General features: G+C 68.5%; 63 protein-coding genes (2 of these 63 cut by a window edge). 36 read left to right on the top strand and 27 right to left on the bottom strand.

Going from position 1 to position 52,472, the window contains the following annotated elements:
• From rpsC to UC35_RS08825, 5 genes are all read left to right on the top strand, one after another.
• On the top strand, positions 1-423 hold the 3' portion of the coding sequence (gene rpsC / locus UC35_RS08845) for a 30S ribosomal protein S3 (RefSeq protein ID WP_061498174.1). Its footprint begins 498 nt before the window's first position; only the last 423 of its 921 coding nucleotides appear in the window; its start codon lies beyond the left edge, outside the window; the stop codon is at positions 421-423.
• Between the two features lie 2 nt (positions 424-425).
• Entirely contained in the window at positions 426-842 is a 417-nt protein-coding gene (rplP, locus tag UC35_RS08840) for a 50S ribosomal protein L16 (protein ID WP_061498171.1), read from the top strand.
• Between the two features lie 15 nt (positions 843-857).
• On the top strand, positions 858-1,064 hold the full coding sequence (gene rpmC / locus UC35_RS08835; protein ID WP_061498168.1) for a 50S ribosomal protein L29: 207 nt from the start codon (positions 858-860) through the stop codon (positions 1,062-1,064).
• Between the two features lie 14 nt (positions 1,065-1,078).
• Positions 1,079-1,345: a 30S ribosomal protein S17 gene (rpsQ, locus tag UC35_RS08830; RefSeq protein WP_061498165.1), complete on the top strand. Its 267-nt coding sequence runs from the start codon at positions 1,079-1,081 to the stop codon at positions 1,343-1,345.
• 80 nt (positions 1,346-1,425) lie between these two features.
• Entirely contained in the window at positions 1,426-1,932 is a 507-nt protein-coding gene (locus UC35_RS08825) for a peroxiredoxin (protein WP_061503752.1), read from the top strand.
• A gap of 39 nt (positions 1,933-1,971) precedes the next feature.
• On the opposite strand, the gene UC35_RS08820 is transcribed toward UC35_RS08825, so the two are convergent.
• Both UC35_RS08820 and UC35_RS08815 read right to left on the bottom strand, forming a co-directional pair.
• Entirely contained in the window at positions 1,972-2,469 is a 498-nt protein-coding gene (locus tag UC35_RS08820; protein WP_061498161.1) for a GNAT family N-acetyltransferase, read from the bottom strand.
• A gap of 56 nt (positions 2,470-2,525) precedes the next feature.
• Positions 2,526-3,191: a cytochrome b/b6 domain-containing protein gene (locus UC35_RS08815; RefSeq protein ID WP_061498158.1), complete on the bottom strand. Its 666-nt coding sequence runs from the start codon at positions 3,189-3,191 to the stop codon at positions 2,526-2,528.
• A 142-nt stretch (positions 3,192-3,333) separates the two neighbouring features.
• Here UC35_RS08815 and UC35_RS08810 point away from each other — a divergent pair, with 142 nt between their 5' ends.
• Positions 3,334-3,792: a c-type cytochrome gene (locus UC35_RS08810; RefSeq protein WP_061498155.1), complete on the top strand. Its 459-nt coding sequence runs from the start codon at positions 3,334-3,336 to the stop codon at positions 3,790-3,792.
• A 63-nt stretch (positions 3,793-3,855) separates the two neighbouring features.
• Here UC35_RS08810 and UC35_RS08805 read toward each other — a convergent pair whose 3' ends face one another.
• A complete protein-coding gene (locus UC35_RS08805; RefSeq protein ID WP_061498154.1) occupies positions 3,856-4,359 on the bottom strand; it encodes a TlpA family protein disulfide reductase in 504 nt (167 codons plus the stop codon).
• 107 nt (positions 4,360-4,466) lie between these two features.
• Here UC35_RS08805 and UC35_RS08800 point away from each other — a divergent pair, with 107 nt between their 5' ends.
• A complete protein-coding gene (locus UC35_RS08800; protein WP_061498151.1) occupies positions 4,467-5,084 on the top strand; it encodes a nuclear transport factor 2 family protein in 618 nt (205 codons plus the stop codon).
• A 4-nt stretch (positions 5,085-5,088) separates the two neighbouring features.
• Here UC35_RS08800 and UC35_RS08795 read toward each other — a convergent pair whose 3' ends face one another.
• Positions 5,089-5,826 (bottom strand): alpha/beta hydrolase, encoded by a 738-nt coding sequence (locus tag UC35_RS08795; protein WP_061498147.1) that lies wholly within the window; start codon positions 5,824-5,826, stop codon positions 5,089-5,091.
• Positions 5,826-7,058, bottom strand: coding sequence for a CaiB/BaiF CoA transferase family protein (locus UC35_RS08790; RefSeq protein ID WP_061498146.1), 1,233 nt, complete (start codon positions 7,056-7,058; stop codon positions 5,826-5,828). The genes UC35_RS08795 and UC35_RS08790 overlap by 1 nt, the downstream gene beginning before the upstream one ends.
• A 60-nt stretch (positions 7,059-7,118) precedes the next feature.
• Here UC35_RS08790 and UC35_RS08785 point away from each other — a divergent pair, with 60 nt between their 5' ends.
• Genes UC35_RS08785 through ptsP form a run of 5 tightly spaced genes read left to right on the top strand, consistent with a single transcriptional unit; the run spans position 7,119 to position 11,366 of the window.
• Positions 7,119-7,634, top strand: coding sequence for a hypothetical protein (locus UC35_RS08785; RefSeq protein ID WP_061498143.1), 516 nt, complete (start codon positions 7,119-7,121; stop codon positions 7,632-7,634).
• Positions 7,631-8,839 carry an MFS transporter gene (locus UC35_RS08780; RefSeq protein ID WP_061498141.1) on the top strand — a complete coding sequence of 403 codons (1,209 nt, stop codon included), beginning with the start codon at positions 7,631-7,633 and terminating at the stop codon, positions 8,837-8,839. The genes UC35_RS08785 and UC35_RS08780 overlap by 4 nt, the downstream gene beginning before the upstream one ends.
• A gap of 18 nt (positions 8,840-8,857) precedes the next feature.
• Positions 8,858-9,313 (top strand): PTS sugar transporter subunit IIA, encoded by a 456-nt coding sequence (locus tag UC35_RS08775; RefSeq protein ID WP_061498137.1) that lies wholly within the window; start codon positions 8,858-8,860, stop codon positions 9,311-9,313.
• Complete coding sequence (locus tag UC35_RS08770) at positions 9,282-9,551, top strand: HPr family phosphocarrier protein (RefSeq protein WP_061498134.1); 270 nt, start codon at positions 9,282-9,284, stop codon at positions 9,549-9,551. Before UC35_RS08775 ends, UC35_RS08770 begins: the two co-directional genes overlap by 32 nt.
• 48 nt (positions 9,552-9,599) lie before the next feature.
• The gene (gene ptsP / locus UC35_RS08765; RefSeq protein ID WP_061498131.1) at positions 9,600-11,366 is read left to right on the top strand and encodes a phosphoenolpyruvate--protein phosphotransferase; all 1,767 of its coding nucleotides are present in this window, start codon (positions 9,600-9,602) and stop codon (positions 11,364-11,366) included.
• Here ptsP and UC35_RS23900 read toward each other — a convergent pair.
• The 6 genes from UC35_RS23900 to UC35_RS08740 form a co-directional block, all read right to left on the bottom strand.
• Positions 11,321-11,491: a hypothetical protein gene (locus UC35_RS23900; RefSeq protein WP_158513877.1), complete on the bottom strand. Its 171-nt coding sequence runs from the start codon at positions 11,489-11,491 to the stop codon at positions 11,321-11,323. The genes ptsP and UC35_RS23900 overlap by 46 nt on opposite strands.
• Before the next feature lie 64 nt (positions 11,492-11,555).
• Positions 11,556-12,548: a lipoyl synthase gene (gene lipA, locus UC35_RS08760; RefSeq protein WP_061498128.1), complete on the bottom strand. Its 993-nt coding sequence runs from the start codon at positions 12,546-12,548 to the stop codon at positions 11,556-11,558.
• Positions 12,545-13,207 (bottom strand): lipoyl(octanoyl) transferase LipB, encoded by a 663-nt coding sequence (lipB, locus tag UC35_RS08755; RefSeq protein WP_061498125.1) that lies wholly within the window; start codon positions 13,205-13,207, stop codon positions 12,545-12,547. The genes lipA and lipB overlap by 4 nt, the downstream gene beginning before the upstream one ends.
• A complete protein-coding gene (locus UC35_RS08750) occupies positions 13,207-13,485 on the bottom strand; it encodes a YbeD family protein (protein ID WP_061498121.1) in 279 nt (92 codons plus the stop codon). The genes lipB and UC35_RS08750 overlap by 1 nt, the downstream gene beginning before the upstream one ends.
• Complete coding sequence (locus UC35_RS08745) at positions 13,482-14,369, bottom strand: aminotransferase class IV (protein ID WP_061498118.1); 888 nt, start codon at positions 14,367-14,369, stop codon at positions 13,482-13,484. Before UC35_RS08745 ends, UC35_RS08750 begins: the two co-directional genes overlap by 4 nt.
• On the bottom strand, positions 14,359-15,486 hold the full coding sequence (locus UC35_RS08740; RefSeq protein WP_061498115.1) for an MBL fold metallo-hydrolase: 1,128 nt from the start codon (positions 15,484-15,486) through the stop codon (positions 14,359-14,361). The genes UC35_RS08745 and UC35_RS08740 overlap by 11 nt, the downstream gene beginning before the upstream one ends.
• Before the next feature lie 210 nt (positions 15,487-15,696).
• On the opposite strand from UC35_RS08740, the gene UC35_RS08735 reads away from it, so the two are divergent.
• From UC35_RS08735 to UC35_RS08690, 10 genes are all read left to right on the top strand, one after another.
• Positions 15,697-16,194 carry an ATP synthase subunit I gene (locus UC35_RS08735; RefSeq protein WP_061498112.1) on the top strand — a complete coding sequence of 166 codons (498 nt, stop codon included), beginning with the start codon at positions 15,697-15,699 and terminating at the stop codon, positions 16,192-16,194.
• A gap of 17 nt (positions 16,195-16,211) precedes the next feature.
• Positions 16,212-17,093, top strand: a complete 882-nt coding sequence (gene atpB, locus UC35_RS08730) for a F0F1 ATP synthase subunit A (RefSeq protein WP_061498110.1) — start codon at positions 16,212-16,214, stop codon at positions 17,091-17,093.
• Positions 17,094-17,143: 50 nt separating this feature from the next.
• On the top strand, positions 17,144-17,407 hold the full coding sequence (gene atpE, locus UC35_RS08725; RefSeq protein ID WP_061498107.1) for a F0F1 ATP synthase subunit C: 264 nt from the start codon (positions 17,144-17,146) through the stop codon (positions 17,405-17,407).
• A 54-nt stretch (positions 17,408-17,461) separates the two neighbouring features.
• Complete coding sequence (locus UC35_RS08720; RefSeq protein WP_061498104.1) at positions 17,462-17,932, top strand: F0F1 ATP synthase subunit B; 471 nt, start codon at positions 17,462-17,464, stop codon at positions 17,930-17,932.
• A gap of 12 nt (positions 17,933-17,944) precedes the next feature.
• Positions 17,945-18,475 carry a F0F1 ATP synthase subunit delta gene (locus tag UC35_RS08715; RefSeq protein WP_061498102.1) on the top strand — a complete coding sequence of 177 codons (531 nt, stop codon included), beginning with the start codon at positions 17,945-17,947 and terminating at the stop codon, positions 18,473-18,475.
• 35 nt (positions 18,476-18,510) lie between these two features.
• On the top strand, positions 18,511-20,064 hold the full coding sequence (gene atpA, locus UC35_RS08710) for a F0F1 ATP synthase subunit alpha (RefSeq protein ID WP_061498100.1): 1,554 nt from the start codon (positions 18,511-18,513) through the stop codon (positions 20,062-20,064).
• A gap of 19 nt (positions 20,065-20,083) precedes the next feature.
• Positions 20,084-20,959 carry a F0F1 ATP synthase subunit gamma gene (gene atpG / locus UC35_RS08705; RefSeq protein WP_061498097.1) on the top strand — a complete coding sequence of 292 codons (876 nt, stop codon included), beginning with the start codon at positions 20,084-20,086 and terminating at the stop codon, positions 20,957-20,959.
• Between the two features lie 16 nt (positions 20,960-20,975).
• The gene (gene atpD, locus UC35_RS08700) at positions 20,976-22,385 is read left to right on the top strand and encodes a F0F1 ATP synthase subunit beta (RefSeq protein ID WP_061498094.1); all 1,410 of its coding nucleotides are present in this window, start codon (positions 20,976-20,978) and stop codon (positions 22,383-22,385) included.
• A 3-nt stretch (positions 22,386-22,388) separates the two neighbouring features.
• Complete coding sequence (locus UC35_RS08695) at positions 22,389-22,817, top strand: F0F1 ATP synthase subunit epsilon (RefSeq protein WP_061498092.1); 429 nt, start codon at positions 22,389-22,391, stop codon at positions 22,815-22,817.
• 152 nt (positions 22,818-22,969) lie between these two features.
• Positions 22,970-24,067 carry an ABC transporter substrate-binding protein gene (locus UC35_RS08690; RefSeq protein ID WP_082792959.1) on the top strand — a complete coding sequence of 366 codons (1,098 nt, stop codon included), beginning with the start codon at positions 22,970-22,972 and terminating at the stop codon, positions 24,065-24,067.
• 22 nt (positions 24,068-24,089) lie between these two features.
• On the opposite strand, the gene UC35_RS08685 is transcribed toward UC35_RS08690, so the two are convergent.
• From UC35_RS08685 to UC35_RS08670, 4 genes are read right to left on the bottom strand one after another with little or no spacing between them, the layout of a single operon-like run.
• Entirely contained in the window at positions 24,090-24,830 is a 741-nt protein-coding gene (locus UC35_RS08685) for a GNAT family N-acetyltransferase (protein ID WP_061498087.1), read from the bottom strand.
• A 2-nt stretch (positions 24,831-24,832) separates the two neighbouring features.
• A complete protein-coding gene (locus UC35_RS08680) occupies positions 24,833-25,354 on the bottom strand; it encodes a TPM domain-containing protein (protein WP_061498085.1) in 522 nt (173 codons plus the stop codon).
• On the bottom strand, positions 25,354-26,298 hold the full coding sequence (locus tag UC35_RS08675; RefSeq protein ID WP_227820506.1) for a TPM domain-containing protein: 945 nt from the start codon (positions 26,296-26,298) through the stop codon (positions 25,354-25,356). Before UC35_RS08675 ends, UC35_RS08680 begins: the two co-directional genes overlap by 1 nt.
• A 6-nt stretch (positions 26,299-26,304) precedes the next feature.
• A complete protein-coding gene (locus tag UC35_RS08670) occupies positions 26,305-26,895 on the bottom strand; it encodes a LemA family protein (protein WP_061498083.1) in 591 nt (196 codons plus the stop codon).
• A gap of 96 nt (positions 26,896-26,991) precedes the next feature.
• Between UC35_RS08670 and UC35_RS08665 the strand changes: the two genes are divergently transcribed.
• Genes UC35_RS08665 through UC35_RS08655 form a run of 3 tightly spaced genes read left to right on the top strand, consistent with a single transcriptional unit; the run spans position 26,992 to position 29,233 of the window.
• Positions 26,992-27,762, top strand: coding sequence for a hypothetical protein (locus UC35_RS08665; protein WP_061498080.1), 771 nt, complete (start codon positions 26,992-26,994; stop codon positions 27,760-27,762).
• Positions 27,763-27,794: 32 nt separating this feature from the next.
• Positions 27,795-28,247 carry a YybH family protein gene (locus UC35_RS08660; RefSeq protein WP_061498078.1) on the top strand — a complete coding sequence of 151 codons (453 nt, stop codon included), beginning with the start codon at positions 27,795-27,797 and terminating at the stop codon, positions 28,245-28,247.
• A gap of 11 nt (positions 28,248-28,258) precedes the next feature.
• Entirely contained in the window at positions 28,259-29,233 is a 975-nt protein-coding gene (locus UC35_RS08655; RefSeq protein WP_061498075.1) for a YheT family hydrolase, read from the top strand.
• A gap of 7 nt (positions 29,234-29,240) precedes the next feature.
• On the opposite strand, the gene mrdA is transcribed toward UC35_RS08655, so the two are convergent.
• The 4 genes from mrdA to UC35_RS08635 all read right to left on the bottom strand — a co-directional run bounded on the left by mrdA (position 29,241) and on the right by UC35_RS08635 (position 33,995).
• Positions 29,241-31,322, bottom strand: a complete 2,082-nt coding sequence (gene mrdA, locus UC35_RS08650; protein WP_061498072.1) for a penicillin-binding protein 2 — start codon at positions 31,320-31,322, stop codon at positions 29,241-29,243.
• Between the two features lie 7 nt (positions 31,323-31,329).
• A complete protein-coding gene (gene mreD / locus UC35_RS08645; RefSeq protein WP_061498068.1) occupies positions 31,330-31,848 on the bottom strand; it encodes a rod shape-determining protein MreD in 519 nt (172 codons plus the stop codon).
• Positions 31,849-31,921: 73 nt separating this feature from the next.
• Positions 31,922-32,845: a rod shape-determining protein MreC gene (mreC, locus tag UC35_RS08640; RefSeq protein ID WP_061498065.1), complete on the bottom strand. Its 924-nt coding sequence runs from the start codon at positions 32,843-32,845 to the stop codon at positions 31,922-31,924.
• Positions 32,846-32,951: 106 nt separating this feature from the next.
• Entirely contained in the window at positions 32,952-33,995 is a 1,044-nt protein-coding gene (locus UC35_RS08635; protein ID WP_061498063.1) for a rod shape-determining protein, read from the bottom strand.
• 231 nt (positions 33,996-34,226) lie between these two features.
• On the opposite strand from UC35_RS08635, the gene gatC reads away from it, so the two are divergent.
• Genes gatC through UC35_RS08615 form a run of 4 tightly spaced genes read left to right on the top strand, consistent with a single transcriptional unit; the run spans position 34,227 to position 38,050 of the window.
• Positions 34,227-34,526, top strand: a complete 300-nt coding sequence (gene gatC / locus UC35_RS08630) for an Asp-tRNA(Asn)/Glu-tRNA(Gln) amidotransferase subunit GatC (RefSeq protein ID WP_061503750.1) — start codon at positions 34,227-34,229, stop codon at positions 34,524-34,526.
• Between the two features lies 1 nt (position 34,527).
• A complete protein-coding gene (gatA, locus tag UC35_RS08625) occupies positions 34,528-35,991 on the top strand; it encodes an Asp-tRNA(Asn)/Glu-tRNA(Gln) amidotransferase subunit GatA (protein WP_061498061.1) in 1,464 nt (487 codons plus the stop codon).
• A gap of 1 nt (position 35,992) precedes the next feature.
• Positions 35,993-37,441 (top strand): Asp-tRNA(Asn)/Glu-tRNA(Gln) amidotransferase subunit GatB, encoded by a 1,449-nt coding sequence (gene gatB / locus UC35_RS08620; protein WP_061498058.1) that lies wholly within the window; start codon positions 35,993-35,995, stop codon positions 37,439-37,441.
• Between the two features lie 12 nt (positions 37,442-37,453).
• On the top strand, positions 37,454-38,050 hold the full coding sequence (locus UC35_RS08615) for a DUF6151 family protein (RefSeq protein ID WP_061498056.1): 597 nt from the start codon (positions 37,454-37,456) through the stop codon (positions 38,048-38,050).
• 99 nt (positions 38,051-38,149) lie between these two features.
• On the opposite strand, the gene UC35_RS08610 is transcribed toward UC35_RS08615, so the two are convergent.
• The 4 genes from UC35_RS08610 to pyrE form a co-directional block, all read right to left on the bottom strand.
• A complete protein-coding gene (locus UC35_RS08610) occupies positions 38,150-40,183 on the bottom strand; it encodes a PKD domain-containing protein (RefSeq protein WP_061498054.1) in 2,034 nt (677 codons plus the stop codon).
• Between the two features lie 154 nt (positions 40,184-40,337).
• Positions 40,338-41,501: a helix-turn-helix transcriptional regulator gene (locus tag UC35_RS08605; RefSeq protein WP_158513876.1), complete on the bottom strand. Its 1,164-nt coding sequence runs from the start codon at positions 41,499-41,501 to the stop codon at positions 40,338-40,340.
• Between the two features lie 128 nt (positions 41,502-41,629).
• Positions 41,630-42,289, bottom strand: coding sequence for a DUF4124 domain-containing protein (locus UC35_RS08600; protein WP_061498051.1), 660 nt, complete (start codon positions 42,287-42,289; stop codon positions 41,630-41,632).
• A gap of 10 nt (positions 42,290-42,299) precedes the next feature.
• Positions 42,300-42,983: an orotate phosphoribosyltransferase gene (gene pyrE / locus UC35_RS08595; protein WP_061498049.1), complete on the bottom strand. Its 684-nt coding sequence runs from the start codon at positions 42,981-42,983 to the stop codon at positions 42,300-42,302.
• A gap of 10 nt (positions 42,984-42,993) precedes the next feature.
• Here pyrE and UC35_RS08590 point away from each other — a divergent pair, with 10 nt between their 5' ends.
• Complete coding sequence (locus UC35_RS08590; protein WP_061503749.1) at positions 42,994-43,785, top strand: exodeoxyribonuclease III; 792 nt, start codon at positions 42,994-42,996, stop codon at positions 43,783-43,785.
• A gap of 45 nt (positions 43,786-43,830) precedes the next feature.
• On the opposite strand, the gene UC35_RS08585 is transcribed toward UC35_RS08590, so the two are convergent.
• A complete protein-coding gene (locus UC35_RS08585) occupies positions 43,831-44,235 on the bottom strand; it encodes a hypothetical protein (protein WP_061498047.1) in 405 nt (134 codons plus the stop codon).
• Positions 44,232-46,304 (bottom strand): ATP-dependent helicase, encoded by a 2,073-nt coding sequence (locus UC35_RS08580; RefSeq protein ID WP_061498045.1) that lies wholly within the window; start codon positions 46,302-46,304, stop codon positions 44,232-44,234. The genes UC35_RS08585 and UC35_RS08580 overlap by 4 nt, the downstream gene beginning before the upstream one ends.
• A gap of 86 nt (positions 46,305-46,390) precedes the next feature.
• Here UC35_RS08580 and UC35_RS08575 point away from each other — a divergent pair, with 86 nt between their 5' ends.
• The 4 genes from UC35_RS08575 to UC35_RS08560 are packed head-to-tail and all read left to right on the top strand — an operon-like array spanning position 46,391 to position 49,624.
• A complete protein-coding gene (locus tag UC35_RS08575; RefSeq protein WP_061498042.1) occupies positions 46,391-47,356 on the top strand; it encodes an AEC family transporter in 966 nt (321 codons plus the stop codon).
• A 23-nt stretch (positions 47,357-47,379) separates the two neighbouring features.
• Complete coding sequence (locus UC35_RS08570) at positions 47,380-48,102, top strand: SOS response-associated peptidase (RefSeq protein ID WP_082792957.1); 723 nt, start codon at positions 47,380-47,382, stop codon at positions 48,100-48,102.
• 17 nt (positions 48,103-48,119) lie between these two features.
• A complete protein-coding gene (locus UC35_RS08565; protein WP_061498040.1) occupies positions 48,120-48,611 on the top strand; it encodes a Mut7-C RNAse domain-containing protein in 492 nt (163 codons plus the stop codon).
• An 8-nt stretch (positions 48,612-48,619) separates the two neighbouring features.
• Positions 48,620-49,624: an asparaginase gene (locus UC35_RS08560; RefSeq protein WP_061503748.1), complete on the top strand. Its 1,005-nt coding sequence runs from the start codon at positions 48,620-48,622 to the stop codon at positions 49,622-49,624.
• 143 nt (positions 49,625-49,767) lie between these two features.
• On the opposite strand, the gene UC35_RS08555 is transcribed toward UC35_RS08560, so the two are convergent.
• Entirely contained in the window at positions 49,768-50,031 is a 264-nt protein-coding gene (locus tag UC35_RS08555) for a GlsB/YeaQ/YmgE family stress response membrane protein (protein WP_061503747.1), read from the bottom strand.
• A gap of 145 nt (positions 50,032-50,176) precedes the next feature.
• Between UC35_RS08555 and UC35_RS08550 the strand changes: the two genes are divergently transcribed.
• Positions 50,177-50,602, top strand: a complete 426-nt coding sequence (locus tag UC35_RS08550) for a hypothetical protein (protein ID WP_061498039.1) — start codon at positions 50,177-50,179, stop codon at positions 50,600-50,602.
• An 11-nt stretch (positions 50,603-50,613) separates the two neighbouring features.
• Positions 50,614-51,954, top strand: coding sequence for a tRNA (N6-isopentenyl adenosine(37)-C2)-methylthiotransferase MiaB (miaB, locus tag UC35_RS08545; RefSeq protein WP_061503746.1), 1,341 nt, complete (start codon positions 50,614-50,616; stop codon positions 51,952-51,954).
• Between the two features lie 10 nt (positions 51,955-51,964).
• Here miaB and UC35_RS08540 read toward each other — a convergent pair whose 3' ends face one another.
• Positions 51,965-52,472, bottom strand: the 3' end of a protein-coding gene (locus UC35_RS08540; protein ID WP_158513875.1) for a S1C family serine protease. 770 nt of this gene lie beyond the right edge of the window; 508 of the gene's 1,278 nt are visible here — the last part of the coding sequence; its start codon lies off the right edge, out of view; its stop codon occupies positions 51,965-51,967.

Raw genomic sequence — 52,472 nt, 5'->3', positions numbered from 1 at the left:
TGGTACCGCGAAGGCCGAGTGCCGCTGCACACGCTGCGCGCCGACATCGACTATGGCTTCTCCGAAGCCAAGACCACCTATGGCGTGATCGGCGTCAAGGTGTGGGTCTACAAGGGCGACACGCTGGGCATGCGCGACGCTCCCTCGCTGGACTCGACGCCGCGCCCCGAAGGCGAAGAGCGCCGTGGTCCGCGTGGTCCGCGCCGTGACGGCGACCGCCGCGGCGGCCCCGGCGGCGATCGTCGCGGCCCGTCGCGCGGTCCGCGTACCGCCGGTGCGGGTGGCACGACCAGTGCCGCGCCCGCCGACGGCAGCGACAAGCCCGCCGAAGCAACCCCAGGTGCTGACGCACCGAAAACTACCGTTAAGCGCGTCCGCAAAGCCGCGCCGGCAGCCAGCCCTGCCGACGGTAAAGGAGAGTAAACATGCTGCAACCCGCTCGTCGCAAATTCCGCAAAGAGCAGAAGGGCCGCAACACCGGCATCGCCACCCGGGGCAACTCGGTGGCCTTCGGTGACTTCGGCCTGAAGTGCACGGACCGCGGCCGCCTGACGGCCCGCCAGATCGAAGCCGCGCGCCGCGCGATTTCCCGCCACGTCAAGCGTGGTGGCCGCATCTGGATCCGTGTGTTCCCCGACAAGCCGATCTCCCAGAAGCCCGCTGAAGTGCGTATGGGTAACGGCAAGGGCAACCCCGAGTACTACGTGGCCGAGATTCAGCCGGGCAAGGTGGTGTTCGAGATCGTCGGCGTGCCCGAGGAGCTCGCGCGCGAGGCGTTTCGCCTGGCCGCGGCCAAGCTGCCCCTGCGCACCACGTTCGTGGCCCGCCAGATCGGCGCGTAATTCAGGAGAACATAGATGAAAGCTGCTGAACTGCGCCAGAAGGACGTTGCCGCGCTGCAGAACGAAGTGAAGGAGCTGCAAAAGGCCCACTTCGGCCTGCGCATGCAGAAGGCCACGCAACAACTGTCCAACACCTCTACGCTGCGCCTGACGCGCCGCGACATTGCCCGCGCCAAGACCATCCTGGCGCAAAAGCAGGCCGAAGCCAAGGCCGCGAAGTAAGGGAGCACTGAGACATGACTGAAAAGACTTCCCTCAAGCGCACCCTGGTCGGCAAGGTGGTGAGCGACAAGCGCGCCAAGACCGTCACCGTGCTGGTCGAGCGCCGCGTCAAGCACGAGCTGTACGGCAAGATCGTCGCCAAGTCGAGCAAGTACCACGCGCACGACGAAAAGGGCGAGTTCCACCTGGGCGACATCGTCGAGATCCAGGAGAGCCGTCCGCTGTCCAAGACCAAGAACTGGGTGGCGACCCGCCTGGTCGAGAAGGCTGCCGCGGTCTGATCCCGGCGCCTGCAAAGGTCCGCAAAGCGGCTCACAATGCGTGAGCCGCTTTTTTTTTGTTCATTCAGGAGACCAAACTCATGATCAAGGTCGGAGACCAGCTGCCTGCGGTGACGCTGCAGGAGTACTGCGAAGTGGAAGGGGAGGGCTGCAGCATCGGGCCGAACCCGGTGAATTCGGGCAAGGCCGCCGCCGGCAAGACGATCGCCCTGTTTGGCCTGCCCGGCGCCTACACGCCGACCTGCTCGGCCAAGCACGTGCCGGGCTTCGTCGAGAAGTTCGACGAGCTGAAGAAGGCCGGCGTCGATGAGATCTGGTGCGTGAGCGTGAACGACGCCTTCGTCATGGGCGCCTGGGCGCGCGACCAGAAGACCGGCAGCAAGGTCCGCATGCTGGCCGACGGCAGCGCCGACTTCGCCAAGGCCGTCGGGCTCACGTTGGACCTGACCAGCAAGGGCATGGGTGTGCGCAGCGCGCGCTACTCGATGCTGGTGAAGGACGGCAAGGTCGCGTCCTTGAACGTCGAGGCGCCCGGCAAGTTCGAGGTCAGCGACGCCGGCACGCTGCTGGCGCAGGCCAAGGGCTGAACGGCCGCCGCCGAGGCGAGGGTTCGCCCCGGCGAACCCTCACAGCTCGCACTTGAGGTAGTGCGCGCCCGCGATCGGGTTGTGGTAGTAGGGCGGGATTTCCTTGAAGCCCAGTTCCTCGTACAGCCCGCGCGCGGCTTCCATGTCGTCCAGCGTGTCCAGCAGCACGCAGCTGTAACCCGCCTCGCGGGCGGCGTTCAGCGCCGCCTCGGCGAGCCCGCGCCCCAGGCCGATGCCGCGGAAGCGGTCGCGCACGTACAGCCGCTTCATCTCGGCGGCATTGGGATAGTCGGTTGAATCGATGGGCCGCAAGGCGCAGCTTCCGGCGGGCTCACCGTCGACCCGCGCCAGCAGCAGCGCGCCGCGCGGCGACGCGTAGTCGCCGGGCAGCTCGGCCAGTTCCTGCTCGAAGTTCTGGAAGCACAGGTCCACGCCCAGGCCGGCCGCGTACTCGCGGAACAGCCCGCGCAGCGCATCGAGTTCCTGGGGGGTGGCGGGAGCGTCGAGTTCGACGAGGGGATTCCGCTGGGTATCCAAGCCGGTCGCACGGAAATGAGGGGCAGCCAGTGTAGCGCGCCGGCGCCGCCCCGGGCTCAGCCGCCCAGGCGCACGAGGCCGGCGACGGCGGCCGCGCAGGCGGCCAGCACCGCCAAGGCCCGCAGGCGGGTGGACAGGTCATCGCGCGAAGGCTCGGTCGGGTGCAGCAGTTCCTTGTCGCCGACGATCATGGGCCGCACCAGGTTGTCCTTCCGGCGCACCAGGTAGAACACGACGGCGGCGATGTGCAGCAGCGCCAGCGCCAGCAGGACCCACTGGCCCACGCCCTTGTGGTAGGAGGTGGCCGCCAGGCCGGTGGCGCTTTCCACGAAACGGTTCAAGGGCCCGGTGAACGCGATCTCGTCGTCGCCCACCAGGCCGGTGGCGACCTGCGCGAGCAGAAAGAACAGCATCAGGAAGACCGAGCCCGCCCCCAGCGGGTTGTGGCCCACCAGCGCATCCGGCCCGCTGTCGCCACGCAGGTGCCGGAAGATGTCGCGCGGGGAAAACGCGAACGCGCTAAAGCGCGACCAGCGCCCGCCGACGAAGCCCCACACGATCCGGAACAGCAGCAAGGCGAGCATGGCGTAGCCCAGGCGGGCGTGCCATGCCATGGCGTCGCCGCCACGGTACCCCGAGACCGCCAGCCCCACGATCAGCAGCACCAGCGCCCAGTGGAAAAGCCGGGTCGGCAGATCCCAGACGCGCACCTTCTTCGACATCCCCGCTCCTTGGCCTTGGTATCGGCGCCCGATTGTGCATAGCCGGGGATCACCCCGCATCGCGCTCGCCTTCTTACTTTTGGCACACTGCGCTCACGAAGGGCGCCGCCCTTCGTTTTTTTGACCAGAAGAAAGGGATTTCATGAAGATTGCAGCTTCCCTGGCCGCCGCGGCGGCGATCCTGGCGATCGCCAGTCCGGCCAGCGCGCAGTTCGCCAAGCCCGAGGACGCGGTGAAGTACCGGCAAGGCTCGCTGTTCGTGATGGCGCAGCACTTCGGCCGCATCGGTGCCATGGTGAACGGACGGGTCCCCTACGACGCGAAGGCGGCAGCCGACAACGCTGAAGTCGTCGCCGACATGGCCAAGCTGCCCTGGACCGGCTTCGGGCCCGGCACCGACAAGGCCAGCTCGCCCACACGCGCCAAGCCCGAGGTGTGGAGCGAGCAGATCAAGTTCAAGGATCACGCCGACAAGATGCAGGGCGAGACGCAAAAGCTCCTCGCGGCCGCCAAGACCAACAACCTGGACAACCTGAAGGCCGCCTTCGGGCCCACGGCCAACAGCTGCAAGGCCTGCCACGACGCTTTCCGCAAGGAATAAGGGCAGTGCTCCACCACAAAAAAGCCCGGCGAAAGCCGGGCTATTTTGTGTGGTGACCGGACCTCAGCTTTCGGCCAGCAGCTTCTCGATCCGCTGGTGCAGTTCGGCGAAATCGGGCTGGCCGACGTAGCGCTTGACGATCTCGCCGCGCTTGTTCACGAGGTAGGTGGTGGGGGTGATCTGTACGTCGCCCCAGGCCTTGGCCACCGCGCCGGTGTTGTCGATGGCCACGGAGAACGGCAGCTTGCGCGTTTGCGCGTAGTTCAGCACGTAGCTCGGCGGGTCGTAGCTCATCGCTACCGCCAGCGTGTTGAAACCCTTGCCCTGGTATTTGTTGTAGGTCTCGACCATGCGCGGCATTTCGGCGACGCAGGTGGTGCAACTGGTCGCCCAGAAATTCACCAAGGTCACCTGGCCCTTCAGGTCGGCCGTCGTGCGCCTGGAACCGTCGAGCAGCACGAAAGTGGATGCGGGTGCGGCTTCGCCGGTGCCGCTCATGAAAAGGGCGCCAGCGCCGGCGACCAGCGCCGCGGCAAGGATCCCGATCAACAGCTTGGATTTGCCCATGGCCCGATTTTAGGGCGGAGCCCGCCGGTTCGCCGGCATGGGGGCTTGGCCACCGGCCCTGCGTTACAGTGCCCAGGCGGCCGGCGGGCGGGCACGCAGGAGAGGTCATGGATGACGAACTGACAGCCAAGCTCCAGATCCGCGAACTGCTGGAGCGCTGGGCGGTCTGGCGCGACGCCGGCGACTGGGAGCGCTTCGCCACGGTCTGGCATCCCGAGGGCGTGATGATGGCGACCTGGTTCCAGGGGCCGTTCCGCGACTTCATTCGCGTCACACGGGAAGGCTGGGACAAGGGCGTGAGCATCCTGCATTTCCTCGGCGGCTCGGCGATCGAGCTGGCCGGCGAGCGCGCGATCGCGCAGACCAAGATGACGATCTCCCAGCGCGGCATGGTGGAAGGCGTGGCCGGGCCGGTGCTGAGCGACGTGGTGTGCACCGGCCGCTTCTTCGACTTCGTCACCCGGCATGAAGGCCGCTGGAAGCTGCTGCACCGCCAGCCGATCTACGAGAAGGACCGCATCGACCCGGTCGATTCCACCGCCCAGCTGAAGCTGGAGGCGGACCTGCTGGCGGCGATGCCGGAGGGCTACCGGCACCTCGCCTACATCCAGACGCGACTGGGCTATCGGGTCAAGATGGACATGCCCATGCTCAAGGGCCCTCAGGTGCAGAAGCTGTACCGGCGCGGCGAGCGCTGGCTGGCCGGCGGCGAGCTGGAACGTTGACGGCCTAGGCGGCGCAACCCAGCAGAATGCGCGCGAGCTGCTCCGGCGCGCTCACCATGGGGTCGTGCCCGGTGGCCAGTTCCACCACCGACGCCCCCGCGCCGCCGGCCCAGGCGCCCTGCCAGAACCGCGGGTCGCGCACGCGCTGGCGGCTCACGTCGATGGTGGGCAGGGCGGGCGAGTGGCAGTCGACGAAAGTGCGCCGCACGCGGGCGACCTGCCTGGGATCGAACTGGAGCGCCTGCGTATAAGGGTGCCCCGGGTGCGGCACCTGCCGGCGCGCCACCCACTCGTGCTGGGCCCCCGACAGGCCGTACACCGTGGGGTCGGGGGCCGGGAAGCTGTAGTCGGGCGAATGCTCGCAGGCGGCGATGCGCGCCTCGCGCGTGGCCGGCGCATGCGTGCTGCTCCAGCTCTCGCCGGGCTCGGGCACCACGGCATCGACATAGACCAGGTGGCGCAGCCGCGCCGGCATGCGGTCGGCCACCGCGGTGCCGAGCATGCCGGCATAGGAGTGCACGGCCAGCACCAGGTCCTGCATCTCTTCCATCTCGATCGCATGGACCACGTCGGCGATGTGCGTCTCCAGCATGATGTCCGGCGATCTCAGGTGCGCGCGCTCGCCCACGCCGGTCAGCGTCACCGCATGCACGCGGTGCCCCTGCGCCAGGAGGGGCGGCAGCACGTCGCGCCAGCACCAGCCGCCGTGCCAGGCACCGTGCACCAGCAGGAAGTCGGCCATCACAGCACTCCTTTGTCGCGCAGCTGGCCGATCCGGGCCCCGTCGTAGCCCAGCCATTCGGCCAGCACTTCCTCGGTATGTTGCCCCAGAAGCGGCGGCGGCAGGTCGGCGCGCACCGGCGTGGCACCGAGCTTGATCGGGCTGGAGACCAGACGCAGGTCCGGCTGTGCCGGGTGCTGCCAGTGCGTGACCATGCCGCGCTCGGCCACTTGCGGGTCGGCAAAGACCTCGCCCAGCGTGTTGATCGCCCCGCAGGGCACCTTGGCCGCTTCCAGCGCCGGCAGCCACTGGGCCTTGCTGCGGGTGCGCATGAGCGCTTCCAGGATCGGCACCAGCACCGCGCGGTGGCGCACGCGGTCCTGGTTCTTGGCGAAGCGTGCGTCGCCGGCCAGGTCGGGCCGGCCCGCCACCTCGCAGAACTTGGCGAACTGGCCGTCGTTGCCCACCGCCAGGATCATGAAGTCCCGGCCCCCCGGGCCGGCCGCGGTCTCGAAGACCTGATAGGGCACGATGTTCTGGTGCGCATTGCCGGCCCGCCCGGGCACCTGGCCGCTGACCAGGTAGTTGGCGCCCAGGTTGGCGAGCATGGCCACCTGGGTGTCCAGCAGCGCCATGTCGACCCACTGGCCCTGGCCGGTGCGCTCGGCGTGGCGCAGCGCGGCCAGGACCGCGGTGGCGGCATACATGCCGGTGAACAGGTCGGCCACGGCGACGCCGACTTTCTGCGGGCCGCCGCCGAGGTCGTCGCGCTCGCCGGTGATGCTCATCAGGCCGCCCATGCCCTGGATGGTGTAGTCGTAGCCGGCGCGATCGCGGTAGGGGCCGGTCTGGCCGAAGCCGGTGATGCTGCAGTAGACCAGCCGCGGATGGACCGCCCGCAGGTCCTCGTAGCCGAGGCCGTAGCGTTGCAGGTCGCCGACCTTGAAGTTCTCGATCAGCACGTCGCAGCGGGCGGCCAGCTCGCGCACCAGCGCCTGCCCTTCCGGCAGGGCGATGTCGCAGGTGATCGAGCGCTTGTTGCGGTTGGCGCCCAGGTAGTAGGCCGACTCGCGGGTCTCGCGGCCCTCGGCATCATGGAGGAAGGGCGGGCCCCAGCCGCGGGTGTCGTCGCCGCTGCCGGGGCGTTCGATCTTGATCACGTCGGCGCCGAGGTCGGCCAAGGTCTGGGCGCACCAGGGTCCGGCGAGCACGCGGGACAGGTCGAGGACGCGAATGCCGGCAAGCGAGTTCATCGGCAAATTGTGGGGCAAAGCGCCCGGGCGACGCCGAACCGGCGTGGCCATAATCGTGCGATGCCCCGTCCTTATCCGGCGCTGGCGCTGCTGGCAGTGGCCGCGTGCACGCCCACCTTCAACTGGCGCGAAGTCAGCGTCGCGCCCACCCCGCTCAAGGCGGTGCTGCCCTGCAAGCCCGACAAGGCGGAGCGCCGCCTCGAAATCACGCCGGGGCGCGAAGTGGTGGTGCATGCGCTCGGCTGCGAGGCCGGGCACGCCACCTTCGTGGTGCTGTACGCCGAGCTGCCTCAGGCGGGCGAACTGGGCGAGACGCTGGCGCGCTGGAAAGGCGCCAACCTGGCGGCTTCGAAGGCCAAGGCGCAGTCCGAGACGCCGTTCCAGCCGGCCGGCGCGCTCGGGCTGCCGCAATCGGTGCAGGTGCGCGCCGAAGGGCAGCGCAGCGACGGCAGCGTGGTCCAGAGCCAGTCGGCCTACTTCGCCCGCGGCACGCAGGCCTTCCAGGCAGTGATCTACGCGCCGCGCATCACCGCCGAGATGAGCGAGCCGTTCTTCGCGGGGTTGCGCTTCGAATGACCCTGCTCAGCCGACGCCACGCAGTACTCGTCTTCCTGGTTTTCGCATTCGCCTACTTCTTTTCGGCGGTGCTGCGCGCCATCACCGCCACGCTGTCGCCGACGCTGACGCGCGAGTTCGACCTGAACGCGCAGCAGCTGGGCCTGCTGGCCGGCGGCTATTTCCTCGGCTTCGCCGCCACCCAGTTGCCGCTGGGCAGCTGGCTCGACCGCCACGGACCGCGCAAGGTGGTGATCGGCTTCATGCTGGTCGCGATCGCCGGCTGCCTGGCCTTCTCGATGGCCGACGGCTTCTCCGGCCTGCTGCTGGCGCGCGTGCTGTGCGGGGTGGGCGTGAGCGCCTGCCTGATGGCGCCGCTCACCGGCTACCGGCGCTGGCTGGAAGCGCCCGCGCAGCTGCGGGCGAACTCCTGGATGCTGATGACCGGGTCGCTCGGCATGGTCGCCTCCACGCTGCCGGTGCAGTGGCTGGTGCCGGCCGTGGGCTGGCGCCCGGTGTTCTGGCTGCTGGCGGCCGGCATCGCCGCCTCAACGGTCGCGATCGCGTGGCTGGTGCCGCGCTGGGAAGGCGGCGCGCCGCCGGCGTCCGCGCCGCAGCCCAGCTATGGGCAGGTCTGGCGGCACCCCTACTTCCGCCGGCTGGCGCCGGTGGGCTTCTTCAACTACGGCGGGATGATCGCGATCCAGTCGCTGTGGGCCGGGCCCTGGCTGGTGCGGGTGGCCGGCTACGCGCCGCTGGACGCCGCACGCGGGCTGTTCATCATCAACCTGAGCATGCTGTGCACCTTCTGGAGCTGGGGCCTCGTCAATCCCTGGCTGCAGCGCCGCGGCATCACCACCAACGGGCTGATCGCCGGCGGTGTGCCGCTGAGCCTGGCGGCGCTGGCGGCGATCATCGCGCTCGGGCCGCAAGCCGGCGCCGGCGCCTGGGCCCTGTTCTGCGTGTCCTCCACCTTCGTGTCGCTGGCGCAACCGGCCATCGGCATGGCCTTTCCCGCCGCGGTCGCCGGCCGCGCGCTGTCGGCCTACAACCTGGTGATCTTTGCCGGCGTGTTCGTCGTGCAGTGGGGCATCGGCCTGCTGGTCGATGCCTTCACGGCCGCCGGTTGGGACGCGGTGGCCGCATTTCGCGGCGCGATGGCGGTCTTTCTCGCTACCTGCCTGTTCGGCTGGGGCTGGTTCATGCTTGCGAAGGATAATGAGTAACCTCAGCCCGGCAAACCTGTGAATGCGATCCTGATCATCGCCCATGCTCCGCTCGCGCACGCGCTGCGCAGCTGCGCGCTGCACGTCTTTCCCGACTGCGGCCCGCACGTGGCGGCGATCGATGTGCAGCCCAACCTGCCCCCGGAAGAGACGCTGTCGATGGCGCGGGTCGCGCTGGACCAGCTGTCGCGTCCGGCCGGCATCAAAGGCGTGCTGGTGCTGACCGACATCTTCGGCGCCACGCCCAGCAACGTCGCGCAACGCCTGGTGGACGGCGTGAAGTCGCGCCTGATCACCGGCGTCAACCTGCCGATGCTGCTGCGCAGCGTGAGCTACCGGCATGAGCCGCTGGAAGCGCTGGTCTCGCGGGCCGTCATCGGCGGGACACAGGGGGTGATGCAGGTCGCCGTCGCGGCGCCACAGAACCAGCCCAGAAGAAACCATGAGCACGATCACCAGGACCATCAACAATAAGCTGGGTTTGCATGCGCGCGCCTCGGCCAAGCTCACCAAGGTGGCAGCCAGCTACCCCTGCGAGATCTGGATCAGCAAGGGGGAACGCCGGGTCAACGCCAAGAGCATCATGGGGGTGATGATGCTGGCCGCGGGCATCGGCAGCGAAGTGACCCTCGAGGCGGTGGGCGAGCGCGACCAGGAGGCGCTCGACGCCCTCTCGGCCCTGATCAACGACAAGTTCGGGGAAGGGGAATGAAGGCATATGGCCCCCACGTTCGTCCGATGAATCCCCCGAGGAGATGAAGTGACCTTCTCGATCCACGGCCTTGCGGTTGCGCGCGGCATCGCCATCGGGCGTGCCGTGCTCATGGGCACGGGCGGCGTGGACGTGGCGCACTACTTCATCGAGGCGGACCGGGTCGAGGCCGAGATCGAGCGCATCCGGGTCAGCCGCGACGCCGTGGCCGAGGAACTCCATCGCCTGCAGCTGACCATCGCGCAGATGGGGCCCAAGGAAGCGCCGCATGAGCTGTCGGCGCTGCTGGACGTGCACCTGATGCTGCTGCAGGACGAAGAGCTGATCAGCGGCGTCAAGCACTGGATCACCGACCGCCTCTACAACGCGGAATGGGCCCTGACGACCCAGCTGGAAGTGCTGTCGCGCCAGTTCGACGAGATGGAGGACGAGTACCTGCGCGGCCGCAAGGCCGACCTCGAGCAGGTGGCCGACCGGGTGCTGCGCCACATGGCCGGCGTGGCTTCGCCGGTGGCGCCGCCGCCGGCCGTGGCACGGCGCAAGTCCCAGCAGGACCTGCTGATGGACGACAGCATGGACGTGCCGCTGGTGCTGATCTCGCACGACCTGTCGCCGGCCGACATGCTGCAGTTCAAGCAGAGCGTGTTCGCCGGTTTCGTCACCGACGTGGGCGGGCGCAACTCGCACACCGCGATCGTGGCGCGCAGCATGGACATCCCGGCGGTGGTCGGCGCGCGCAGCGCCAGCCAGCTGGTGCGCCAGGACGACTGGGTGATCATCGACGGCGACTCCGGCGTGATGATCGTGGACCCCTCGCCCATCATCCTGGCCGAGTACGGTTTCAAGCAGCGCCAGGGCGAGCTCGACCGCGGCCGCCTGTCCCGCCTGCGCCACACGCCGGCGGTCACGCTGGACGGCCAGAAAGTGGAACTGCTGGCCAACATCGAGATGCCCGAGGATGCGCCGGCCGCCGTCAAGGCCGGCGCCGTCGGCGTCGGGCTGTTCCGCAGCGAATTCCTGTTCATGGGCCGGCGCAAGCTGCCGGACGAGGAGGAGCAGTTCCTCGCCTACCTGCGCGCGGTGCAGGGCATGGAGGGCCTGCCGGTCACCATCCGCACCATCGACGTCGGCGCCGACAAGCCGCTGGACGAGTCGCTGCGCGACGTCGCGCACCTGAACCCGGCGCTCGGCCTGCGCGCGATCCGCTGGAGCCTGGCCGATCCCGCGATGTTCCTGACCCAGCTGCGCGCCATCCTGCGGGCGGCGGCGCACGGGCCGGTGAGCATGCTGATCCCGATGCTGGCGCACGCCAGCGAGATCCGGCAGACGCTGGCGCTGATCGACTTCGCGCGCACCGAGCTGGACAACCGCGGCGTGGCCCACGGGCCGGTGAAGATCGGCGCGATGATCGAGATCCCGGCTGCCGCGCTGACGCTGAAGATCTTCCTCAAGTACTTCGATTTCCTCTCGCTCGGCACCAACGACCTGATCCAGTACACGCTGGCCATCGACCGCGCCGACGAATCGGTGGCGCACCTGTACGACCCCTTGCATCCGGCGGTGCTGCGGCTGGTGGCCGACACCATTGCCGAGTGCAACCGGCAAGGCAAGATGGTGAGCGTGTGCGGCGAGATGGCCGGCGACGTGGCCATGACGCGGTTGCTGCTGGGGCTGGGCCTGCGCTGCTTCTCCATGCATCCGGCGCAGATCCTCGCCGTCAAGCAGGAGGTGCTGCGCGCCGACACCACGCGCCTGGCCCCGTGGGCCGCTCAGGTGGTGGATGCCGACGACCCGGCGGCCTTGCTCGGCGGCTGAGGCTGGCGCGTGCCCAGCAGTGCGGCGCCGGTGATCAGCGCCGCCGCGGCCGCGATGCTCCAGGTGAAGGCCCGGCCGCTGACCAGCATCAGCAGCAGCGTCGAGGCCAGCGGCGTGATGCCCACAGCGCGATCGCGCCCAGCGCGTAGATGTTTGCGGGCAGGCCACCGCCCGACGCTGGGGCGTCGCTCAAAGCGGCGTCACCACCCCGGCCGCATGCGCCTGCTGGTCGGCGTGGTAGCTGGAGCGGACCATGGCGCCGACGGCCGCATGCGAGAAGCCCATCGCCTGGGCCTCGGCCTCGAACATCTTGAAGGTGTCGGGGTGCACGTAACGGCGCACCGGCAGGTGCGACGTGGAGGGCGCGAGGTACTGGCCGATGGTGAGCATCTCGATGTCGTGCTCGCGCATGTCGCGCATCACCGCCAGGATTTCCTCGTCGGTCTCGCCCAGGCCCACCATCAGGCCGCTCTTGGTCGGGATATGCGGGAACAGTGCCTTGAACTTCTTGAGCAGGTTCAGGCTGAAGGCGTAGTCGGAGCCGGGCCGCGCCTGCTTATACAGGCGCGGGATGGTCTCCAGGTTGTGGTTCATCACATCCGGCGGCGCGGCCTTGAGGATCTCGAGCGCGCGGTCGTCGCGGCCGCGGAAGTCCGGCACCAGCACCTCGATCGTGGTGCCGGGCGAGAGTTCGCGGGTGCGGCGGATGCAGTCGACGAAATGGCCGGCGCCGCCGTCGCGCAGGTCATCGCGGTCGACCGAGGTGATCACCACGTACTTGAGCTGGAGCCGGGCGATGGTCTTCGCGAGGTTCTCCGGCTCGTTCACGTCCAGCGGGTCGGGCCGGCCGTGGCCTACATCGCAGAAGGGGCAGCGGCGGGTGCACTTGTCGCCCATGATCATGAAGGTCGCCGTGCCCTTGCCGAAGCATTCGCCGATGTTGGGGCAGGAGGCTTCCTCGCACACCGTGTTGAGATTGCTCTCGCGCAGGATCTGCTTGATCTCGTAGAAGCGCGTGTTGGCCGAGCCGGCGCGCACGCGGATCCAGTCGGGCTTCTTGAGCACCTCGCCGGGCTCGACCTTCACCGGGATGCGCGACAGCTTGGCGGCGGCCTTCTGCTTGGCGCTGGGATCGTAGTTCTCGGCGGATTGCGCTTCGCGCACGACGTCGTTGGTGTTCATGAGAGATGCGCGGCGAGCTTGTGGCCCAGCAGTTGCGCGGCTTCCTGCCATTGGGTGGAAACCCCGATTGTAGAAAGGTCCACCGTGGCCAGACCTGCGTAACCGCAAGGGTCGATGCGGCTGAAGGGTTCCAGGTCCATCGCCACGTTCAGCGCCACGCCGTGGTAGGCGCAATGGCGGCTGACCTTGATGCCCAGGGCCGCGATCTTGCCCAGCCCCCGGAACGGGTCGCCACCCGGGGTCGGCGAGATCGAGGAGTGGCCGAAGGGATCGTCGAGCTTGACGTAGATGCCCGGCGCGCCGGGCACGCGGTGCCCCGTCACGCCGTAGTGGCGCAGGGTGCGGATCACCGCTTCCTCCAGCCGATGGACGTACTCCTTGACAAAGTAGCCGGCGCGGCCGAGGTCCAGCAGCGGGTAGGCGACCACTTGGCCGGGGCCGTGGTAGGTCACCTGGCCGCCGCGGTTGGTCGCCACGACCGGAATGTCGCCCGGGCCATGCACGTGCTCGGGCTTGCCGGCCAGGCCCTGGGTGAACACCGGCGGGTGTTCGCACAGCCAGAGCTCGTCGGGCGTCGAGGTGTCGCGTGCCGCCGTGAAGGCGCGCATGGCCTCGTAGGTGGAGACGTAGTCGACGCGCCCACGCAGCACGAGCTGCATCAGAGCACGACCTTGACCATCGGATGGGTCGAGAGCGTGCGGTACAGCTCGTCGAGCTGTTCCCGGCTGGTCACCGTCAGGGTGACGGTGATGCCGAGGTAGTTCCCGGCCCGGCTGTCGCGCAGCTCGATGGTGGCCGGGTCGAATTCCGGATCGAACTGCCGGGCCACCACGGCGACGGCTTCGACGAAGCCATCGACCTTGGCGCCCATCACCTTGATGGGAAAGCGCGACGGAAACTCGATCAGGGACTTCTGGGACTCAGCAGAGATGTTCATTGGGCCAGTTTGGCACGCTGATAGCCGGCGTGCAGCTTTTCGTAGATGGGGCCGGGGCGCCCCATTGCAACCGGCCGGCCGTCGAGCCGGGTCACCGCGATGACCTCCTTGGTCGCCGAACTCAGCAAGACTTCGTCGGCCGCCAGCACTTCGGCCCGCGACACCGGGCCAAGTTCGAACGGAATGCCCATCTCCAGGCAGAGGGCTTCGAGCAGGCCGTAGCGGATGCCTTCGAGCACCAGGTTGTCCTTGGGCGGGCCCAGCACCACGCCGTCCTTGACGATCCAGACGTTGGACGCAGCCGCCTCGCTGAGGAATCCGTCGCGGAACATGATGGTCTCGCCGGCGTCCTGGTCGGCGCCCAGCTGCCGCGCCAGCACCGCGCCGGCCAGGCTGATGCTCTTGATGTGCGCCTTCTTCCAGCGGAAATCGTCCGCCGTGACACAGGCGAGCCCGCGCGCGCGTTCCTCGGCCGTGTAGATGTAAAGCCGGTTGGTCATGGCGAACACGGTGGGCACCAGTCCCGGGATCATCACGTGGTCGCGCATCGCGACCCCGCGGGTGACCTGGAAGTACACGAGCTGGTTGCTGCGCGCCGCCGGCAGGCCCCGCTGCTTCGCATAGGCCTCGACCAGCTGGTCCACCAGCTGGCGCCACTCGGCGCGGCTTTTCGGATTGGGGATGCGCAGCTCGCCCAGGCTGCGGTCCAGCCGCGCCATGTGCTCCTCGAAACGGAACGGCCGCCCGTCGTACACGGGCACCACTTCGTACACCCCATCGCCGAAGATGAAGCCGCGGTCCAGCGCGCTCACCTTGGCATGGGGCAGGGTGGTGAACTCGCCGTTGATGTAGCAGGGCAGGGGAGGCAGGTCGCTATCGCTCATGGGGGGATTGTCCTTGCATCGCCGGCAGCCAGCGGGTTTCGCCGATGGCCAGCACGAAAAAGTCCGCCTCGGGGATGCCGGCGGCGCTTCGTGCCGCCGCCAGGTCCCGGGGCGGCTGGTCCAGGGCTTCGTCGGTGAGCTCGAAGGTGCCCCAGTGCACCCCCAGGCTGCGCCGTGCGCCCAGGTCCCGGTGGGCCTGCACAGCCTCGGCCGGGTTCATGTGCTGCGCCGACATGAACCAGCGCGGCTCGTAGGCGCCGATGGGAAGCAGGGCGAGGTCGAACACCGGGCCGCCGGCAGCGCGCGAGGCGAAGCGCCGGCGCGTGTCGGCGAAATCGCGGGTGTAGCCGGTGTCGCCGGCAAAGTACCAGCGAAGGTCCGGGGCGAACACGGCCCAGCCGCCCCACAGCGTATGGTTGCGATCGCCGAAGCCGCGCGCCGACCAGTGCTGGACGGGGACCAGGTGGAACTCCACGCCGCCGTGCCAGTGGCTTTGCCACCAGTCGAGCTCCACGACATGGCGCAGGCCGTGCTGCGTGAGCAGCGCCTTCACGCCCAGCGGCACCAGGAACAGGGTCTGGCCCCCGGATCGCTCGTCCAGCCCCTCCAGCGATGCCAGGTCCAGATGGTCGTAATGGTTGTGTGAGATCAGCACCACATCGATGGGCGGCAGGTCCGGCAGGGCGATCCCGGGCGGCTGCGCCCGCTTCGGACCGATCCCCAGCAGCGGGAGCGGCGACGCGCGCTCGCTGAAGATGGGGTCGGTCAGCACGTTGAGCCCGCCGCACTGCAACAGCGCCGTCGCGTGGCCGATCCAGGTCACCGACGGAGCGACGGCCCGGGCCGCTGCGCCGACGCTGCGCAGCGCCCGGGTGTTGGCGCGAAGGCGTTCCAGCTCAGGCGGTGCGACCGGCGGCATCGCGCGGGGCGGCGGCGGCAGGCCCTCACGCCAAGCCTGCAGGCGCCAGCGCAGCAGGTCGCCCGGCGGCTTGTCTACCTGAGGGATGTAGTTGTTGCGAAATCCCTGCGCCGTGTGGTGAGGCCGTGCCTCGTCGAGGCCGTGGTCGGCGAAGGCAACGGCGGCGCTGAGCAGCAGGCCGGCGGCCAGCAACTTCATCAAGGCAGGACCTCCATCGCAAAGACCCAGCAATCGCAAGCGGAACGGACGGCAACGCGCATCGCGATCGAGATTGTGCTGTCCTACGTAAAACTGCTTTTACCGCTGGGCATAGTCCGGCTGCATGCCCGGATACGGGGATCGACCGGGTTTCTACTTATAATGGGAGGCTTTGTGAAAACTGAGGGGCCACAGGCGGTGCAGCGAAAAATGAAAACAAGCGCACCGTTTCCCGAGGAATTTCACGAGGCTACGGAGGAAGAGATCCCGATCAAGCCGCTGACCGCCGAGGAGGCGCGTCGGCTGCGTGAACAGCACCCCCCGGTTTCCCCCTGGTGGGTGGTGGCGGGCCAGGTCGTGGTGGGGCTCGTCGCGGCTTTGGCTGCGTGGGGCATCACCGGGAGGCAGAACGTGGGGTGGTCCACCGGATACGGTGCGCTGGCCGTGGCGATTCCCGCGGCCATTTTTGCGCGAGGACTCACCGGGCGTTTTTCATCCCTCAACGCGGGTACCGCGGCGGCCGGGTTCATGGTGTGGGAGATGGTCAAGATCGCTTCGACGATTGCGCTGATGGCAGCGGCGCCGAAGCTGGTGCCCGCATTGAGCTGGCCGGCAATGCTGGTTGGCCTGGTGCTGGCGATGAAGGTTTATTGGGTGGCGCTTGCGTTCAAGCCGCGAAGCCGGTTGGCGCCGCCGAAGTCGAATTGAAAGCTTGAAAAAGAAACATGGCTGCTGAAAACGCTGCTGCAGGCGCTGCCGAGCAAGGCCAAACGGCCGGTGAATACATCCTTCACCATCTGACGTTCTGGCAAAACCAGCCCCCCAAGGCGGTTGCCGACTTCTCGGTCTTCAACTTCGATTCCATATTCTTCGGCGTCGTGCTGGGCGCGCTGGGCTGCTGGGTGTTGTGGCTGGCCGCGCGCAAGGCGACCTCGGGCGTGCCCGGCCGCTTCCAGGCGGCCGTGGAAATCCTCGTGGAAATGGTCGAGGGCCAGGCCAAGGGGATCGTGCACAACGCGGAAAGCCGCAAGCTGATCGCCCCGCTGGCGCTCACGGTGTTCATCTGGATCATCCTGATGAACACGATGGACCTGCTGCCGGTGGACCTGCTGCCGGCCATTTGGGCCAAGATCTACGGCGCCGCCGGCCACGACCCGCATCACGCCTTCCTGCGCGTGGTGCCCACCGCCGACCTGTCGATGACGATGGGCCTGTCGTTGTCCGTGCTGCTGCTGTGCCTGTACTACAACGTCAAGATCAAGGGCCTGGGTGGCTGGGCGCACGAGCTGGTGACCGCGCCCTTTGGTGCGCACCCGCTGCTGTGGCCGTTCAACTTCATCTTCCAGATGATCGAGTTCGTCGCCAAGACCGTCTCGCACGGCATGCGACTGTTCGGCAACATGTATGCCGGTGAACTGATCTTCCTGCTGATCGCCCTGATGGGCGGCGCCTTCTCGCTCAGCGCCACCGGCCTCACGCTGGCTGTCGGCCACGTCATCGCCGGCTGGGCGTGGGCCGTGTTCCACATCCTGATCATCGTGCTGCAGGCCTTCGTGTTCATGATGCTGACGCTCGTCTACCTCGGTCAGGCGCACGACAAGCACTGATCGTTCCCACCCCTTTCCCTTACCAACCCCAAAGTCCATCAGGAGAAATCATGCAAGTTATCAGCTTTGTCGCTCTGGCCGCCGGCCTGATCATCGGTCTCGGCGCCATCGGTGCCTGCATCGGCATCGGCATCATGGGCAGCAAGTACCTCGAGTCGGCCGCGCGCCAGCCCGAACTGATGAACGAGCTGCAGACCAAGATGTTCCTGCTCGCTGGCCTGATCGACGCGGCGTTCATCATCGGCACCGGTATCGCGCTGTGGTTCGCCACCGCCAACCCGTTCCTCGCCCAGCTGGCCACCGTCGCCAAGTAAATCTCCCGTAACGCCCATGCCTCGCGGATCAGCCGTGGGGCGAAGGATGAATAAGTGAGCATCACCGGTACCCTGATCATTCAGATGATCGTGTTCCTGCTCCTGGTAGCGTTCACGATGAAGTTCGTGTGGCCTCCGATCGCGGCGGCCCTGGACGAGCGCGCGAAGAAGATCGCCGAGGGGCTGTCAGCGGCCGACAAGGCGAAGGCGGAGCTCGCCGACGCCGACCGGCGTGTCGAACAGGAGCTGGCCAAGTCGCGCGCCGACACGGCGCAGATGCTGGCCGACGCCGAGCGCCGTGCCCAGGCCATCGTGGAGGAAGCGAAGACGCGCGCCACCGACGAAGGCGCCAAGATCGTCGCCGCCGCCAAGGCCGAGGCCGACCAGCAGACCGTGAAGGCGCGCGAAGCCCTGCGCGAGCAAGTGGCTGCGCTGGCTGTCAAGGGCGCCGAGCAGATCCTGCGCCGCGAAGTCAACGCGGGCGTGCACGCCGAGCTGCTGGGCCGTCTGAAGACCGAGCTGTAAGAGAGCCCCAGCATGGCCGAACTCGCCACCATCGCCCGCCCGTACGCCGAAGCGCTGTACAAGTCCTCGAAGGCCGATCTCGACGGCGCCTCGCGCTGGCTCGATGCCCTCGCCGCCGTGGCGGGCAACCAGCAGCTGCTGCAATTCGCCGAGAATCCCAAGGTCACCGACCAGCAGGTGTTCGACGTGATCTCCGACGTCGCCAAGTCGCAGCTGCCGCCCGCGGCCAGCAACTTCCTGCGCACGGTGATCGAGAACGGCCGACTGGCGGCCCTGCCCGAGATTGCGACGCAGTTCCGCCAGCTGAAGAACGCGCAGAGCGGCTCGTCCGACGCCGTCGTCTACAGCGCCTTCCCCATGGCCGCCTCCGCCCTCGGCGAAGTCGCCGGCGTGCTGGAAAAGCGCTTCGGCCGCAAGCTCAATCTGACCGTCCAGGAAGACGCGTCCCTCATCGGCGGCATCCGCGTGGTGGTGGGCGACGAAGTGCTGGACACCTCGGTCAAGGCCCGCCTGGAACAAATGAAAGTCGCGCTGACGGCCTGAAGGCCGGCGGCTAAACCAAACCAAAGGAAAGAGTCATGCAACTCAATCCCGCTGAAATTTCCGAACTGATCAAGAGCCGGATCGAGGGCCTGGCCGCCAGCGCCGACATCCGCAACCAGGGCACGGTGATCTCCGTGACCGACGGCATTTGCCGCGTCCACGGCCTGTCGGACGCGATGGCCGGCGAAATGCTGGAATTCCCGCCCACGGCCGACGGCACGCCCACCTTCGGCCTGGCGCTGAACCTCGAGCGCGATTCGGTCGGCGCGGTGATTCTGGGCGAGTACGAGCACATCTCCGAAGGCGACACCGTCAAGTGCACGGGCCGCATCCTGGAAGTCCCGGTCGGTCCCGAGCTGATCGGCCGCGTGGTCAACGCGCTGGGCCAGCCCATCGACGGCAAGGGTCCGATCAACGCCAAGATGACCGACGTGATCGAGAAGGTCGCCCCGGGCGTGATCGCGCGCCAGTCGGTGTCGCAGCCGGTGCAGACCGGCCTGAAGTCGATCGACTCGATGGTTCCGATCGGCCGCGGCCAGCGCGAGCTGATCATCGGCGACCGCCAGACCGGCAAGACCGCGGTGGCCGTCGACACGATCATCAACCAGAAGGGTCAGAACATGACCTGCGTGTACGTCGCCATCGGGCAGAAGGCGTCCACGATCAAGAACATCGTCCGCGCGCTGGAACAGAACGGCGCGATGGAATACACCATCGTGGTCGCCGCTTCGGCCTCCGAGTCCGCCGCCATGCAGTACGTGTCGGCCTACGCCGGCTGCACGATGGGCGAGTACTTCCGCGACCGCGGCCAGGACGCGCTGATCATTTATGACGACCTGTCCAAGCAGGCCGTGGCCTACCGTCAGGTGTCGCTGCTGCTGCGCCGCCCGCCGGGCCGCGAAGCCTACCCGGGCGACGTGTTCTATCTCCACAGCCGTCTGCTGGAGCGCGCCGCGCGCGTGAACGCCGACTACGTTGAAGCCTTCACCAAGGGTGAAGTCAAGGGCAAGACCGGCTCGCTCACCGCGCTGCCGATCATCGAGACGCAGGCCGGCGACGTGTCCGCGTTCGTGCCGACCAACGTGATCTCGATCACCGACGGCCAGATCTTCCTGGAAACCAGCCTGTTCAACGCCGGCATCCGTCCCGCCATCAACGCGGGTATCTCGGTGTCCCGCGTCGGCGGTGCCGCCCAGACCAAGCTGATCAAGTCGCTGTCCGGCGGTATCCGTACCGACCTGGCGCAGTACCGCGAACTTGCGGCCTTCGCGCAGTTCGCCTCCGACCTGGACGCCGCCACCCGCAAGCAGCTCGATCGCGGCGCACGCGTGACCGAACTGCTCAAGCAGGCCCAGTACAGCCCGCTGCCCATCTCGCTGATGGCCGCCACGCTGTTCGCGGTCAACAAGGGCTACTTCGACGACGTCGACGTCAAGAAGGTCCTGCCGTTCGAGCACGGCCTGCAGGCCTTCCTGAAGGACAAGCACGCGGCCCTTCTCGGCAAGCTCGAGAAGGACCAGGCCATGGACAAGGACGCGGAAGCGCAGCTGACGGCGGCGATCGAAGCGTTCAAGAAGACCTTCGCCTAAACACAGCACAGGAGCCAACGTGGCTGCAGGCAAAGAGATTCGAGGCAAGATCAAATCGGTGGAGAACACCAAGAAGATCACCAAGGCCATGGAAATGGTCTCCGTCTCCAAGATGCGCAAGGCGCAGGAACGCATGCGCGCGGCCCGGCCCTACAGCGACAAGGTGCGCAACATCGCGTCCAACCTCGGCAAGGCCAACCCCGAGTACACCCACGTCTTCATGCGCAGCAATGACGCGAAGGCGGCGGGCATGATCGTGGTGACTTCCGACAAGGGCCTGTGCGGCGGCTTGAACACCAACCTGCTGCGCGCCGTCACGGGCAAGCTGCGCGAATTGCAGGATCAAGGCGGCACCGCCCTGACCGTGGCCGTCGGCAACAAGGGCTTGGGCTTCCTGAACCGCATCGGCGCACAGGTGGTCTCGCAGGTCACGCAGCTTGGCGACACGCCGCACCTGGAACGCCTGATCGGCCCGGTGAAAGTACTGCTGGACCAGTACGCCGAAGGCAAGCTCAATGCGGTGTACCTGTGCTACACCAAATTCATCAACACGATGAAGCAGGAGCCGGTGGTCGAGCAACTGTTGCCGCTGTCGGCCGAGACGATGCACGCGCAGACCAAGGAGAGCGGCGAGCCGGGCTGGGATTACATCTACGAGCCCGATGCCAAGACCGTGATCGACGAGCTGCTGCTGCGCTACGTCGAGGCTTTGGTGTACCAGGCGGTGGCCGAGAACATGGCCTCCGAGCAATCGGCCCGCATGGTCGCCATGAAGGCGGCCACGGACAACGCCGGCAACCTGATCAACGAGCTCAAGCTGGTCTACAACAAGACGCGCCAGGCGGCGATCACGAAGGAACTCTCCGAGATCGTGTCCGGCGCCGCCGCGGTTTAAATTTTTGGAGCGACAAATGGCTCAAGTACAAGGAAAAATTGTTCAGTGCATCGGCGCCGTGGTGGACGTCGAGTTCCCGCGCGAGGCGATGCCCCGCGTGTACGACGCGCTGAAGATGGAAGGCACCGCGCTGACGCTGGAAGTGCAGCAGCAGCTGGGTGACGGCGTGGTGCGCACCATCGCGCTGGGTTCGTCCGACGGCCTGCGCCGCGGCTCCACGGTTTACAACACCGGCGCGCCGATCACGGTGCCGGTGGGCAAGGCCACGCTGGGCCGGATCATGGACGTGCTGGGCAACCCCATCGACGAGCGTGGCCCGGTGGACCAGGCGCTGACCGCCGCCATCCACCGCAAGGCTCCCGCCTACGACGAACTGTCCCCTTCCCAAGAACTGCTGGAAACGGGTATCAAGGTGATCGACCTGATCTGCCCGTTCGCCAAGGGCGGCAAGGTGGGCCTGTTCGGCGGCGCCGGCGTCGGCAAGACCGTCAACATGATGGAGTTGATCAACAACATTGCCAAGGCGCACTCGGGCCTGTCGGTGTTCGCCGGCGTGGGTGAGCGCACCCGCGAGGGCAACGACTTCTATCACGAGATGGCCGATTCCGGCGTCGTGAAGCTGGACAACCTGGGCGAATCGAAAGTGGCCATGGTGTACGGCCAGATGAACGAGCCCCCGGGCAACCGCCTGCGCGTGGCCCTGACCGGCCTGACCATCGCCGAGTCGTTCCGCGACGAAGGCCGTGACGTGCTGTTCTTCGTGGACAACATCTACCGCTACACGCTGGCCGGCACCGAAGTGTCCGCCCTGCTGGGCCGGATGCCTTCCGCCGTGGGCTACCAGCCGACGCTGGCCGAGGAAATGGGCCGCCTGCAGGAGCGCATCACGTCGACCAAGGTCGGCTCGATCACCTCGATCCAGGCCGTGTACGTGCCCGCGGACGACCTGACCGACCCCTCGCCCGCCACGACCTTCGCCCACCTGGATGCGACCGTCGTGCTGTCCCGTGACATCGCCTCGCTGGGCATTTACCCCGCCGTGGACCCGCTCGACTCCACCTCCCGCCAGGTCGACCCCAACGTCGTCGGCGAAGACCACTACACGACGACCCGCTCCGTGCAGGCCACGCTGCAGCGCTACAAGGAACTGCGCGACATCATCGCGATCCTGGGCATGGACGAACTGTCGCCGGAAGACAAGCTGGCCGTGGCGCGCGCGCGCAAGATCCAGCGTTTCCTGTCGCAGCCCTTCCACGTGGCCGAAGTGTTCACCGGCTCGCCCGGCAAGTACGTGCCGCTGTCGGAAACCATCCGCGGCTTCAAGATGATCGTGGCCGGCGAGTGCGACCACCTGCCCGAGCAGGCGTTCTATATGGTTGGCACCATCGACGAAGCCTTCGAGAAGGCCAAGAAGCTGGCAGCCTAAGCCATGGTGGACACCACCCACACCATCCACGTCGACGTGGTGAGCGCCGAGGAGTCGATCTTCTCCGGTGAAGCGCGCTTCGTCGCGCTGCCCGGCGAAGCCGGCGAGCTCGGCATCTACCCGCGCCACACGCCGCTCATCACGCGCGTGAAGCCCGGTTCGGTGCGCATCGAACGGCCCGACGGCAACGAGGAGTTCATCTTCGTGGCCGGCGGCATCCTGGAGGTGCAGCCCAATCGCGTCACCGTGCTGTCCGACACCGCCATCCGCGGCCGCGACCTCGACGAGGAAAAGGCCAACGAGGCCCGTCGCGCCGCCGAGGAAGCGCTCAAGAACGCCAAGAGCGATGTCGACATCGCCCGCGCGCAATCCGAGCTGGCGGTGATCGCCGCCGAGATGGCGGCCTTGCGCAGGTACCTGCAAAAGAAGTAAAGTCTCGGTTAGCTCATCGGGCGCAGCCCGATTCGAAGTCGCAACAAGAACGCGCTAAAAACCAGCGCCCTAAGCCCCGTGCCGAAAGTCACGGGTCTTTTTTTTGTGGCGCACGCATAATGGCCGAGTTATAGGTCAACAGGGTTGTATCAATGCGTATCTTTGCCCTTTCTCTGCTATTGGCAACGGCGCCCGTCCTGGCCCAGGACATCGTGATCGGACAATCCGCCCCGCTCACAGGCAGCAACGCCGGCCTCGGCAACGACATCCGCAACGGGGCCCTGGCGTACTTCCAGAAAGTGAACGACGCCGGCGGCTTGCCGCAAGGCCGGATCAAGCTGGTCACGCTGGACGACCGCAACGACACCAAGCTGTCGGGCGAGAACACGGAGAAGCTGGTCAACGACCACCGGGCCGTGGCGCTGTTCGGCTATGCGTCGTCCACGCTCAGCATCCCCGCCATGCCGACGGTGAAGGAGCACAAGCTGGCCTTTTTCGCACCGTTCACCGGCGCGGACACCATCCGCAAGCAAAACGAGTACGTCTACACGGTGCGTGCCACCTACGAGGACGAGATCGGCAAGATCGTCAATTTCTGGGGCAGCCTGGGCACCAGCAAGATCACGGTGTTGCACTATGACGACACCGTCGGAAAGCAGAACTTCGAAACAGTGGCCCGGGGTCTGAAGAAGTTCGGTAGCACGCCGGTGTCGGTCGCCATCAAGCGCAATGCCGAGATCACCGACGCCAATTTCAAGGACGTGGTGGACTCCGATCCCAACGTGCTGCTGGTCACCACGCTGTCCGCGCCGGCCGCGCAGATGGTCAAGAAGCTCAGGGCAGCCAACCGCGCCACCATTGTCACCAGCCTGTCCTTCGCCGGGGCGGGCCAACTTTCCAAGGCGCTGGGATCCGACGTCACGGGCGTTTCCGTCGCGATCACCGTACCGTCGCCGCGGTCACACTCGGTTCCGGTGGTCAAGGAGTGCAACGACGCGTGGCAGGCTGCCGGTCAGAAGGAGGCGATGTCGGTCACCGCGCTGGAAGGCTGCATCGCCGCCAAGGTGCTGGTGGAGGGCATGAAGCGCGCCGGCAAGGACCTCACCCGTGCCTCGCTCCATCGTTCGCTGTCCGCGCTGGGCCGCTTCGATGCCGGTGGCTACGTGGTCGACTTCAAGCCCAATTTTCACCACGGCGGCAGCTTCGTCACCATGGCGCTGCTGCGGCCCAACGGCGAGGTGCGCGAGTAGCAGCGCGCTCCGCGCAAGCGGCTCAGCGCCAGTAGGCGTAGGTCCAGGCGAGCCCGAAGCCGCAGCGCCGGTACACCCGGGTCGCGCTGTTGTTCGCGACCTCGACCTGCAGCACCATCCGGTCGTGGCCGCGCTGCAGGGCCTCGCGCGCCAGCGCGGCGAGCACTCGCGTGGCCAGGCCGCGGCCGCGGTGCGTGAGGGCGGTGCGCATGCCGTGGATGCTGGCCCAGCCGTGACCCAGCGCCAGCACGCCGCCGGCCACCACACGCTCGCCCTCGCGGATGCCGGCGAACAATGAACCCTTCGCCCGCCTGAGCGTCGCGACCCGGCTCGCGCCGTCGGCGGGATCGAAACCCTCGCCCAGGAAGACCGCCGCCCACGCCTCGTCGGGTTCCGTCGCTACCTGGACCTCGCCGGTGGCGGCCCCGGCCACATCGCGCGCCGCGGCGACCATGACCTGCGTCGCCTGCTGCGGAGGTAGCCCGAGGCGGGCGAGCTCGCGCTCGACCGGCGCCATCGCGGCCAGCTGCGCGACGCGGAAGTTGGGACTGACGCCGCGCGCCCGGTAGCGCTCGAAGATCTCGGCCACGACCGAGGCGTCGGGCGCGTCGTGGCGCAGCGGCACGGCGCTGCGCGCGCGGTTGACCGTCACGCTGTCGAAGGCCAGCAGCCAGCCGGGAAGTTCCTCGACCTCGCGCGGCGCCACCGCCGCCACCGTGGCGCGTTCGATGGCCTCGACATCGAGGACCGGGCGTTCATTCATGGTCATCCCAGCACCGGCTCGTCCGGCAGTTCGTTGGGGCTTGCCGCGCCGGGGGCAAGCGGAAAGTGCGCCACCAGCAGGGCGGAGACTTCTTCCAGCGCCTGCGTGAGGCCGTCCTCGAAGCGGCCGGCCTGGAAGGCGCCGCGCATGCGCTCGACGATGCGCTGCCACTCGCCCGGGTCCACCCGCGCGGCGAGGCCGCGGTCGGCGACGATCTCGATGGCGTGCTCGGCCAGCAGCAGGTAAATCAGCACGCCGTTGTTGTGCTCGGTGTCCCACACCCGCAGCTTGCCGAAGATGGCGAGCGCGCGTTCGCGCGGCGGCGCGTCGCGCAGGATGTAGCTGGCCGGCAGGCCCGCCTCGACGTACATGCGGATCTCCCCGCTATGGCGTCTTTCGCTGGCGCCCACGCGCTGCCCGAGGCGCTCGACCATCGCGGGCGGCACGGCGCGCGCCAGGTCGGCGTCATCCATCCAGCGGTGCCTGAACAGGCGCGTGATGATGCGGCCCCAGTCGCGTGCCATTACCAGTCTCCCGAAGCGCCGCCGCCGCCGAAATCGCCGCCCCCGCCGGAGCCGCCCCAGCCGCCGCCACCGCCACCGCCGCCCCAACTGCCGCCGGAGCCCCAGTTGCCGCCGCCGCCGTAGCCGCCCACGATCCAGGGCGCGCCGCTGCGGCCGCGGTGCCGGCCAGGGCCCGGACCCGCGGCGGGCGACCACTGCGACAGCAGCGAGAACATGAGCGCGACGAAGCCGGCGATCGCCGCCACCAGCAGGCTGGTCGAGATCAGCCAGGCCACCGCCCCGATGCCGCCGCCGGTGATCAGCGAGCCCAGCTTGCGCCCGAAGATGCCGCGCAGGGCGGCGCCAGCCACCGGCACGGCGATGAACAGCATGATCGCCAGGTCCATCCAGTCGAAGCCGTCGTTCGCGGCGCGCTGCGACGGCGGCGGCAGGGCTTCGCCCTTGATCCGAGCGATCAGCCGGTCGACGCCGGCGTGCAGGCCGGCCGCAAAGTTGCCCTGGCGGAACTGCGGCGTGATCGCCTCGTCGATGATGCGCTTGGCCGCGAGGTCGGGGATGGCGCCTTCCAGCGTCTTGGCCACTTCGACGCGGACCTTGCGGTCGTTCTTGGCGACCACAATCAGCACGCCGTCGCCGATCTCCTTGCGGCCAATCTTCCATTCGTTGCCCACGCGGTTGGCGAAGCTGGCGTCGTCCTCGGGCAAGGTGGTCGCAACGATCAGGATCGCGATCTGCGTACCTCCGGCCTGCTCGAAGGCCATCAGCTTGTCTTCCAGGGCCTTGAGCTGGATGGCATCCAGCGTGCCGGTCTGGTCGATGACGTGCGCCGTCAGCGGCGGGACCGGCTGCAGGTCCTGGGCCCGCGCTGCGCCGCAGGCCAGCAGCAGCGCGAGCAGCCAGGTGAAGAAGAGCTGCGAGTGCTCCTGGTGCGCCATCGAGCGCATGCGCGCCTATTTCTTGGTGCCGAACTCGACCTGCGGCGGCTTGGAGATCTGCGCCTCGTTCTCCACCGTGAAGCTGGCCTTTGGCTGGTAGCCGAACACCATCGCGGTGAGGTTGGTGGGGAAGCTGCGCGCGAGCACGTTGTACGCCTGCACGGTCTGGATGTAGCGGTTGCGCGCCACGGTGATGCGATTCTCGGTGCCCTCGAGCTGCACGCGCAGGTCGCGGAACCCCTGGTTGGCTTTCAGGTCGGGGTACCGTTCTGACACCACCAGCAGCCGGCTCAACGCACTCGAGAGCTCGCCCTGCGCCTGCTGGAAGCGCTGCATCGCCTGCGGGTCGTTCAAGGTCTCGGGCGTGACCTGCACCGCGGTCGCCTTGGCGCGCGCCTCGATCACGCGCGTGAGCGTCTCCTGCTCGAAGTTCGCCTCGCCCTTGACGGTGGCCACCAGGTTGGGCACTAGGTCGGCGCGACGCTGGTACTGGTTGAGCACCTCGCTCCAGGCGGACTTGCTCTGCTCGTCCAGCCGCTGGAAATCGTTGTAGCCGCAGCCGCTAAGGGACAGGGCGGCAAGAAGGACCAGGAACCAGCGCATCATCGTTCTTCCCTTTCAAGAGCCAGGGCACACGAAAACACCAGGGCCCATGTTGCTCTGCGTTTGTTGCATCGCGAACAGGTGCCCTAGCATACATGGATGGTGGCCGAGCCGATTCAAGTCCTGCGTAGCGCGGCCGCGCCTGCCGCGCCGGCGGCGCGCCGGGCGCGGCTCGTGATCGCCGGCGCGACCGGGGCGATGGGCAACGAGGTGATGCGCCTGCTGGTGGGCTCGCTGGCGTTCGACTCGACCGAGGTGCTGGCCAGCGAACCGATGACCACCGGCCTGCGCCACGTCCACAGCTGGGTGGCGCCAGCGGCCGAGCCGGGCGAGTGGCCGCCGCTGGCTGCCGACACGGCGGTGGTGATGTTCGATCCGCCGCGCCTGTTCTACGGGCGCGAGCGGGCCCTGTGGACGCCGGCGCCGCAGCAGCTGCCCGCCCTTGCGCGATGGCTGCGCGTGGGCGGCGTGCAGACCCTCGCCATCGTCATGCCGCACACGCAGATGCGTCTGCCGCAGGCGCTCAAGCAGGGGCTGGCCAACCTCGACGAGCAGGCGATCGCGGCGCTCGGCTTCGAACGGCTGCTGATCGTGCGCACGGCGCAAAAGCCCAGCGACAGGGCGGCGCCGAATCCGCTCGCCGCGGTGGCGCACTGGATGCTTTCGGCCTTCAAGTACATGGTGCCGAGCGGAGAGCTGCCGGTGCGTGCGGTGAAGGTCGCCGAATTCGTGGCCTGCGCGCTGCGGATGGCGCCGCCGGGCATCCACGTCGCCGCGCCGGAGACGGTGTGGCAGGCGTCGCAGGGCCAGGTGCGCGCGGAGGTCGCGCGCTGGCTCGAAGTCCCGGGCGAGCAGCCGCCGGCCGGCTGAATGGCAAAATCCACGGAACTCGTTTCCGCCCGATGGAAAAGAAAAGCAAGCTCCACGCCCTGAACCTCGATGGCGACGCCGATGACGTCGAGGCGGCCTTCTACGAAGCGCTGCAGAACGCTGACATCGACAAGCTGATGGCGTGCTGGGCCGACGAGGACGAGATCGTCTGCGTGCACCCCGGCGGCCCGCGCGTGGTCGGCCCGGCAGCGATCCGCGCCACCTTCGAGAACATGTTCGGCAACGGCAGCATCCGCGCCTGGCCGCAACAGGCGCGCAAGACCCAGGCCATGGGCAGCGCGGTGCACAACGTGCTGGAGCGGGTGGAGGTGATGGGCCCGCAGGGCCCGGTCAACGCCTGGGTGATCGCCACCAACGTGTACCACCGCACCGCCCACGGCTGGCGCCTGGTGGCGCACCACGCCAGCCCGGGCACCGCCAGCGAGATCCAGGAAGTCTCCGGGGCGCCGCAGCTGTTGCACTAGAGACGGGCCGGGTGGAGGATTACCGCGCGCCCTGGTGGCTGCCCGGGGGCAATCTGCAGACGATCTGGCCCGTGCTGTGCGCGCGGCGCGCGTTCGGCGGGCATCCGCACTACCGGCGCGAGCGCTGGAGCACGCCCGACGGCGACTTCGTCGATGCCGACTGGCTGGCGGCGCCGGTGCGCCGCGACCTGCTGCTCGTGCTGTTCCATGGACTCGAGGGTTCGTCGCGCAGCCACTACGCCGAGGCCTTCGCCGATTTCTGCGCCGAGCGCGGCGTCGCGCTGGTGATCCCGCACTTCCGCGGCTGCGGCGGCGAGCTCAACATCGGCCCGCGCGCCTACCACTCGGGCGACCACGAGGAAATCGGCTGGATGCTGGCGCGACTGCGCGCGCAGCACCGCGGTCCCATCGTGGCGGTTGGCGTGTCGCTGGGCGGCAATGCGCTGATGCGCTGGGCCGGCGAAGCCGGCGAGTCGGCGGCACGGTGGGTCGATGCGGTGGCGTCGGTGTGTTCGCCGCTGGACCTGGCGGCCGGCTCGGTGGCGATCGGCCGCGGCTTCAACCGGCTGGTCTACACCACGATGTTCCTGCGCAGCATGAAGCCCAAGGCACTGCAGAAGCTGCAGCAGCATCCCGGCTTGTTCGACGCGGGCAAGCTGGCGGCGGCGCGCGACCTCTACGAGTTCGACGACATCTTCACCGCGCCGCTGCACGGCTTTCGCAATGCCGACGACTACTACGCGCGGGCCTCGGCCAAGCCGCACCTGCATCGCATCCGCGTTCCGGCGCTCGCGCTCAATGCGCGCAACGATCCGTTCGTGCCGGCGGCCAGCTTGCCGGGCGCCGCCGAGGCCGGGCCCCGGGTGACGCTGTGGCAGCCGGCGCACGGCGGCCATGTGGGCTTTACCGACGGCCGGCTCCCCGGCCACGTGCGCCGCATGCCCGACGCGGTCGGCGGCTGGCTGCTGGCGCAGTGCGGGTTCTGAACGCGGCTCAGTGCCGGGCGAGGTTCGCGGCCGAGGCGGCCCGCGCCGGCGCCACCGCCGGCACGGTGGCCGAGGCCGGCAGCGCAGGAGCCGATGCCACCGGCGCGGGGGCCGCCGCCGGTGCCGGCGGCGCCATGCCGGCCGGCCAGGGCACTTCGGCGGCCGGCCGCGCCTTGCCGATCGGCGTGGTGGCCTGGCCCTTGCGCACCGCCGCCATGTCCTCCTCGCTGGGGTAGACGCCGGTAAGGTAGTAGTCGAAGGCGCGGCGCGCGATGGGCGCCGAATTCTGCGCGCCGAAGCCGGCGTTCTCGACGATCATGGCAATCGCGATCTTCGGGTTGTCGGCCGGGGCGTAGGCCATGTACAGCGCGTGATCGCGGTGCCGCTCGTCCATCTGCGAGGCGTTGTACTTCGCGCCCTGGGCGATGGTCACCACCTGGGCCGTACCGGTCTTGCCGCCGCTGGTGTAAGGGGCGCCCTGGAAGGCCCGCGCCGAGGTGCCCTCGAGGTTCACCCCCACCAGCGCATTGCGGATGATCGCGATGTTCTCGGGCTTGGCAATGCGCTCGCCGACGGTCTGGTGCACCGCGCTCTCGAGCTGCTGGTGCGTGACCGGATCGACCACCTTTTGCACCAGGTGCGGCTTCATCTTGACGCCGTCGTTGGCCAGGATCCCGGTGGCCGAGGCCAACTGCAGCATGGTGAAGTTGTTGTAGCCCTGTCCGATGCCCAGCGAAATCGTCTCGCCGGCATACCACTTCTGCTGCTCCGGCTTGCGGTAGGCCTTGCGCTTCCAGTGCGTGGAAGGCAACAGGCCGCGCGACTCGCCCTGGATGTCGATGCCGGTGAGCTCGCCGAAGCCGAACTTGACCAGCTCGTCGTGCATCAGGTCCACGCCCATGTCGTTGGCGAGCAGGTAGTAGTAGGTGTCGCACGAGTGCACGATCGACTTGTACATGTCGACCGAGCCGTGGCCGCCTTCCTTGTCGTCGCGGAACTTGTGGCCGCCGAACCAGAAGTAGCCGGGGTCGGAGATCGACTGCTGGGGCGTGCGCTTGCCGGTCTCCAGCGCGGCCAGGGCCATGAAGGGCTTGTAGGTCGAACCCGGCGGGTAGGTGCCGCGCAGCGCGCGGTTCAGCAGCGGTTTGTCGATCGACTCGTTCAGGGCGGTCCAGTTTTCCTGGTCGATGCCGTCGACGAACAGGTTGGGGTCGAAAGTGGGCTTGCTGACGAAGGCCAGCACTTCGCCGGTCTTCGGATCGATCGCGACGAAGGCGCCGCGGCGATCGCCGTAGAGGTCCTCCACCAGCTTCTGCAGCCGGATGTCGATGGACATCACCACCGTATTGCCCGGGGTGGCAGCGTGGCTGGCCAGCTTGCGGATCGCCCGGCCGCCGGCCGAGGTTTCCACATGCTCGACACCGGTGACGCCATGCAGCTGCTCCTCGTAGCTTTGCTCGATGCCGAGCTTGCCGATGTACTCGGTGCCGCGGTAGTTGGCCTGCTGGTCCTCGGGCCAGTCCTCCATCGCCTTCTTCTCGGTCTGGTTGACGCGGCCGATGTAACCGATCACATGGCTGGCGAGCTCGCCGAAGGGGTAGTTGCGGAACAGCCGCGCCTTGATCTCCACGCCGGGGAAGCGCCAGCCGTGCGCGGCGAAGCGGGCGACCTCCTCGTCGGTCAGGCGGCTTCGGATCGGCAGCGAGTCGAAGCTCTTGGTCTCCTCCATGAGCTTCTTGAACCGGCGCTTGTCGCGCGGCTGGATGTCGATCACCTTGGACAGCTCTTCGATCGCCTTGTCCAGCGGCATGGACAGGCGCGCGGGCATGATCTCCAGCGTGTAGGCCGAATAGTTGGTGGCCAGGATCACGCCGTTGCGGTCCAGGATCAGGCCGCGGTTGGGCACCACCGGCACGACCGCCGTGCGGTTGTTCTCTGCCTGCTCGCTCAGGTCGGCATGCCGGTACACCTGCAGGTAAAGCAGGCGCGTGGCCAGCAGCAGGAAGCACACCACCACCACCAGACTGGCCGCGAACACCCGCAGGCGAAATCGCGACAGGTCGGCTTCGACGTTTCTGAGCTCGGTCATGGACGACCTAAAGGGGTCTGTTCTCGTCCGGGTCGGGTGCGCGGCGCTGCGGCGCCAGCAGGATCACGCTGACCACCGGCCACAGCAGGCCTTCGAGCACCGGGGCCAGCACCACCTCCCAGCCGGGGAAGACGCCGCCGGCGATCATCCGGATCGCCAGCTCGATCAGGTGCGCCGCGGCGAACAGCGGGAACACCTGCACCGCCTGCGAGGGCACGGTGAACCACAGCAGGCGGCGATGGATGGTGATGGCGAAGAAGGTCAACGCTGTGTAGGCCAGCGCATGCTGCCCGAGCAGCGCCGCCTGGTGCACGTCCATTGCCAGGCCGAACACGAAGGCCGCGCCGATGCCCACGCGCAGGGGCTGGTGCACGCTCCAGAAGACCAGCACCAGCGCCAGCAGGTCGGGCATCCAGGGCGTGCGGCCGAGCGGCAGCATGTTCACCATCAGGGCGACGAACAGGCTTCCCCAGATGAACAGCGGGTTGGCCGGCAGCAGCAGCGGCTGGCCCGGGCGCATGATCATGGCCGAGCCTCCAGGCGACACTGAATGACCCCCCGTGAGGGCGGTCCCGCGAGGGGCTTGTTGAGCGTTGCCATCACTTCTTCGCCTTCTTCCCGGCGGTGCCGGGCGCCGAATCCTCGGGCGCGGGCCGCGCCGGCACGCTCTGGTTCAGGCTGGCCAGCACCATCACATGGCGCGCGCCGTCCACCAGCGCCTGTGGCACGCAATCGATGCGGGCGAAGCCCGAATCGGCGCGCCGCTCGACCTTCTGGACCTTGGCCACCGGCAGCCCCGGCGGGTAGACGCCGTCGACGCCGCTGGTGGTGAGCAGGTCGCCCGGTTGGACGTCGGCGTTGCCCGCCATGAAGCGCAGTTCCAGCGAGCCGCCGTGCGCCGAGGGATCGCCATAGGCGACGCTGCGCGCGCCGGTGCGGGTGTTGAGCACCGGGATCGCATGCCCGCGGTCGGTCAGCAGCGTCACTTCGCTCACCAGCGGGTGCACCCGCGTCACCTGGCCGAGCACGCCCGATTCGTCGATCACCGGCGAGCCCGGCTGCACGCCCTGGGCCAGGCCCTTGTCGATGATCACCTTGCGGGTGTAGGGGTCGGCGGCCTCATACAGCACTTCCGCCGCCATCGCCGCCGTGCCGGTCCGCTCGCGCAGCTGGAGCAGCTTGCGCAGCCGCTCGTTCTCCAGCGCGAGCTCATCGACCTGGTTGGCGCGCAGCGACTGCTGGGCGAGCTTCTGGCGGGCCTGGGCCTCGCTGGCCTGCGCGCTGCGAAGCGTCTCGAAGTACTCGGCCCCGTAGCGCACCGCCAGCACCGGGCGCAGGGCCAGCCACTGCAGCGGATACAGCACGGTGGCCACGCCGGCGCGCAGCGGCTGCGACACCCGGAAACGCGTGTCGGCCACCATCAGGAACAGGGCGATGGCGGAGAAAACCATCAGCTTGGACAGCGCAGAGGGCCCTTGCTTGAAGAAGGGCGGCGGGGTCCGGTCGAGCGTGCCGAGTGGCATGGAATTCAAGCCCCCTCACCCATTAGGGAGTAGGGCTGGGGCGAGGGGCACGCCAAGTATGCCCTCACCCCGACCCTCTTTCAAAAGGGAGAGGGAACAACAAATCTCACTCGTTGGTGAAGATCGAGCCCAGGCGGTCCATGCGCTCCAGCGCGATGCCGCAGCCGCGCACCACGCAGGTGAGCGGGTCTTCGGCCACCAGCACCGGCAGGCCCGTCTCTTCGGCCAGCAGACGGTCGAGGTCGCGCAGCAGCGCGCCGCCGCCGGTCAGCATCATGCCGCGGTCGGCGATGTCGGCGCCCAGTTCCGGCGGCGTGCTTTCCAGCGCGTTCTTCACGGCGGAAACGATGTTGTTCAGCGGGTCCGTGAGCGCCTCCAGCACTTCGTTGCTGGAGATCGTGAACGAGCGCGGCACGCCCTCAGACAGGTTGCGGCCCTTGACCTCGATTTCCCGCACTTCGCTGCCCGGGAAGGCCGAGCCGATGTTCTTCTTGATCGCTTCGGCAGTGGGCTCGCCGATCAGCATGCCGTAATTGCGGCGGATGTAGCTGATGATGGCCTCGTCGAACTTGTCGCCGCCGACCCGCACGCTGCCCTTGTAGACCATGCCGCCCAGGGAGATCACGCCCACTTCGGTGGTGCCGCCGCCGATGTCGACCACCATGGAGCCGGAGGCTTCGGACACCGGCAGGCCGGCACCGATCGCGGCCGCCATCGGCTCCTCGATCAGGTAGACGGTGCTGGCGCCGGCGGCCTCGGCGGCGTCCTTGATGGCGCGCCGCTCGACCTGGGTGGAACCGCAGGGCACGCAGATGATGATGCGCGGGCTCGGCTTCATGATGGACCGCGGATGGACCATCTTGATGAACTGCTTGATCATCTGCTCGGTGATGATGAAGTCGGCGATCACGCCGTCCTTCATCGGGCGGATCGCCTCGATGTTGCCGGGGACCTTGCCGAGCATGGCCTTGGCCTCGTGGCCGACGGCCTGAATGACCTTCTTGCCGTGCGGTCCGCCTTCGTGACGGATGGCGACCACCGAGGGCTCGTCCAGCACGATGCCCCGTTCACGAGCGAAGATCAGGGTATTGGCAGTGCCCAGGTCGATGGCCAGGTCGGTAGACAAGTACCGACGGAAAGCTCCGAACATCGGAAAGTCCTCTCGCGCAACGCGGCGGCCCCTTGTGTCGCCGGCCCGCTGTGATCAATGTTGGCGCGGGCCAAGAAGCCCGCTGTTTAACTGCAAATACCGCCCGTTTCGGGGCCCCTGCATCAAAGGCGGGATAATACCTGATCCCCTGTTGAGCATCGGCCCGAAAAGGGCCAACTTTTCCCGTTACAGGCCGGGTGTTACATGCCCGGTTTTTACGAACCTTCCGCCATGGCGCTCACCGCCCAAGACATCGCCCGCATCGCGCACCTCGCGCGGCTGGAACTCGATCCCGACGAGAGCCAGCGCATGCAATCCCAGATCAACGGCTTTTTCGACATCGTGGAAAAGATGCGCGCCGTCGACACCGCCGGCGTGGAACCGCTGCCGCATCCGGTGGCCACGGTGCGCGAGGTGGCGCTGCGCCTGCGCGAGGATGCCGCCAGCGAGCCCGACCAGCGCGAAGCGAACCAGCGCAGCGCCCCGGCGGTGGAGCGCGGCCTGTTCCTGGTACCCAAAGTGATCGAGTGAGATGGCGGCATTGCATGAACTGACGGTGGCGCAACTGGCCACCGAACTGCGCGGCGGCAAGGTGTCCGCCACCGAAGCGGCGCGCCACTTCCTGGCGCGCGGCGCGAAACACGGGGCGCTGGGCGCCTACCTGGCGGTCGACGAGGAGGTGACGCTGGCCCAGGCCCAGGCGGCCGACCAGCGCCTCGCCGCCGGCGACACGGCGCCGCTGCTGGGCGTGCCCATCGCCCACAAGGACATCTTTGTAACCAAGGACTTCGCCAGCACGGCCGGCTCGAAGATGCTGGAGGGCTACCGCTCGCCCTTTGACGCGACGGTGGTCAGCCGGCTGGCCGCCGCCGGCTGCGTGTCGCTGGGCAAGCTCAATTGCGATGAGTTCGCCATGGGCTCGTCCAACGAGAACTCGGCCTACCTGCCGGCCAGGAACCCCTGGGACCTGAGCCGGATCCCGGGCGGCTCGTCGGGCGGCAGCGCCGTGGCGGTGGCGGCGCGCCTGGCGCCGGCGGCCACCGGCACCGATACCGGCGGCTCGATCCGCCAGCCGGCGTCGTTCTGCGGCATCACCGGCATCAAGCCGACTTACGGCCGCGCCTCGCGCTACGGCATGATCGCCTTCGCCTCCAGCCTGGACCAGGCCGGGCCGATGGCGCGCAGCGCCGAGGACTGCGCGCTGCTGCTGTCGGCGATCTGCGGCCCGGATCCGGACCGCGATTCGACCTCGCTGGACCTGCCGGCTGAGGATTTCACGAAAGCGCTGGAGGGCTCCATCGCGGGCCTGCGCATCGGCGTGCCCAAGGAGTTCTTCGGCGAGGGCCTGGCGGCCGACGTGCGCGCCGCCATCGATGGCGCGCTCAAGGAATACGAAAAGCTGGGCGCGACGCTGGTGGAAGTGTCGCTGCCGCGCACCGAGCTGGCGATTCCCGTCTACTACATCATCGCCCCGGCCGAGGCTTCGTCCAACCTGTCGCGTTTCGACGGCGTGAAGTTCGGCCACCGCGCCAAGGACTACAGCGACCTGCTCGACATGTACAAGAAGACCCGCGCCGAAGGCTTCGGCGACGAGGTCAAGCGCCGCATCATGATCGGCACCTACGTGCTGTCGCACGGCTACTACGACGCCTACTACCTGCAGGCGCAGAAGATCCGCCGCATGATCGCCGACGACTTCCAGCAGGCGTTCCAGCAGTGCGACCTGATCGCCGGCCCGGTGGCGCCCACGGTGGCCTGGAAGTTGGGCGAGCACGGCAGCGATCCGCTGGCCGACTACCTGGCCGACATCTTCACCCTGCCCGGGTCGCTGGCCGGCCTGCCCGGCATGAGCGTGCCCTGCGGCTTTGGTGCCGGCGGCATGCCGGTGGGCCTGCAGCTGCTGGGCAACTACTTCGCCGAGGGCAAGTTGCTGAACGCGGCGCACCGGTTCCAGCAGGCCACCGATTTCCACTTGCGCGCTCCGGAAGGCTATTGAAATGAGCGCAAAACTGATCCAGGGCTACGAAGTCGTCATCGGCTTCGAGACGCACACCCAGCTGTCGACCCAGTCGAAGATCTTCAGCCGCGCGCCGACGGCCTTCGGCGCCGAGCCCAACACCCAGGCCAGCGCGGTGGACCTGGCGCTGCCCGGCACGCTGCCGGTGATGAACAAGGGCGCGGTGGAACGCGCCATCGAGTTCGGGCTGGCGGTCAATGCCCACATCGCGCCGCACAGCATCTTTGCACGCAAGAACTATTTCTATCCCGACCTGCCCAAGGGCTACCAGATCAGCCAGTACGAGATCCCGGTGGTGCAGGGCGGCGTGGTGGAGTTCTACCTGGGTGACGAGAAGAAGTCGGTGCGCCTGGTGCGCGCCCACCTGGAGGAAGACGCCGGCAAGTCGCTGCACGAGGACTTCATCGGCCAGTCGGGCATCGACCTGAACCGGGCCGGCACGCCGCTGCTGGAGATCGTGACCGAGCCCGACATGCGCTCCTCGGACGAGGCCGTGGCCTACGCCAAGGAGCTGCACAAGATCGTCACCTGGATCGGCATCTGCGACGGCAACATGCAGGAAGGCAGTTTCCGCTGCGACGCCAACGTGTCGGTGCGCAAGCCGGGCGGACAGCTGGGCACCCGGCGCGAGATCAAGAACCTGAACAGCTTCAAGTTCATGCAGCAGGCCATCGACTACGAGGTGCGCTGGCAGATCGACGAACTGGAAGACGGCCGCGCGATCGAGCAGGCCACGGTGCTGTTCGACCCGGACACCGGCGAGACGCGCGCCATGCGCACCAAGGAAGACGCGGCCGACTACCGCTACTTCCCCGACCCCGACCTGCCGCCGCTGGCGATCGCGCCGGAGTGGGTGGAACGCGTGCGCGCCGGCATGGCCGAATTGCCGCGCACCATGGCGGCGCGCTTCGTCGCCGACTACGGGCTGCCCGAATACGACGCGACCACGCTGACCCAGAGCAAGGCGATGGCGGCCTATTTCGAAGAGGCTGCCAAGGCCTCGAAGCAGCCCAAGCTCGCGAGCAACTGGGTGATGGGCGAGCTGTCGCGCCGCATCAATACCGGCGAGGCCACGATCGAGAGCGCGCCGGTCGGTGCGGCGCAGCTGGCGGCCCTGATCGGCCGCATCGCCGACGGCACCATCTCCAACAACGCCGCCCGCCAGGTGTTCGACGCCCTGTGGAGCGGCGAAGGCGCGCAGGTGGACGCCCTCATCGAGGCCAAGGGCCTGAAGCAGATGAGCGACACCGGAGCGCTCGAGAAGATCATCGACGAGGTGATCGCCGCCAATCCCGACAACGTGGCGCAGTTCAAGGCCGGCAAGGACAAGGCCTTCAATGCGCTGGTCGGCCAGGTGATGAAGGGCAGCAAGGGCAAGGCCAACCCGCAGCAGGTCAACGAGCTGCTGCGCAAGAAACTCTCCGGCTAGCGACGCGCGGCCATGGTCCACCCCTTCCAGTGCCGCTGCGGCACCGTGCGAGGCGAGGTGGACGAACCGCGGCGCGCGATGCGCGCCGTCTGCTATTGCCGGGACTGCCGCGCCTACGCGCACTGGCTCGGCCATCCCGGGCAGGTGCTGGACCCGCTGGGCGGCACCGACATCGTGGCGACGCATGCCCGCTATGTGCGGCTGACGGCGGGCACGTCCGCCCTGGCCTGCATGTCGCTGTCGCCGCGCGGGCTGCTGCGCTGGTACGCGAGCTGCTGCAACACCCCGGTGGGCAACACGTCGCGCAGCGGCAAGCTGCCCTACGTCGGCCTGGTGCACAGCTGCCTGGCGCAGGTGCGGCCGCTGGAGCCCGCTTTCCCGCCGGTGCAGATGGACATCAACCGCCAGTCCGCGCTGGGACCGGCGCCGTCTCGCGGCGGCGCGGCGGTGATGGCGCGCTTCCTGGCCAAGATGCTGCGGCTTGCCGCGGCGCGGCTGACGGGAAGCTGGCGGCGATCGCCTTTCTTCGATAGGGCAGGCCACCCGGTGGTGCCGGTGCATGTGCCACCGAAGGCGGAAGTCGAGGCCGCGCGCCGGGCTGCCGGGTAGGTGGCAAAGGCCGCGGGGCGCCGGTCACCGGCCAAGGGGCCAGAAAACAAAAAAGGCCGTCCCGAGGACGGCCTTTTGGCTGGGCAACTGCCCGCTCGGTTAGTTCAGCGTGCGCTGGGCAGTCGCCATGCTGCCGGCGCCGTCCCAGGCCTTCACGCTGACCGGGCCGGCCCCCTTGGCGCAGGTCACGGTCAGGCCGCTGGGCTTGTCGCCGCCCGGGCAGGTCCAGTGCGCTGCGAGGAGCGTGTTCGTGCCGCCGGCGGGCCGCAGACCGAGGCGGATGCGGCTGGGCGTGTCTTCCAGGACGAGGATCTCGAGCGACAGGGGCCAATGGATCGTCAGCGTCTGCGACCAGGCGCGCGACTTGCCAGTGGTGTTGTCGGTCACGGAGGCGGTGACCTTGTAGCTGCCGGGTGTCGTGAAGGCGTGCGCGAGTCGCTCCTGGCTGGCCGAGGAGACGAGCGGCGTGCCGTCGCCGAAGTCCCAGCTGATTGCGCTGAGCACGTGGTTGGGCAGCTTCCAGTTGTCCTGCGGCTGGCCGGTCGAGCCGTAGAAGCTGATGGTGGCCGGGCCGCTGGTGGCCAGGCGCGTGGGATAGAACTGAACGCCCGGCAGGCTGGCGACCGAGGTGTCGGCGACCGCCTTCACCGCGACCTTGGCCGGCTTGACCTTGAAGCCCAGGGCCACCGCGTTGTCATAGCCGGCATCGGCGATCGACTGCGCCAGGTCGGGGCCCACGTTGTACTTCAGGAAGTCGCTCGAGCCGATCTGGGCGGTCGAATAGTCGTTGAGGTTCCAGTTGTAGCCCAGGAAGTCGCCGGCCAGGCCGACCACGTTGACCGACTCCACGTCGACCATCGCGGCGCGGATCGCGTCGTTCACTTCCGGGAAGGACTCACCGGGATTGCTCACCCACATCTGCGGGCCGATGCGCAGCGCCGTGATGTAGGTGCCCAGCGTGGTCGAGCCGGTGCCGGTCGTGCTGCAGTTGCCGTTGCACCAGGGCGCCGTCAGCGAGCGCGGGATGGAGCAGTTGCCGCCCAGCGCGGCGTTGCAGTTGGGTCCGCCCAGGCCGGCGCCGGCCGCGTTGTACTTCATGAGCGCGAGCAGGCCCTGGTTGCCGGCGGACGGGCCCACCGTGACGTTCTTCAGGACCTCGGCGCTGCCCAGGGCGTCGCTCTTCAGCGGGGTGGCCTTGGCCATCGCCAGGCGCAGCGCATTGACCACGAACTCACCCTGGAAGCCGACCTCGGCGTAATCCGGGTTCTGGCCGGGGGGCTCCTGCCGGCCCAGCGTGCCGGTGCCCACCACGGCGGTGCCGGCGAAGGTGTCGTCCATCTGCTTGCGCACGTAGCCCGGCACGTCGGCCGAGAAGCCCTGCACGACCGTGCCGTTGAAGGGCCGGAACTGGTCGGGATGGGTCGGGATGCTCACGTACAGCGAGTTGGTCGCCCCAGTCGCGGGATCGCGCGCCCACAGCACGGGCATGCGCGGGTCGACGGGGAAGCCGTCCGGATGGTTGGTGCCCTGGCCGTTCTGCCAGATCATCGTGTTCAGGTCGCCGTTGACGGTCCACAGCTCCGAGGTCTTCAGGTTGGCCGCCGCCTGGTCGACCGCCCGCACGACGGCGTCGTGCACCGCCTTGACGTAGGCGCGGTTTTCCGGGCCCATCAGGCCCCAGATGCCGACCACCGTCGGCGTCGCATGCGAGTGGGTGGTCGACACCATCACCGCCGACCGGTCGGCCTTGAAGCCGCGGGCTTCCAGCGCCTTGGCGGCGTTGACGCGGGCGCCGAACTGGCCATAGCCGGCCTCGGCGTCCTGGTATTCACCGAACCAGCCGGTGCTGTCGACCACCGCGAAGGCGACCGCCTTGTCGCCCTTGGCGACGACGAAGGCGCGCACCTGCAGCGGGTCGTTGCTGACCTGGATCGCCGGCTTGTTCTTGTCGCCGTAGCCGCCGGCAAACACCGGTTGCGACGGCGAGATGTCCACCACGGCCGCGCCGACCTGGAACAGTGCGTTGGGGGTCACGCTGGTCGCCACGGCGGGCGTGCCGCCGTCGCTGCCGCCGCACCCGGCGAGGGCGAGCAGCAGCAGGCTGCCGATCCAAAAAACCAATCTCTTCATCATGACTACAAAGTCTCCGCCAATGTTTTTGGTGGCCTGGCTGGCCTGCGTGATGGCGCAGCGCCGGGGCCGCTCGTGGGTTCACCACCTGGCCGCGCCGCGCGCGTGCGCGATGCGGCAAGGCGCGTCCATCGTGCATCGGCCGGGCGCGCCGGCCCTAGTCGTTTGGTGCCAGCAACTTGATCTTTGGTGACGCGTCCGTGTAACGGTCGCGTGCGGCGACGGACACGCGCCGGCCCTCGACCACCGCGCGTTGCAGGGCGCGCGGGCCGATGCCGAACCACCGCTGCACCGCGCGGCTGAAGGCCGACCCGTCGGCATAGCCCAGGTCGACCGCGATCTCGCCGAGCGTGAGATGGCGTTCCGACAGGCGGCGCAGCAGGCGCTGCTGGCGGCTGGCGTCCACCAGGGCGCTGAACTGGGTGCCTTCGCCCGCCAGGCGGCGCATCACGGTGCGCCGTGACATGCCCAGCCGCGCTGCCACCCACTCCAGGCTGTAGCTTGCCGCCGACCCGGTGCGGAACAATTGCTCGATCTGGGCGGCCAAGGACTTGGTCCAGCCCTGTTCACGCTCGGCCTCCTCGCAGGCCCGCCACGCCCGCTGGTATTCGCTCGCCGAAGCCGTCGGCAAGGCGGCATCGACGAGTGCATGCGGCAGCTGCAGCGCCATGTTGCTGCTGGAACCGGGGCCGACGCCGACGCCCAGTTCGGCCCAGACCGGCGTCGCCTCCGTGCGGGACGGAGGCAGGCGCAGGGTCATCGCGCCGGCCGCGCCGCGGCACAGATCCTCGAGCATCCGGCAGACCATGGCCCAGAGGAAGTCGAGCGTGAACCGTTCGACGTCGCCCAGCGCGACGCGGGGTTCGGCGTGCAGCTCGACCCCGTCGGGGTGTTCGTGCAACTTCAGGTCAAGCACCGCCAGGCGCAGCGGCGCAAAGCGCACCAGCGCCTCCAGCGCCTGGCGCTGGTCGCGCGCGCAGGCCATCAGGTAGCCCAGGGGACCGTGGGCCGGCAGCGGCACCCGATAGCCGGCCCGGATGGTCACGCTGGAGCGGCGCGCCTGGCGCTGCAAATCCCGCAGCAGCTGCCGCCAGGTCGACAGCGGAACTCCTTCGTCGCGCTCGCGCAGCGCCGCCGCATCGAGCCCGAGTGCGGCCAGCCGGGCGGCGAGATCGAAGCCCTCGGCCCGGGCCGAGGCCACCAGCACCCGAAGGTAGACCGGCGGGACCAGCGGCAAGTCGATGGCGGGCGCGGGATGGCGCAGGATCTTGCCAGCCCGCTCATGCGTGGCGGGCCCGGCGATGCGGGGGGAGTTGATCACGAGAGGCGCGCACGGCTGCATGCCGTGCGGGGCCCAGTGTGAGTCCCGATGGCCCGGAGCAGACCCCCAGCGGCAGGGGGGACCTCCGGTGCGCACCCTCAGCGCATCGGCGGCGTAGACCTATTCCACTAACGCGCTGCGCTGGCCGCCGCGTCGGCCTTGTGCTGCGCCCAGGGCTCCTTCAGCCGCCCACGCTCCTCGTCGAAGCGCGCGTTGATGCGCTGCTTCTCACCTTCCTGGTTGACGATGAAGCGTTTTTGCGCCGCCAGCTGCTGCTCCAGGTCTTCGACCTGGCGCTTGAATTTCGGCGGCGCCCTGCTCACATCGCCCTTGAAGAACTCCAGCTCGGTGTCCAACTTCCTGCGCTCGACCCCAAGATCGGCCACGCGCCGGTTGGCGGTGGCGATCACGGTGTCGACAGTCGCCAGCTGCGCGGAGCGCTCCCGGTCGTGCGCAGCCGGGTCCGGGTAGCGCGCGAGCAGCGCGCGGGCGCGCTTTTTTTCCTCGGCCTGCCGGTTGCGCTCCTCGGCGGCCTTGCGCGCCTTTTCGTCCTCGGCGGCGCGCTCGTCGGCGGACAGGGAGGGCCCGAGCTTGCGCACCACCCGTCCGCCCGGGCTCAACTCCTGCTGCTCGCGGTCATTGCATTCCGCGATCGGACGGTCCGAGGTGAGGCGCCTGCCTTTGGCATCGACGCAGGAGAAGATGCTGCCCTGGGCCGTGGCGGCCTGGGCCACGACCGCGGCCGTGCCAGCGATGGTGAAACGAATCAAGCAGCGCCGCACGTCCATGGCTTGGATTTCAGTCGACTCCGTAGCGTTGCCGGTAGGCGAGCACCTGGCGATGGTAATCGCCCAGCGCGTCGCCGCTGTGGTTTTCCAGATACTGGAGCAAATCGGCCAGGCGCGCTATCGCGCAGATCTCCAGGCCCAGGTGGCGTTGCACATACTGCACGGCGCTGTGATCCACGTCATGCCCGCCCTCGGTGGCTTTCTCCTGCCGGTCCAGCGCGATGGCGACGGCATGCGGCCGGGCGCCCGCCTGGGCGATCAGCGCGATCGATTCGCGCACGGCCGTGCCGGCGGAGATCACGTCGTCGATGATCATCACCTTGCCCGCCAGCGGCGCGCCGACCAGCATGCCGCCTTCGCCGTGGTCCTTGGCTTCCTTGCGGTTGTAGGCGTAGGGCACGTTGCGCCCCAGGCGCGCCAGCTCGATGGCCACCGCCGCCGCCAGCGCGATGCCCTTGTAGGCCGGGCCGAACAGCATGTCGAACTCGATCCCCGAGGCGAGGATGCGGCGTGCATAGAATTGGGCCAGCCGGCCGAGCTTAGCGCCGTCGTCGAACAGGCCGGCGTTGAAGAAGTAGGGCGACAGCCGCCCGGCCTTGGTCTTGAACTCGCCGAAGCGCAGCACCCCGGCTTCGACCGAAAACTGAACGAACTCCTGGGCCAGCTCGTCGCGGCCCGTACTAGAAGCGCCCATGGGCAAATCCTTGTTCAAACTTACCAGCCTCAACCTGAACGGCATCCGCTCCGCCGCCGGCAAGGGGGTCGAGGACTGGGTCGCCCGCACCCGCCCGGATTGTATTTGCGTGCAGGAGGTCAAGGCCCAGGCCCCCGACATCGAAGGCCGCTTCGAGCAACTGGCGGGCCTGACCGGGCACTTCCACTTCGCGCAGAAAAAAGGCTACTCGGGCGTCGCGGTGTACAGCAAGCACGCGCCCAGCGACGTGATCGTGGGTTTCGGCTCCCCCGAGTTCGACGCCGAGGGGCGCTACGTGGAACTGCGTTTCGACACCCCGCAGCGCAAGTTCTCGGTCATCAGCTGCTACTTCCCGAGCGGCTCCTCGGGCGAGGAGCGGCAACAGGCCAAGTTCCGCTTCCTCGACGAATTCGACCCGCACCTGGTGCGGCTGAAGGCGCAGCGCGAGTTCGTGTTGTGCGGCGACGTCAACATCGCCCACAAGGAGCAGGACCTGAAGAACTGGAAGGGCAACCGCAAGAACAGCGGCTTCCTGCCCGAGGAGCGCGCCTGGATGGGCAAGATCCTGTCCGAAACCGGGCTGGTCGATGTCTATCGCCAGCTGCAGCCGGAAACCACCGAGGCCTGCTACACATGGTGGAGCAACCGCGGCCAGGCCTACGCCAAGAATGTGGGCTGGCGGCTGGACTACCACCTGGCCACCCCCACGGTCGCCGCGCTCGCCCGCAGCGAATCGATCTACAAGACCGAGCGCTTCTCGGACCACGCGCCCATCACGGTGGACTACGAGTTCAAGCTCTGACTGGGGTGCGGGCCCGCGCGGTCTAGCCGGCCCGGTTGCGCCGCCTCACTGCTTGCGCAGCACGAAAGCCAGCGCCCGCGGATTCCCCTCCGCTTTCCACTCGCCCCGCACTTCGCGGCCGCAGGAGCCCTCGACCACGTCGCCCAGCCAGGTGGCGCTGATGTTCAGCCCGTTGACCGACTCCTCCAGCGTGAGTTCGCCCTCCAGCACATCGCCGGCCAGCTGGATGATCCGCCCCGCGCGCTTCAGCGTGCCGCGCACGGTCTCGGCGTATTCGGGATGCTTGACCAGCACCAGGGTCAAGGGCGCGCGCTCGCCTTCGATTTCGGCCTTCCAGGTGCCGAGAAGGTGCTGTTGCGCGACCTCCGGGGCCGAGGGGCATGCGGCCGGCGCCTGCGCCAGGGCCGGCCCGGCGGCCGCGATGCAGGCGCAGGCCAGCCAGCGCCTCATCCGTTGGCCGCCGTCGAGGCCGCGCTGTCCTGCGCCTTCTTCGCGAACTCGGCGCGCAGCGCCTTGAGCTTTTCGCGCGGATCTTCCCGGGTGGTGGCTTTCTCCAGCGCCATCTCGGCGATGAAGCGGCTGGGCTGCGCCGCCACCATCTCGCGGCCCTTCTTGCGCCGGCGCGTCCAGCTCACCGCCAGCGAGCGCTGCGCCCGCGTGATGCCCACGTACATCAGGCGCCGCTCCTCCTGCAGCCGCTGCAGGATGCCTTCGTTGGCCTGGCCCTTGGCGCCGTCGTCGTCATCGAGCTTGAAGGGCAGCAGCCCTTCGTTCACGCCGATCAGCAGCACGTGCGGCCACTCCAGGCCCTTGGCGGCGTGCAGGGTGGACAGCGTCACCAGGTTCTGGTCCTGCTCGCGCTCGCTGATGGTGGACAGCAGGGAAATCGTCTGCGCCACCTCCATCAGCGTCTTCTTCTCGCTGCTGGTGGTGACGCCGGCGGTGTCGTCGATCTGGCCGCCGCAGCGCTGCGCCATCCAGTCGCAGAAATCCAGCACGTTGGTCCAGCGCGACGCCGCCAGCTTCTCGCTGTCCTCGGATTCGTACAGGTGCTTTTCGTAGCCGATGTCGCGCAGCCAGTCGGTGAGGAAGGCGCGCGCATCCTCGGCGCCCGAGGTGTGGCGCGCCCGGTACTCCAGGTCGTTGACGTAGCGGCCGAACTCATGCAGGCCGCCCACCGCGCGCGTCGACAGGGCCGAGCCCAGCGAGGAGGAGAACAGCGCCTCGAACAGGCTGAGCTTGTACTTGCCGGCGAACACGCCCAGGTTCTGCAGCGTCTGGTGGCCGATGCCGCGCTTGGGCGCGGTGACCGCGCGCAGGAAGGCCGGGTCGTCGTCGTTGTTGACGATCAGGCGCAGCCAGGCGCACAGGTCCTTGATCTCGGCGCGGTCAAAGAAGCTCTGGCCGCCCGAGACCTTGTAGGGGATCTGCGCCTTGCGCAGGGCCTGCTCGAACACCTTGGCCTGGTGGTTGGCGCGGTAGAGCAGGGCGAAGTCCTTCCAGTCCTTGCCCAGGCCGTTGGCCCGGATCGACTGGATGCGCGCCACCGCGCGCTCGGCCTCGTGCTCCTCGTTGTCGCAGTCGACGATGCGCACCGGCTCGCCCTCGCCCAGTTCCGAGAACAGCGTCTTGGGAAACAGCTTGGGATTGGGGCCGATCACGTTGTTGGCCGCGCGCAGGATCGCCGAGGTGGAGCGGTAGTTCTGCTCGAGCTTGATGACCTTGAGCTTGGGGAAGTCCTGCGGCAGCTTCTTCAGGTTGTCCAGGGTGGCGCCGCGCCAGCCGTAGATCGACTGGTCGTCGTCGCCCACTGCGGTGAAGCGGCCATGGCCGCCCACCAGCAGCTTGAGCAGCTCGTACTGGGTGGCGTTGGTGTCCTGGTATTCGTCCACCAGCACATGGCCGAGCAGGGCTTGCCACTTCTCGCGCACCTCGGCGTGGTTCTGCAGCAGCTTCAGCGGCAGGCCGATCAGGTCGTCGAAGTCCACGCTCTGGTAGGCCGCGAGCCGCTCCTCGTAGCGCGCCATGATGCGCGCGGTGATGCGCTCGTTGTCGTCCGCCGCCTGCGCCTCGGCCTGCGCGGCGGTCAGGCCCATGTTCTTCCACAGGCTGATGGCCCACTGCCATTGGCGCGCGGTGGCAGCGTCGGTGGTGCCGCCGGCGTCCTTCAGGATCGCGGTGACGTCGTCGCTGTCCAGGATCGAGAACTGGGGCTTCAGGCCCAGCGCCGCGCCGTCCTGCCGCAGCATGCGCACGCCCAGCGCGTGGAAGGTGCAGATCACCACCTCCTTGGCGCCCTTGCCGACCAGCCCCTTGGCGCGCTCGCGCATTTCGGCGGCGGCCTTGTTGGTGAAGGTGATGGCGGCGATGCGCTTGGCTTCCAGGCCGGTCTGGATCAGGCGGGCGATCTTGTGCGTGATTACGCGCGTCTTGCCCGACCCGGCGCCGGCCAGCACCAGGCAGGGCCCATGCAGGTGGTTGACGGCTTCCTGTTGAGCGAGGTTCAGACCGGCGGACATCGGGAGCGGGGAATGGGGGAGGAAACTGCGGGGGCTGTTGGAGCCGAGCCGCGAATCATAACGATGAGCTCGGGCGAGAATACGCCGTGCTCGCCATCCTCCAGGTCACCTTTCCGTTCTTCGCGCTGGTGCTTTGCGGCTACATCGCCGCGCGCCAGCGCCTGCTGCCGTTCGATGCGATTCCCGGCCTGAACACCTTTGTCCTGTATTTCGCGCTGCCGTGCATGCTGTACCGCTTCGGCGCAAACACGCCGATTGCGCAACTTCTCGACGTCGTGGCCGGTGCGGTCTACCTGGCCTGCGCGCTGCTGCTGGTGGCCGGCGTGGTCTGGACCAGCCGCGGCCCGCGCATCGGCTGGAACGACGCCGCCTTCGGGGCGCTGGTCGCGGCCTTCCCCAACACCGGCTTCATGGGCGTACCGCTGCTGGTGGCGCTGCTGGGCGCGCAGGCCGCCGGGCCGGCCATCCTCACCATCCTGATCGATCTGGTGATCACCAGTTCGCTGTGCATCGCGCTGTCGCGCCTGGATGCAGCCGGTGCCCACGGCGCCGAGGTCGCGGCGAAGAATGCGCTCAAGGGGGTGGCCCTGAACCCCATGCCCTGGGCGATCGCGCTCGGCGGCGCGGCCTCGGCGCTGCAGCTGGAGCCGGTCAAGCCGGTGGGACAGACGATCGGGCTGCTGGCCGACGCGGCCTCGCCGGTGGCGCTGTTCACCATCGGCGCCGTGCTGGCCCGCTCGCAGCACGTGGCCGCCATGATGCAGCACGAGCCCCACCCCTGGCGCGACTTCCTGCCGGTGGCGCTGGTCAAGCTGCTGCTGCATCCGCTGCTGGTGTGGGGCGCCGGCCATGCCGCGATCGCCGCCGGCGCGCCGCTGCGGCCCGAGTCACTGACCGTGATGGCGCTGGTGGCCGCGCTGCCCTCGGCCAGCAACGTGGCGCTGCTGGCCGAGCGCTTTCACGCCGACACCGGCCGCATCGCCAAGATCATCCTGCTGACCACCGCGGCGGCGTTCCTGACCTTCTCCGGCGCGGTGGCGCTGCTGCGCTGACCCCGCTGCAAGACAATCGGCCCATGTGCAACCGCTACCGCCCCGCCAGCGTGACCTATGTGCGCGATGTGTTCGGCTTCACCCTGATCAAGGAGCGCGAGGGCGAGAGCTACAACACGGAAGGCATCGGGCCCTGGCAGAACGGGCCGTTCGTGCACTCGCGCGGGCTGGACATCGGCCAGTGGGGGCTGATCCCCTGGTTCTCCAGGACCCGCCGCCCCACCGGCAAGCTGGGCCAGCCGATCAGCACCAACAACTGCCGCATCGAGACCGTCGCCACCGCGCCCAGCTTCAAGGAGCCGTGGGCGCGCGGCCAGCGCTGCCTGATCCCGGCGGCGGACTACGACGAGCCGTACTGGGGCACCGGCCGCAACATCTGGTGGCGGTTCCGCCGCCGCGACGGGCAGGCCTGGGCGCTGGCCGGCCTGTGGAACGAATGGACCGATCCGGCCAGCGGCGAGCTCGTGGTGAGCTACACCATGCTCACCCAGAACTGCGACAGCCACCCGCTGCTGGCGCTGATGCACAAGCCCGACCCCACGCTGCCGCCCGATGCGCAGGACAAGCGCAGCGTGATCCCGGTCGAGCGCCAGCACTGGGACACCTGGCTCAATGGCAGCGTCGACGAGGCGATGGCGCTGGTGCGCCTGCCCGAGGCCGGCCTGTTCGAGCACGGCGCCGCCGATCCGGCGCAGCAGGTGCCGCTGGGCGATGCCAGTGAGCAGGGCCAGCAAAACCTGATCTAGTCCCGTCGAGCGAAGTCATGGCCTTCCGCGGCCGCTTCACCGCCGACGCCCAGCTGGGACGGCTGGCGCGCTGGCTGCGCGCGCTCGGTTTCGACTGCGCCTACGACGAATCGCTGCCCGGTCGGCAGCAGCTGCAGCAGTCCCGCCAGCAGGGGCGCATCCTGCTCACGCGCAACCGCGTGCTGCTGCGCGAACAGAAGCCCGCCAGCGCCTTCGAGGTGCGCGGCGACGATCCGCTGGAGCAGCTGCGCCAGGTCGTCACCGCCATGGCCTTGCCGCCGCCGGTGCAGCTCTACACCCGCTGCATGCTCGACAACGCCGAGCTCGGCCCGCCGCTGCCGCCGGCGCAGGCCGATGCGCTGGTGCCGGCCGGCGTGCGCGGCATCCCGGGCCCGGTGCGCCAGTGCCCGGTCTGCGGCCGGGTGTACTGGCAGGGCTCGCACGTGCGGCGCATGCGCGCGGCCCTCGAGCGCGTGCTGCCGGGCTGGCTGCCCGAAGGCATCGGATAATGGTCCGCATGGCCTCCCTCGTGCCCCTTTTCGAATCGCACCGCGGCGGCACGCTGGAGTCGGTGAACTTCGGCGCCGTGGCGGTGTGCGACAGCCAGGGCCGCGTGCTCGGGGCCGCGGGCGACCCGCACTGGCTCACCTTCACCCGCTCCACCCTCAAGCCGCTGCAGGCGCTGCCCTTCCTGCAGTCGGGTGGGGCGCAGGCGCTGGGTTTCACGGCAAGCAACATCGCGCTGCTGTGTGCAAGCCACAGCGGCGAGCCCATGCACGTCGAGCAGGTGCAGCAGATGCTGGACAAGGCGGGCGTCGGCTTGCGACGCCTGCAGTGCGGCTGCCATGTGCCCTACTACGTCGAGCAGGGTGTGGGCGCCGCGCCGGCGGCGTTCGATGAGCGGCACCACAACTGCAGCGGCAAGCACACCGGCTTCCTGGCGCACTGCGTGCACCGGGGCTGGCCGCTGGACAGCTACCTGGAACCCGCGCACCCGCTGCAGCAGGAAGTCCGCCGCGACGTGGCCCGCGCGGTCGGCCTGTCCGAAGGCGAGCTGCGGATGGGCATCGATGGCTGCTCGGCGCCCAACTATGCAATGCCGCTGGCGCACCTGGCCCGCGGCTACGCCCGCCTGGCGCGCGGCGCCGCCGACGGCGAATTCGGCGCCAGCTTCGCGGCGCTGGCCGGCGCGATGGGCGAATTCCCGGAGCTCGGCTCGGGCACCGGCCGCAACGACCTGGCTTTCATGCGCGCCGGCGGTGGCGACTGGCTGTCCAAGGCAGGCGCTGACGGCGTGCAGGTGGTGGCCAGCAAGAGCCGCGGCCAGGCCGTCGCGGTCAAGATCGCCGACGGTGGCAAGCTCGCGGCCGCCGCCGTCACGGTGGCCGCGCTCGACCAGCTTGGCTGGCTGGATGGGCACCAGCGCGAGGAACTGCGCCCGTGGCGCGCGCAGGAGATCCTGAGCGTGCGCGGCGCGCCGGTGGGCGAGCGCAAGACCGCATTCAGGCTGGCGCCGGCATGAGCCGCACGGCCGCTCCGAAGGCTCATAGCACCGCAGCCCGCAGGGCGGAGGTTATCCAATGAGCCGCCCGGCCGCTCCGAAGGCTCGTAGCACCGCAGCCCGACAGGGCGAAGGTTATCTAATGACTCCGAGACCGGCCCGCCTCAGGGGCGGTCGCGCGACCGGCCGCGCAGCATGCCGTAGATGAACAGCAGCACGACGGCGCCGATCACGGAGGCGATCCAGCCGGCGGCCTCTTCCTGCTGGTACCAGCCCATGGCCACGCCGACGTAGCGGGCGATGAACGCGCCCGCGACGCCGAGCAGCGTGGTCATGATCAGGCCCATGCGGTCGTCGCCCGGCTTCAGGGCCCGGGCGATCAGGCCCACGATGAAGCCAACGACGATGGTGCCGATGATGGACATCATGCGCATACCTCCGCTTGAACTGCGTCCACTCTAGCCACGCCGCCCGGTGCCATGTGGCTCGTCCGCGGCAACGCCTCTGTGCCTGCTGTGTCGCACTGTTAAAATCGTCAGCCACGCAATCCTCGACAGCCTCTGGGTCTAAGCCATGAACCGCTGCCTCTCATTGCGGGCACGAATCGCGCTTGCCGCATTCGCCTCGCTCGCCGCACTCACCCCCATCCTGTTGCCCGCTCCCGCGGCCGCGCAGGGCATCCAGCGCGAAGCGCCCAAGGATGTCGTGCTGGGCCAGATGGCGGTGGGCGCGCCGCCCGAGATCCAGATCGACGGCAAGGCCGACCGGCTGTCCCCCGGCTATCGCATCCGCGACCTCAACAACATGCTGGTGCTGTCGGCCAGCCTGGCCGGCCAGACCGTGCCCGTGGTGTACCGGCGCGACGCCGCCGGCCTGGTGCACGAGGCCTGGCTGCTCACGGCCGAGGAATACCGCCGGCTCGGCGGCGTTGGCGGCGGGGCCGACGGCTACAGGAAGTTCGCCGAATTGCTCTCGGTGATCTTCGGCGCGCGCCGTTGAAGGAGCCGGCCATGACGCGCAAAGTCTTCATCAAGACTTTCGGCTGCCAGATGAACGAGTACGACTCGGACAAGATGGCCGATGTGATGAACGCCGCCCAGGGCTACGAGCCCACCGACAATGTCGACGAGGCGGACCTGATCCTGTTCAACACCTGCTCGGTGCGCGAGAAGGCGCAGGAAAAGGTGTTCTCCGACCTCGGGCGCGTCAAGCACCTGAAAAGCAAGGGCGTGCTGATCGGCGTCGGCGGCTGCGTCGCCAGCCAGGAGGGCGCGGCGATCATCGAGCGCGCGCCCTACGTGGACGTGGTGTTCGGCCCGCAGACGCTGCACCGCCTGCCGCAGCTGCTGGCCCAGCGCGAACGCCAGCAGCGGCCGCAGGTGGACATCAGTTTCCCCGAGATCGAGAAGTTCGACAGCCTGCCGCCGGCCCGCGTCGAAGGCGCGACCGCCTTCGTCAGCATCATGGAAGGCTGCTCCAAGTACTGCAGCTACTGCGTCGTGCCCTACACCCGCGGCGAGGAGGTCTCGCGCCCGTTCGAGGACGTGCTGGCCGAAGTGGCTGGCCTGGCCGACCAGGGCGTCAAGGAAGTGACGCTGCTCGGGCAGAACGTCAACGCCTACCGCGGCAAGATGGGCGACACCGCCGAGATCGCCGACTTCGCGCTGCTGCTCGAATACGTGGCCGACATCCCCGGCATCGAACGCATCCGCTATACCACCAGCCATCCCAACGAGTTCACGCAGCGCCTGATCGAGGCCTACGCCCGCGTGCCCAAGCTGGTGAGCCACCTGCACCTGCCGGTGCAGCACGGCAGCGACCGCATCCTGATGGCGATGAAGCGCGGCTACACCGTGCTGGAATACAAGAGCACGGTGCGCAAGCTGCGCGCGGTGCGGCCGCAGCTGTCGCTGTCCAGCGATTTCATCGTTGGCTTCCCCGGCGAGACCGACGAGGATTTCGCCCGGCTGATGAAGCTGATCGAGGACGTCGGCTACGACGCCAGCTTCTCCTTCATCTTCAGCCCGCGCCCGGGCACGCCGGCGGCCAACCTGCACGACGACACGCCGCATGCGGTGAAGCTGGCGCGCCTGCAGCAGGTGCAGGCGGCGATCGAGGCCAACGCCCAGCGCATCAGCCGGAGCCTGGTCGGCACCGTGCAGCGCATCCTGGTCGAAGGGCCGTCCCGCAAGGACCCCGCGGAACTGATGGGCCGCACCGAGTGCAACCGCATCGTCAATTTCAGCGGCCAGCCGCACCTGGTCGGGCAGATGGCCGACGTGACGATCACGCAGGCCCTGCCGCACTCGCTGCGCGCCGAGGTGCTGGAGCGCGAGGAAGCCGCGGCCTAGGGCCGGGCCCCTAGTTGACCTCGACGCCCAGCTTGGCGAGGGCGTCGCTGATCGGGATGAAGAAGTTCATTCCGGCCAGGCCCTTGGCCCCCAGGCCCATCACCGTGATGCCGATGACCGTGCCCTTCGCGTCGAGCAGCGGGCCGCCGCTGTTGCCCGGCAGGATCGCGACATCGCTCTGGATGTAGCGCTTGTCCTCCATCGTGCGGTAGCCGCTCAGGATGCCGCGCGTGAGCGTGGCGTTGAAGCGGTCGCCCAAGGGCGAACCGAGCGCATACACATCGTCGCCCACATTGGCTTCGCCCGTGCGCAGCGGCAGCGGTGGCACGCCTGAAGCCTCGGTCTTGATCAGCACCACGTCGCGCAGCCGGTCGCTGCGCACCACTTCGCCGACCAGCTCGCGCCCGGTGGTCAGGGTGACCTTGACGATCTTGGCGTCGCCCGTCACATGGGCGTTGCTCAGGAGGTAGCCGTCGCTGACGAAGAAGGCGGTGCCGGTGCCGCTGCCGTTGCTGACG

Source organism: Ramlibacter tataouinensis, from assembly GCF_001580455.1.
Classification (GTDB): domain Bacteria; phylum Pseudomonadota; class Gammaproteobacteria; order Burkholderiales; family Burkholderiaceae_C; genus Ramlibacter; species Ramlibacter tataouinensis_B.
Note: the sequence above shows the minus strand (reverse complement) of the source record. Positions and strands in the feature narration are given on the sequence as shown.

Coding starts and splice junctions, on each gene's coding strand:
- rplP (WP_061498171.1), top strand. CDS start 426: ATGCTGCAACCCGCTCGTCGCAAATTCCGCAAAGAGCAGAAGGGCCGC.
- rpmC (WP_061498168.1), top strand. CDS start 858: ATGAAAGCTGCTGAACTGCGCCAGAAGGACGTTGCCGCGCTGCAGAAC.
- rpsQ (WP_061498165.1), top strand. CDS start 1,079: ATGACTGAAAAGACTTCCCTCAAGCGCACCCTGGTCGGCAAGGTGGTG.
- UC35_RS08825 (WP_061503752.1), top strand. CDS start 1,426: ATGATCAAGGTCGGAGACCAGCTGCCTGCGGTGACGCTGCAGGAGTAC.
- UC35_RS08815 (WP_061498158.1), bottom strand. CDS start 3,191: ATGTCGAAGAAGGTGCGCGTCTGGGATCTGCCGACCCGGCTTTTCCAC.
- UC35_RS08810 (WP_061498155.1), top strand. CDS start 3,334: ATGAAGATTGCAGCTTCCCTGGCCGCCGCGGCGGCGATCCTGGCGATC.
- UC35_RS08805 (WP_061498154.1), bottom strand. CDS start 4,359: ATGGGCAAATCCAAGCTGTTGATCGGGATCCTTGCCGCGGCGCTGGTC.
- UC35_RS08800 (WP_061498151.1), top strand. CDS start 4,467: ATGGATGACGAACTGACAGCCAAGCTCCAGATCCGCGAACTGCTGGAG.
- UC35_RS08795 (WP_061498147.1), bottom strand. CDS start 5,826: ATGGCCGACTTCCTGCTGGTGCACGGTGCCTGGCACGGCGGCTGGTGC.
- UC35_RS08790 (WP_061498146.1), bottom strand. CDS start 7,058: ATGAACTCGCTTGCCGGCATTCGCGTCCTCGACCTGTCCCGCGTGCTC.
- UC35_RS08785 (WP_061498143.1), top strand. CDS start 7,119: ATGCCCCGTCCTTATCCGGCGCTGGCGCTGCTGGCAGTGGCCGCGTGC.
- UC35_RS08780 (WP_061498141.1), top strand. CDS start 7,631: ATGACCCTGCTCAGCCGACGCCACGCAGTACTCGTCTTCCTGGTTTTC.
- UC35_RS08770 (WP_061498134.1), top strand. CDS start 9,282: ATGAGCACGATCACCAGGACCATCAACAATAAGCTGGGTTTGCATGCG.
- lipA (WP_061498128.1), bottom strand. CDS start 12,548: ATGAACACCAACGACGTCGTGCGCGAAGCGCAATCCGCCGAGAACTAC.
- lipB (WP_061498125.1), bottom strand. CDS start 13,207: ATGCAGCTCGTGCTGCGTGGGCGCGTCGACTACGTCTCCACCTACGAG.
- UC35_RS08750 (WP_061498121.1), bottom strand. CDS start 13,485: ATGAACATCTCTGCTGAGTCCCAGAAGTCCCTGATCGAGTTTCCGTCG.
- UC35_RS08745 (WP_061498118.1), bottom strand. CDS start 14,369: ATGAGCGATAGCGACCTGCCTCCCCTGCCCTGCTACATCAACGGCGAG.
- UC35_RS08740 (WP_061498115.1), bottom strand. CDS start 15,486: ATGAAGTTGCTGGCCGCCGGCCTGCTGCTCAGCGCCGCCGTTGCCTTC.
- UC35_RS08735 (WP_061498112.1), top strand. CDS start 15,697: ATGAAAACAAGCGCACCGTTTCCCGAGGAATTTCACGAGGCTACGGAG.
- atpB (WP_061498110.1), top strand. CDS start 16,212: ATGGCTGCTGAAAACGCTGCTGCAGGCGCTGCCGAGCAAGGCCAAACG.
- atpE (WP_061498107.1), top strand. CDS start 17,144: ATGCAAGTTATCAGCTTTGTCGCTCTGGCCGCCGGCCTGATCATCGGT.
- UC35_RS08715 (WP_061498102.1), top strand. CDS start 17,945: ATGGCCGAACTCGCCACCATCGCCCGCCCGTACGCCGAAGCGCTGTAC.
- atpA (WP_061498100.1), top strand. CDS start 18,511: ATGCAACTCAATCCCGCTGAAATTTCCGAACTGATCAAGAGCCGGATC.
- atpD (WP_061498094.1), top strand. CDS start 20,976: ATGGCTCAAGTACAAGGAAAAATTGTTCAGTGCATCGGCGCCGTGGTG.
- UC35_RS08695 (WP_061498092.1), top strand. CDS start 22,389: ATGGTGGACACCACCCACACCATCCACGTCGACGTGGTGAGCGCCGAG.
- UC35_RS08690 (WP_082792959.1), top strand. CDS start 22,970: ATGCGTATCTTTGCCCTTTCTCTGCTATTGGCAACGGCGCCCGTCCTG.
- UC35_RS08685 (WP_061498087.1), bottom strand. CDS start 24,830: ATGAATGAACGCCCGGTCCTCGATGTCGAGGCCATCGAACGCGCCACG.
- UC35_RS08680 (WP_061498085.1), bottom strand. CDS start 25,354: ATGGCACGCGACTGGGGCCGCATCATCACGCGCCTGTTCAGGCACCGC.
- UC35_RS08675 (WP_227820506.1), bottom strand. CDS start 26,298: ATGCGCTCGATGGCGCACCAGGAGCACTCGCAGCTCTTCTTCACCTGG.
- UC35_RS08670 (WP_061498083.1), bottom strand. CDS start 26,895: ATGATGCGCTGGTTCCTGGTCCTTCTTGCCGCCCTGTCCCTTAGCGGC.
- UC35_RS08665 (WP_061498080.1), top strand. CDS start 26,992: ATGGTGGCCGAGCCGATTCAAGTCCTGCGTAGCGCGGCCGCGCCTGCC.
- UC35_RS08660 (WP_061498078.1), top strand. CDS start 27,795: ATGGAAAAGAAAAGCAAGCTCCACGCCCTGAACCTCGATGGCGACGCC.
- mrdA (WP_061498072.1), bottom strand. CDS start 31,322: ATGACCGAGCTCAGAAACGTCGAAGCCGACCTGTCGCGATTTCGCCTG.
- mreD (WP_061498068.1), bottom strand. CDS start 31,848: ATGATCATGCGCCCGGGCCAGCCGCTGCTGCTGCCGGCCAACCCGCTG.
- mreC (WP_061498065.1), bottom strand. CDS start 32,845: ATGCCACTCGGCACGCTCGACCGGACCCCGCCGCCCTTCTTCAAGCAA.
- UC35_RS08635 (WP_061498063.1), bottom strand. CDS start 33,995: ATGTTCGGAGCTTTCCGTCGGTACTTGTCTACCGACCTGGCCATCGAC.
- gatC (WP_061503750.1), top strand. CDS start 34,227: ATGGCGCTCACCGCCCAAGACATCGCCCGCATCGCGCACCTCGCGCGG.
- gatA (WP_061498061.1), top strand. CDS start 34,528: ATGGCGGCATTGCATGAACTGACGGTGGCGCAACTGGCCACCGAACTG.
- gatB (WP_061498058.1), top strand. CDS start 35,993: ATGAGCGCAAAACTGATCCAGGGCTACGAAGTCGTCATCGGCTTCGAG.
- UC35_RS08615 (WP_061498056.1), top strand. CDS start 37,454: ATGGTCCACCCCTTCCAGTGCCGCTGCGGCACCGTGCGAGGCGAGGTG.
- UC35_RS08610 (WP_061498054.1), bottom strand. CDS start 40,183: ATGATGAAGAGATTGGTTTTTTGGATCGGCAGCCTGCTGCTGCTCGCC.
- UC35_RS08600 (WP_061498051.1), bottom strand. CDS start 42,289: ATGGACGTGCGGCGCTGCTTGATTCGTTTCACCATCGCTGGCACGGCC.
- pyrE (WP_061498049.1), bottom strand. CDS start 42,983: ATGGGCGCTTCTAGTACGGGCCGCGACGAGCTGGCCCAGGAGTTCGTT.
- UC35_RS08585 (WP_061498047.1), bottom strand. CDS start 44,235: ATGAGGCGCTGGCTGGCCTGCGCCTGCATCGCGGCCGCCGGGCCGGCC.
- UC35_RS08580 (WP_061498045.1), bottom strand. CDS start 46,304: ATGTCCGCCGGTCTGAACCTCGCTCAACAGGAAGCCGTCAACCACCTG.
- UC35_RS08570 (WP_082792957.1), top strand. CDS start 47,380: ATGTGCAACCGCTACCGCCCCGCCAGCGTGACCTATGTGCGCGATGTG.
- UC35_RS08565 (WP_061498040.1), top strand. CDS start 48,120: ATGGCCTTCCGCGGCCGCTTCACCGCCGACGCCCAGCTGGGACGGCTG.
- UC35_RS08560 (WP_061503748.1), top strand. CDS start 48,620: ATGGCCTCCCTCGTGCCCCTTTTCGAATCGCACCGCGGCGGCACGCTG.
- UC35_RS08555 (WP_061503747.1), bottom strand. CDS start 50,031: ATGATGTCCATCATCGGCACCATCGTCGTTGGCTTCATCGTGGGCCTG.
- UC35_RS08550 (WP_061498039.1), top strand. CDS start 50,177: ATGAACCGCTGCCTCTCATTGCGGGCACGAATCGCGCTTGCCGCATTC.
- miaB (WP_061503746.1), top strand. CDS start 50,614: ATGACGCGCAAAGTCTTCATCAAGACTTTCGGCTGCCAGATGAACGAG.